51 protein-coding genes and 2 tRNA genes (2 of these 53 cut by a window edge) are annotated in these 57,071 nt (G+C 66.0%); 34 read left to right on the top strand and 19 right to left on the bottom strand.

The annotated features are described in order from the left end of the window. The 5 genes from BKA03_RS10230 to BKA03_RS10210 all read left to right on the top strand — a co-directional run. On the top strand, positions 1 to 1,520 hold the 3' portion of the coding sequence (locus tag BKA03_RS10230; protein WP_062076043.1) for an ABC transporter ATP-binding protein. 346 nt of this gene lie to the left of the window's left edge; 1,520 of the gene's 1,866 nt are visible here — the last part of the coding sequence; its start codon lies off the left edge, out of view; its stop codon occupies positions 1,518 to 1,520. A 97-nt stretch (positions 1,521 to 1,617) separates the two neighbouring features. Continuing rightward, a complete protein-coding gene (locus BKA03_RS10225) occupies positions 1,618 to 2,193 on the top strand; it encodes a PadR family transcriptional regulator (RefSeq protein ID WP_062076044.1) in 576 nt (191 codons plus the stop codon). After that, on the top strand, positions 2,193 to 2,915 hold the full coding sequence (locus BKA03_RS10220; protein WP_062076045.1) for an ABC transporter ATP-binding protein: 723 nt from the start codon (positions 2,193 to 2,195) through the stop codon (positions 2,913 to 2,915). The genes BKA03_RS10225 and BKA03_RS10220 overlap by 1 nt, the downstream gene beginning before the upstream one ends. Then, positions 2,912 to 5,413, top strand: a complete 2,502-nt coding sequence (locus BKA03_RS10215; protein ID WP_062076046.1) for an FtsX-like permease family protein — start codon at positions 2,912 to 2,914, stop codon at positions 5,411 to 5,413. Before BKA03_RS10220 ends, BKA03_RS10215 begins: the two co-directional genes overlap by 4 nt. Positions 5,414 to 5,567: 154 nt before the next feature. Next, positions 5,568 to 9,527, top strand: a complete 3,960-nt coding sequence (locus BKA03_RS10210) for an SCO7613 C-terminal domain-containing membrane protein (protein ID WP_152649630.1) — start codon at positions 5,568 to 5,570, stop codon at positions 9,525 to 9,527. Positions 9,528 to 9,584: 57 nt separating this feature from the next. On the opposite strand, the gene BKA03_RS10205 is transcribed toward BKA03_RS10210, so the two are convergent. Then, entirely contained in the window at positions 9,585 to 10,049 is a 465-nt protein-coding gene (locus BKA03_RS10205) for a tRNA (cytidine(34)-2'-O)-methyltransferase (RefSeq protein WP_062076065.1), read from the bottom strand. 209 nt (positions 10,050 to 10,258) lie between these two features. Between BKA03_RS10205 and BKA03_RS10200 the strand changes: the two genes are divergently transcribed. After that, positions 10,259 to 12,535, top strand: a complete 2,277-nt coding sequence (locus BKA03_RS10200; RefSeq protein ID WP_062076048.1) for an SGNH/GDSL hydrolase family protein — start codon at positions 10,259 to 10,261, stop codon at positions 12,533 to 12,535. 27 nt (positions 12,536 to 12,562) lie between these two features. Here BKA03_RS10200 and BKA03_RS10195 read toward each other — a convergent pair whose 3' ends face one another. Then, a complete protein-coding gene (locus BKA03_RS10195) occupies positions 12,563 to 14,503 on the bottom strand; it encodes a M13 family metallopeptidase (RefSeq protein ID WP_062076066.1) in 1,941 nt (646 codons plus the stop codon). Positions 14,504 to 14,580: 77 nt separating this feature from the next. Between BKA03_RS10195 and BKA03_RS10190 the strand changes: the two genes are divergently transcribed. Further along, positions 14,581 to 15,036, top strand: coding sequence for a ribose-5-phosphate isomerase (locus BKA03_RS10190; protein WP_062076049.1), 456 nt, complete (start codon positions 14,581 to 14,583; stop codon positions 15,034 to 15,036). Positions 15,037 to 15,070: 34 nt separating this feature from the next. Here BKA03_RS10190 and BKA03_RS10185 read toward each other — a convergent pair whose 3' ends face one another. The 4 genes from BKA03_RS10185 to cysK form a co-directional block, all read right to left on the bottom strand. Further along, positions 15,071 to 16,330: a GNAT family N-acetyltransferase gene (locus BKA03_RS10185; protein WP_062076050.1), complete on the bottom strand. Its 1,260-nt coding sequence runs from the start codon at positions 16,328 to 16,330 to the stop codon at positions 15,071 to 15,073. 61 nt (positions 16,331 to 16,391) lie between these two features. Further along, positions 16,392 to 16,883 (bottom strand): CoA-binding protein, encoded by a 492-nt coding sequence (locus BKA03_RS10180; protein ID WP_062076051.1) that lies wholly within the window; start codon positions 16,881 to 16,883, stop codon positions 16,392 to 16,394. A 126-nt stretch (positions 16,884 to 17,009) separates the two neighbouring features. After that, positions 17,010 to 17,669 carry a serine O-acetyltransferase gene (gene cysE, locus BKA03_RS10175; protein ID WP_083972028.1) on the bottom strand — a complete coding sequence of 220 codons (660 nt, stop codon included), beginning with the start codon at positions 17,667 to 17,669 and terminating at the stop codon, positions 17,010 to 17,012. Positions 17,670 to 17,724: 55 nt separating this feature from the next. After that, positions 17,725 to 18,660, bottom strand: a complete 936-nt coding sequence (cysK, locus tag BKA03_RS10170) for a cysteine synthase A (RefSeq protein ID WP_062076052.1) — start codon at positions 18,658 to 18,660, stop codon at positions 17,725 to 17,727. 417 nt (positions 18,661 to 19,077) lie between these two features. Between cysK and BKA03_RS10165 the strand changes: the two genes are divergently transcribed. The 3 genes from BKA03_RS10165 to BKA03_RS15320 all read left to right on the top strand — a co-directional run bounded on the left by BKA03_RS10165 (position 19,078) and on the right by BKA03_RS15320 (position 21,133). Continuing rightward, positions 19,078 to 19,497, top strand: coding sequence for a DUF1761 domain-containing protein (locus BKA03_RS10165; protein ID WP_062076053.1), 420 nt, complete (start codon positions 19,078 to 19,080; stop codon positions 19,495 to 19,497). A gap of 85 nt (positions 19,498 to 19,582) precedes the next feature. Further along, positions 19,583 to 20,335 (top strand): hypothetical protein, encoded by a 753-nt coding sequence (locus tag BKA03_RS10160; protein ID WP_062076054.1) that lies wholly within the window; start codon positions 19,583 to 19,585, stop codon positions 20,333 to 20,335. Positions 20,336 to 20,359: 24 nt separating this feature from the next. Then, the gene (locus BKA03_RS15320) at positions 20,360 to 21,133 is read left to right on the top strand and encodes a GNAT family N-acetyltransferase (protein WP_062076055.1); all 774 of its coding nucleotides are present in this window, start codon (positions 20,360 to 20,362) and stop codon (positions 21,131 to 21,133) included. An 8-nt stretch (positions 21,134 to 21,141) separates the two neighbouring features. Here the strand turns inward: BKA03_RS15320 and BKA03_RS10150 are convergent. Continuing rightward, positions 21,142 to 21,215 (bottom strand) — tRNA-Gly (locus tag BKA03_RS10150). 84 nt (positions 21,216 to 21,299) lie between these two features. On the opposite strand from BKA03_RS10150, the gene BKA03_RS10145 reads away from it, so the two are divergent. Further along, positions 21,300 to 21,373 (top strand) — tRNA-Pro (locus tag BKA03_RS10145). A 48-nt stretch (positions 21,374 to 21,421) separates the two neighbouring features. Here BKA03_RS10145 and BKA03_RS10140 read toward each other — a convergent pair. Both BKA03_RS10140 and BKA03_RS10135 read right to left on the bottom strand, forming a co-directional pair. Continuing rightward, positions 21,422 to 22,618 carry an IS481 family transposase gene (locus BKA03_RS10140; RefSeq protein WP_179398082.1) on the bottom strand — a complete coding sequence of 399 codons (1,197 nt, stop codon included), beginning with the start codon at positions 22,616 to 22,618 and terminating at the stop codon, positions 21,422 to 21,424. Between the two features lie 420 nt (positions 22,619 to 23,038). Further along, positions 23,039 to 23,674: a LysE family transporter gene (locus BKA03_RS10135; protein WP_062076259.1), complete on the bottom strand. Its 636-nt coding sequence runs from the start codon at positions 23,672 to 23,674 to the stop codon at positions 23,039 to 23,041. A gap of 68 nt (positions 23,675 to 23,742) precedes the next feature. Here BKA03_RS10135 and BKA03_RS10130 point away from each other — a divergent pair, with 68 nt between their 5' ends. The 8 genes from BKA03_RS10130 (at position 23,743) to BKA03_RS10095 (ending at position 31,350) form a co-directional block, all read left to right on the top strand. Further along, positions 23,743 to 24,186 (top strand): Lrp/AsnC family transcriptional regulator, encoded by a 444-nt coding sequence (locus BKA03_RS10130; protein WP_062076260.1) that lies wholly within the window; start codon positions 23,743 to 23,745, stop codon positions 24,184 to 24,186. Then, positions 24,183 to 24,827, top strand: coding sequence for a cation efflux transmembrane domain-containing protein (locus BKA03_RS10125; RefSeq protein ID WP_238579490.1), 645 nt, complete (start codon positions 24,183 to 24,185; stop codon positions 24,825 to 24,827). The genes BKA03_RS10130 and BKA03_RS10125 overlap by 4 nt, the downstream gene beginning before the upstream one ends. Before the next feature lie 62 nt (positions 24,828 to 24,889). After that, a complete protein-coding gene (locus tag BKA03_RS10120) occupies positions 24,890 to 25,615 on the top strand; it encodes a GNAT family N-acetyltransferase (RefSeq protein WP_062076261.1) in 726 nt (241 codons plus the stop codon). A gap of 121 nt (positions 25,616 to 25,736) precedes the next feature. Beyond that, positions 25,737 to 27,065, top strand: coding sequence for a trigger factor (gene tig, locus BKA03_RS10115; protein ID WP_062076262.1), 1,329 nt, complete (start codon positions 25,737 to 25,739; stop codon positions 27,063 to 27,065). A 224-nt stretch (positions 27,066 to 27,289) separates the two neighbouring features. Next, complete coding sequence (locus BKA03_RS10110) at positions 27,290 to 27,925, top strand: ATP-dependent Clp protease proteolytic subunit (protein WP_062076263.1); 636 nt, start codon at positions 27,290 to 27,292, stop codon at positions 27,923 to 27,925. After that, positions 27,922 to 28,677: an ATP-dependent Clp protease proteolytic subunit gene (locus BKA03_RS10105; RefSeq protein ID WP_274518625.1), complete on the top strand. Its 756-nt coding sequence runs from the start codon at positions 27,922 to 27,924 to the stop codon at positions 28,675 to 28,677. The genes BKA03_RS10110 and BKA03_RS10105 overlap by 4 nt, the downstream gene beginning before the upstream one ends. A 71-nt stretch (positions 28,678 to 28,748) precedes the next feature. Further along, on the top strand, positions 28,749 to 30,068 hold the full coding sequence (gene clpX, locus BKA03_RS10100) for an ATP-dependent Clp protease ATP-binding subunit ClpX (protein ID WP_083972124.1): 1,320 nt from the start codon (positions 28,749 to 28,751) through the stop codon (positions 30,066 to 30,068). Between the two features lie 277 nt (positions 30,069 to 30,345). Beyond that, complete coding sequence (locus BKA03_RS10095; RefSeq protein WP_062076264.1) at positions 30,346 to 31,350, top strand: endonuclease domain-containing protein; 1,005 nt, start codon at positions 30,346 to 30,348, stop codon at positions 31,348 to 31,350. A 28-nt stretch (positions 31,351 to 31,378) separates the two neighbouring features. On the opposite strand, the gene valS is transcribed toward BKA03_RS10095, so the two are convergent. After that, positions 31,379 to 34,126 carry a valine--tRNA ligase gene (gene valS, locus BKA03_RS10090; protein WP_083972125.1) on the bottom strand — a complete coding sequence of 916 codons (2,748 nt, stop codon included), beginning with the start codon at positions 34,124 to 34,126 and terminating at the stop codon, positions 31,379 to 31,381. 412 nt (positions 34,127 to 34,538) lie between these two features. On the opposite strand from valS, the gene BKA03_RS10085 reads away from it, so the two are divergent. The 5 genes from BKA03_RS10085 (at position 34,539) to BKA03_RS10065 (ending at position 37,588) form a co-directional block, all read left to right on the top strand. Next, positions 34,539 to 34,943: a DUF302 domain-containing protein gene (locus BKA03_RS10085; RefSeq protein WP_179397655.1), complete on the top strand. Its 405-nt coding sequence runs from the start codon at positions 34,539 to 34,541 to the stop codon at positions 34,941 to 34,943. Positions 34,944 to 35,016: 73 nt separating this feature from the next. After that, entirely contained in the window at positions 35,017 to 35,217 is a 201-nt protein-coding gene (locus BKA03_RS10080) for a hypothetical protein (RefSeq protein WP_152649607.1), read from the top strand. An 88-nt stretch (positions 35,218 to 35,305) separates the two neighbouring features. Further along, positions 35,306 to 35,722 (top strand): carboxymuconolactone decarboxylase family protein, encoded by a 417-nt coding sequence (locus tag BKA03_RS10075; protein WP_062075711.1) that lies wholly within the window; start codon positions 35,306 to 35,308, stop codon positions 35,720 to 35,722. Between the two features lie 247 nt (positions 35,723 to 35,969). Then, complete coding sequence (locus tag BKA03_RS10070; protein WP_062075712.1) at positions 35,970 to 37,430, top strand: NAD(P)/FAD-dependent oxidoreductase; 1,461 nt, start codon at positions 35,970 to 35,972, stop codon at positions 37,428 to 37,430. Between the two features lie 11 nt (positions 37,431 to 37,441). Further along, complete coding sequence (locus BKA03_RS10065; protein WP_179398080.1) at positions 37,442 to 37,588, top strand: hypothetical protein; 147 nt, start codon at positions 37,442 to 37,444, stop codon at positions 37,586 to 37,588. A gap of 97 nt (positions 37,589 to 37,685) precedes the next feature. On the opposite strand, the gene BKA03_RS10060 is transcribed toward BKA03_RS10065, so the two are convergent. From BKA03_RS10060 to BKA03_RS15900, 3 genes are all read right to left on the bottom strand, one after another. Then, positions 37,686 to 38,951 (bottom strand): arginine deiminase, encoded by a 1,266-nt coding sequence (locus BKA03_RS10060; RefSeq protein ID WP_062075713.1) that lies wholly within the window; start codon positions 38,949 to 38,951, stop codon positions 37,686 to 37,688. 438 nt (positions 38,952 to 39,389) lie between these two features. Next, the gene (locus BKA03_RS10055) at positions 39,390 to 40,031 is read right to left on the bottom strand and encodes a hypothetical protein (RefSeq protein WP_062075714.1); all 642 of its coding nucleotides are present in this window, start codon (positions 40,029 to 40,031) and stop codon (positions 39,390 to 39,392) included. 404 nt (positions 40,032 to 40,435) lie between these two features. Continuing rightward, positions 40,436 to 40,615: a DUF8730 family Cys-rich protein gene (locus BKA03_RS15900; RefSeq protein WP_083971868.1), complete on the bottom strand. Its 180-nt coding sequence runs from the start codon at positions 40,613 to 40,615 to the stop codon at positions 40,436 to 40,438. Positions 40,616 to 40,814: 199 nt separating this feature from the next. On the opposite strand from BKA03_RS15900, the gene BKA03_RS10050 reads away from it, so the two are divergent. Together BKA03_RS10050 and BKA03_RS10045 are read left to right on the top strand one after the other, a co-directional pair. After that, positions 40,815 to 41,627, top strand: coding sequence for a hypothetical protein (locus BKA03_RS10050; protein WP_062075715.1), 813 nt, complete (start codon positions 40,815 to 40,817; stop codon positions 41,625 to 41,627). Positions 41,628 to 41,755: 128 nt separating this feature from the next. Next, positions 41,756 to 42,850, top strand: coding sequence for a LacI family DNA-binding transcriptional regulator (locus BKA03_RS10045; RefSeq protein WP_179398079.1), 1,095 nt, complete (start codon positions 41,756 to 41,758; stop codon positions 42,848 to 42,850). 7 nt (positions 42,851 to 42,857) lie between these two features. Here the strand turns inward: BKA03_RS10045 and BKA03_RS10040 are convergent, their stop codons facing one another. Beyond that, positions 42,858 to 43,577 (bottom strand): anti-sigma factor, encoded by a 720-nt coding sequence (locus BKA03_RS10040; protein ID WP_062075717.1) that lies wholly within the window; start codon positions 43,575 to 43,577, stop codon positions 42,858 to 42,860. Further along, positions 43,577 to 44,203 (bottom strand): sigma-70 family RNA polymerase sigma factor, encoded by a 627-nt coding sequence (locus BKA03_RS10035; protein WP_062075718.1) that lies wholly within the window; start codon positions 44,201 to 44,203, stop codon positions 43,577 to 43,579. Before BKA03_RS10035 ends, BKA03_RS10040 begins: the two co-directional genes overlap by 1 nt. Before the next feature lie 63 nt (positions 44,204 to 44,266). Here BKA03_RS10035 and BKA03_RS10030 point away from each other — a divergent pair, with 63 nt between their 5' ends. Next, complete coding sequence (locus BKA03_RS10030; RefSeq protein WP_152649608.1) at positions 44,267 to 44,491, top strand: hypothetical protein; 225 nt, start codon at positions 44,267 to 44,269, stop codon at positions 44,489 to 44,491. A 73-nt stretch (positions 44,492 to 44,564) separates the two neighbouring features. Here the strand turns inward: BKA03_RS10030 and BKA03_RS10025 are convergent, their stop codons facing one another. Both BKA03_RS10025 and BKA03_RS10020 read right to left on the bottom strand, forming a co-directional pair. Then, positions 44,565 to 46,259, bottom strand: coding sequence for a cytochrome c biogenesis protein DipZ (locus tag BKA03_RS10025; RefSeq protein ID WP_062075720.1), 1,695 nt, complete (start codon positions 46,257 to 46,259; stop codon positions 44,565 to 44,567). Positions 46,260 to 46,283: 24 nt separating this feature from the next. Then, a complete protein-coding gene (locus BKA03_RS10020; RefSeq protein WP_274518624.1) occupies positions 46,284 to 46,856 on the bottom strand; it encodes a dienelactone hydrolase family protein in 573 nt (190 codons plus the stop codon). Positions 46,857 to 46,934: 78 nt separating this feature from the next. On the opposite strand from BKA03_RS10020, the gene BKA03_RS10015 reads away from it, so the two are divergent. Then, positions 46,935 to 47,444, top strand: coding sequence for a methyltransferase family protein (locus tag BKA03_RS10015; RefSeq protein WP_083971875.1), 510 nt, complete (start codon positions 46,935 to 46,937; stop codon positions 47,442 to 47,444). Between the two features lie 122 nt (positions 47,445 to 47,566). Continuing rightward, positions 47,567 to 48,115, top strand: a complete 549-nt coding sequence (locus BKA03_RS10010) for a helix-turn-helix domain-containing protein (protein ID WP_202965753.1) — start codon at positions 47,567 to 47,569, stop codon at positions 48,113 to 48,115. On the opposite strand, the gene BKA03_RS10005 is transcribed toward BKA03_RS10010, so the two are convergent. Continuing rightward, positions 48,092 to 48,487 carry a VOC family protein gene (locus BKA03_RS10005; protein ID WP_062075724.1) on the bottom strand — a complete coding sequence of 132 codons (396 nt, stop codon included), beginning with the start codon at positions 48,485 to 48,487 and terminating at the stop codon, positions 48,092 to 48,094. The two genes, BKA03_RS10010 and BKA03_RS10005, sit on opposite strands and share 24 nt — an antisense overlap. Positions 48,488 to 48,599: 112 nt before the next feature. Then, positions 48,600 to 50,156 (bottom strand): MFS transporter, encoded by a 1,557-nt coding sequence (locus tag BKA03_RS10000; protein WP_062075725.1) that lies wholly within the window; start codon positions 50,154 to 50,156, stop codon positions 48,600 to 48,602. Between the two features lie 520 nt (positions 50,157 to 50,676). Between BKA03_RS10000 and ileS the strand changes: the two genes are divergently transcribed. The 5 genes from ileS to BKA03_RS09975 form a co-directional block, all read left to right on the top strand. Next, positions 50,677 to 53,862 (top strand): isoleucine--tRNA ligase, encoded by a 3,186-nt coding sequence (ileS, locus tag BKA03_RS09995; protein WP_062075726.1) that lies wholly within the window; start codon positions 50,677 to 50,679, stop codon positions 53,860 to 53,862. A gap of 78 nt (positions 53,863 to 53,940) precedes the next feature. Then, a complete protein-coding gene (locus tag BKA03_RS09990) occupies positions 53,941 to 54,795 on the top strand; it encodes a sulfurtransferase (RefSeq protein ID WP_062075727.1) in 855 nt (284 codons plus the stop codon). A gap of 38 nt (positions 54,796 to 54,833) precedes the next feature. Next, the gene (locus tag BKA03_RS09985) at positions 54,834 to 56,282 is read left to right on the top strand and encodes a bifunctional folylpolyglutamate synthase/dihydrofolate synthase (protein ID WP_238579451.1); all 1,449 of its coding nucleotides are present in this window, start codon (positions 54,834 to 54,836) and stop codon (positions 56,280 to 56,282) included. Next, the gene (locus tag BKA03_RS09980) at positions 56,279 to 56,677 is read left to right on the top strand and encodes a DUF4233 domain-containing protein (protein ID WP_083971880.1); all 399 of its coding nucleotides are present in this window, start codon (positions 56,279 to 56,281) and stop codon (positions 56,675 to 56,677) included. Before BKA03_RS09985 ends, BKA03_RS09980 begins: the two co-directional genes overlap by 4 nt. Next, a protein-coding gene (locus BKA03_RS09975; protein ID WP_062075730.1) for a hypothetical protein crosses the window boundary here: on the top strand, positions 56,674 to 57,071 show its 5' portion. The gene runs 94 nt beyond the window's last position; the window shows 398 of its 492 coding nt (coding positions 1–398); its start codon is at positions 56,674 to 56,676; its stop codon lies beyond the right edge, outside the window. The genes BKA03_RS09980 and BKA03_RS09975 overlap by 4 nt, the downstream gene beginning before the upstream one ends.

Genomic DNA, 57,071 nt, shown 5'->3' with positions numbered 1-57,071 from the left:
ACGTGGGCAACAGGGTGACGGGAGACTTGCGGGTCACGCTGTTCGACAAGCTGCAACGCATGGAGCTCGCGTTCTTCACGCGCACCAAGACGGGCGTGATCCAGTCCCGGCTGCAGAACGACGTGGGCGGCGTCGCGGGCGTGCTCACCACGTTTGTGTCGAGCATCGTGGGCAACACGGCGACGGTCATTGCCTCGCTCGTGGCGATGATCGTGCTCGACTGGCGTCTCACGCTCCTCGCCGTGGTGCTCATGCCCGCGCTCGTCGTGGCGCAGCGGCGCGTCGGCCTGGTGCGTCAACGCATCGCGGCCAAGACTCAGGAGTCGCTGTCCGAAATGACGTCGATCACTCAGGAGACGCTATCGGTGAGCGGCATCCTGCTGAGCAAGGTCTACAACAGGCGCGGCTTTGAGTCCGAGCGCTACGCGGGGGAGAACAGGACCCTGATCCGCCTCCAGATCCAGCTGGCGATGAGCGGGCAGTGGTTCTTCGGCATGGTGACCGTCATCATGTCGTCGGTTCCCGCCATCATCTACCTGGCATCGGGTCTGCTTCTGGCGCGCGGAGGCGAGGCGGGTGGCGGCGTGATCACCGCGGGCACCATCGTCGCCTTCACCACGATCCAGGCGCGCCTGCTCTTTCCGCTCATGTCGCTCATGCGCGTCGCTCTTGAGGTGCAGACGTCGCGCGCGCTGTTTGCCAGGATTTTCGAGTACCTCGACCTGACCCCCGCCATTTCCGATGCTCCAGACGCGCGCGATGCGTCGGACGCGCCCGGTCCCGTCGGGGCCATCGAGTTTCGCGACGTGACCTTCCGGTACCCGGACGCGTCCGAAGACGCGCGGGCGACGCTTGACGGCATTTCCTTTGCCGCGAAGCCCGGTGAGACGCATGCCTTCGTGGGTCCTTCGGGCGCGGGAAAGACCACGATCGTTTACCTGGCCGCCCGGCTCCACGAGGCCTCCGGGGGCAGCGTGGTCTTTGCGGGCACGGACGTGCGCGAGCTCACCCAGGATTCGGTCGTCGAACAGGTGGGCGTCGTCACCCAAGAGACGTACTTGTTTCACGCGACCATCGCCGAGAACCTGCGCTATGCACGGCCAGACGCGACCGACGAGGATCTGGTCGCGGCATGCAGGGCCGCGAATATTCACGACACCATTGAGAGCTTCGAGCACGGCTACGACACGGCGGTGGGCGAGCGAGGTTATCGGCTCTCGGGCGGCGAGAAGCAGCGCATCGCCATCGCCAGGGTCCTGCTGAAGGACCCGCCCATCCTGCTGCTCGATGAGGCCACGAGCGCGCTCGACACTTTGAGCGAGCGCGTGGTTCAGGAGGCGCTCGACAACGCCTCCCGGGGGCGCACGACGCTCGTGGTGGCACACCGTCTGTCGACTGTGGTCGATGCGGACGTGATCCACGTGGTCGCCGCCGGCCGCATCGTCGAATCGGGCACCCATGCCGAACTGATGGCGCTTGCCGGGCGCTACGCCGAACTCGCGGCCGGGCAGGCCCGCTAGCGAGGGCAACACTCCCGAGTCCCACTAGCCGACCCTCATGTATACCTAGTATAGTACTCCGTATGTACCTCACATCGGTCGATGCACGGGAGTCGTCATGAGCGTTCGCCACGCGCTGCTAGCGCTGCTGAGCGAGGGCCCCAAGATCGGGCTCAAGTTACGCGACGAGTTCGAGCAACGGACGGGTGACGTGTGGCCACTCAACGTCGGACAGGTCTACACCACGCTGCAGCGGCTCGAGCGCGACGGGCTGATCGTGGCAAACGGCGGCGACGACGGTCCGCAGAAGGATTACCGGATCACCGATGAGGGTCGCCTCGAGGTGGACGCATGGCTGCACACGCCGCCGTCGGTCATTCCGCCGCGGGATGAGCTCGTCATCAAGGTGCTTGTCGCCCTAGGAGTGCCCGGGGTCGACGTGCCCGCGGTGCTCCAGTCGCATCGGCGCAGGCTCGTCGAGCTGATGCAGGCCTACACCACGTTGAAGGAAGACGCGGTGGATGACATGAGAGTCGCGCTCGTTGTCGACGCCGAACTCTTCCGCCTCGACGCGCTGATTCGCTGGCTCGACTCGGCCGACGCCAGGGTGCGAGCCATGGCCAACGCGCCGAGAAGCGACGCATCGACTCAGGCGTCCCTCGTGACGCGCCGGACCATCAGGGTGGTGACGTGATGCAGGGCATCGAGCTTGAGGGCGTATCCAAGACGTTCGGGGCCGACGAAAGCGAGGTGCACGCGCTTCAGAACGTGAGCCTGACGATCTCGGCGGGGGAACTCGTGGCGGTGATGGGGGCGAGCGGCTCGGGAAAGAGCACGCTGCTCACGATCGCGGGCAGCCTCGAGGAGCCCTCGAGTGGCACGGTGAAGATTCACGGGCGAGACGTGTCCTCTATGTCCAAGAATGAGCGCGCGCGCCTGCGCCGCCGGTCGATCGGCTACGTGTTTCAGGATCTCAACCTGCTCGCTGGCCTCACCGCCGCTGAGAACGTATCGCTGCCGCTCGAGCTCGACGGGATGGGACTCAAGGCCGCCCGCCGTACCGCCCTTGCGGCCCTCGACCGCGTGGGGATGGCAGAGCGCGCCGACCGCTTTCCCGACCAGCTTTCGGGCGGTGAGAGGCAACGCGTCGCGATCGCGCGCGCCGTCGTTGGCCAACGAGACGTGTTGCTCGCCGACGAGCCAACGGGGGCACTCGACTCGGTCAACGGCGAGTCCGTCATGCGCATTCTTCGCTCCGCGTGCCAGGACGGGGTGGCCGGAGTTGTCGTGACGCACGATGCCCAACTCGCGTCGTGGGCGCACCGCGTGATCTTCCTCAGGGACGGACGCATCGTGGACCAGACGGTTCCGGCCGCGGGAGTCGACTCCCTGCTCTCGGATGACGGTCACCCGTGACCCACGTGTCCGAGGCCCGCCTCAGCCGTTCGGCCTCGACGGGAGGGCTCCCCGCTCGTCGCGCGGTCGCCCGCTGGGCGTGGCGCATGTTCCGGCGTGAGTGGCGTCAACAGGGGCTCGTGCTTTCCCTACTCGTCGTCGTGCTCGCCGCGACCGTCGTCGGCCTCGGTCTCGCGGCAAACGCGAGCGCGTCGTCGGATGCTCGCTTCGGCAGCGCCGACTACCTGGTGATCATCCCCGGTTCCGACCCGAGCCTAGGTGCCGATGTCGCAAAGCTCACCGGTCGTTTCGGCACGGCCGAGGTCATCCACCACCTGAGCATCCCCGTGCCAGGCAGCGTGACCCCGATCGACGTTCGCGATCAGGATCCCTCCGGGCCCCTCATGTCGGCCACGCTTCGACTTGTTGGCGGACGCTACCCGAGCGGTGCAGACGAGATTGCCGTGACCGACGGCGTCGCCGGCACGTTCGGTCTCGCCGTGGGAGGTCAGTGGAGCGTCGACGGCCACTCGTGGCGGGTGGTGGGCATCGTCGAGAATCCCCTCGACCTGCTCGAGGACCTCGCGGTCGTCGCGCCCGGAACCATCGCGTCGCCACAGACGGTGAGCGTGCTCGGAGTGGCGCCATCCGGTGGGGACCTCTATGGCCTCGGCATCGACGGCGCCCAGGTGTCGCTCAAGACGGCACACCAGAACGTCCAGGCCGCGGTCGTGGTCCTCGTCCTCGCCGTGATTGGATCCATCTTCGTCGGCCTGGTCGCCGTGGCCGGATTCTCGGTGATCGCGCAGCGGCGCTTGCGCGGCGTGGGGCTACTCGGCGCGTTGGGGGCAACGACCAGGAATCTCCGCCTCGCGCTACTCGTGAACGGTGCGTTGGTCGGCGCAGCGGGTGCGGTGATCGGCGCCGCGGTCGGGGTGGGCGCTTGGTTCGTCGCCGTGCCCGCCATCGAGCGGGTCGTGAACCATCGCATCGATCCGCTCAACCAGTCGTGGCTAGCGATTGCCGGAGCGATGATTCTCGCGGTCGTCACGTCGGTGCTCGGTTCGTGGTGGCCGGCGCGGTCGGCCTCGCGGACCCCGATCGTGTCCGCTCTGGCGACGAGGCCCGCGCCACCGCGGGCGCCGCACCTTCGCGCCCTGCCGGGGGCCATCGTCGCGATGGGGGGCCTGGCAACAGTGGCATTCGTGCCGAGCAACCGGCCGGTGTTCCTGGCTCTCGGCATCGGCGCGACGGTGGTGGGGATGCTCCTCATCGCCCCCGGGACCACCTCACTGCTTGCGGCCGCGGGAGCGCGGGCACCCGTGGCCGTCCGCCTCGCCGTGCGCGACCTCGACCGCTACCGGGCCCGCTCGGGCGGCGCCGTCGCCGCGGTGAGCCTCGCCGTCGGAATCGCGGTGGCGATCTCGGGCGTGGCGGGCGCCGCACAGGTCGCCGCCAATTCAACCGTTGGCGGCGGCAACCTGCCCGGCAACGAGATTGTCCTGTGGCTAGGGAGCAATGGCGCGGGCGGTCCAATCCCCGCGGTCGGCGCCGAATCCCTGCTCGCGGCGCAGAGTGCCGTGGACGACATTGCGCGCTCGGTCGGCGCGCGCTCCACACTGGCCCTCGATGCCGCGGTCGACACAAAGGGAAACGGCGGCACCCACGTGGGTGACGGCGCAACCGCGGGAACGCCCACGTATGATCCGGTCGAGCTCGGCATCCCGCGTGCCGTCTCAGAGGGCGGCCACACCGGAACCGCCTTCTATGGCAACGAGTCGGTACACGTGTACCTGTTGACCCCCGAGGTCCTCGCGCACTACGGCATCTCGCAGTCCTCCATTCCTGCGAACACCGACCTGGTCACGTCGCACGCGAACCTTGACGCGTACGAAATGATCCCGATTCGTGCTTCGGACTGGGTGCCGGTGGTGCAGCGCTCGGACCTGCCCACCTACTCGTCCGACCCGACCACTCTCATCACGCCGAAGGCGATGGGAGACCTGGGACTTACCGCCGTGCCGACCGGTTGGCTCCTCGACTTCGACGGCAACGTGACCGCCGCACAAAAGGCGAAGGCGCGCGTGTTGGCCTTGCAGGCAGGACTCAGCGTCGAGACGCGGCCGACGCAGGCGGACCTCGCTCCCTTGCGTCTGGCTGTCACCGCGGGAGGCATCGCGCTCGCGCTCGCCGTGCTCGCCATGACCGTGGGCCTTATCAGGAGCGAGACCGCGCCGGACCTGTCGACGCTTGCGGCCACGGGAGCGAGCAGCGGCGTGCGCCGCACTATCACGGCGGCGACGGCGGGCTCTCTCGGTCTCCTCGGTGGGCTCTTAGGCACCGCGGGTGCGTACATCACACTCGTTGCTTGGTATCGACGAGACCTGTCGGTGCTTAACCCAGCTCCCATCAGTGCGATCCTCGCGCTCGTGGTGGGACTCCCCGTTGTTGCCTGGGCCGTCGGTTGGCTCCTCGGTGGCAAGGAACCCCGGTCTCTGGCGCGCAGGCGCCTCGAATAGTCGCAAACCAGTCTCGCGTCGGCGGCGCGAGCGCCACGCGAGATGGAAGACTCCACGGGACACCTGCGCGTCCCGTCACACGAAGTCACACTGTGAAGTTGCTTCATCCACAGTCATCCCACGGCGGGCTGACGGCCACCGCTAAGGTCAGTGCATGAGCGATCTGAGAGGGGGGTCGGGGTACTGGTGCCCCGATTGCGGGACGGCGCTGGCGCCGGGACAGGTGCTGTGTCTTGAGTGTGGTCTCGACTGCGCGAGCCCAATGGCGCGGGACACCGAGCGGGCCAACGGAGAGATATACCGGCTGCGTGCGCAGATCGGTGAGTTGACCGCGCAGCAGGACGGGTGGATTGGGTACCGCAAGGAGATTCTCGAAATCGCGCACCGCGCAGCGGCCGACGTGCGTGAGGGGCTCGATGGCGAACCCGCGGCACGCGCGGTTCCGGAGGGTGTGGCGATTTCCGCCCCATTCAGCGCGCCGGGCGAACAAGCGGGAACCCCGCAGGCGACGTCGACCGCGTCGTCAGGCTCCCCGTTCTCATCACCCCCGGCCCAGGCGTTTCAGTCGCCGGCGGCAGACAGACGCGCGTGGGCCGCCGTTGAGCCCGCTACCGTGCGGCCAACCGCGATGAGACCCGCGAAGAGGCTCACGGCACCGGTACTGCTTGGAATCTCAGGCGCCGCGCTCTTCATCCTCTCCGGAATCGTGTTTGTGGCCGCCTCGTGGTCCGTATACGGGCCAGCCCTGCGCATGTCGATACTCATCGCGTTCGCCGCCGTGTTCGCGTGGCTCGCGAGGACGGCAACGCGTCACGTTTTTGCGGCCGTCGGCGGTGCGCTCGGAGTGGTTTCGGCGGCATTCGTCGGAGTCGGCGTGTACGCCCTTACGGCTGGTCCCTCGGGCCCGGCGCCGTATACGGCGGCGATAGCCGTCGTGACCGCTGCCATCGCGGGCCTTGGACTGGCGAGGCTGGGAATCAAGGTGGTGGGTGAGGTCGCGTCCGCCGCCGTCATTCTTGCCGTGGAGGCGGGCGCCGTCGAGGGAGCATGGCGGTCGTCGGGCACGACGGTTGGCATGTCGACGTACGTGATCGTGGCGACGCTCGGAGGCGCGGCAATCCTCGGTGCCAGGTCCATGTGGCGTTCGAGCGGTCAACGAGCCACCGCGAAGTACGGCGGCATGGCCGTCGCGTTTGTCGCGGCGCTGGTCGCGGTCTTCACGCCGCTTTCGGCGCACCGCGTGGACGGACTCGCGCTCACAGCGATCCTGACGAGCGTCGCGGTGTGCGGTGGCATCGCCGCGTGGAATCCCGCGTGGGGTGCCGGAGTACTCACGGGGACCTTCACCATCGGGGCGGTCACGTCCGCGTCGATGTGGAGACTTACTGCGGGTCAGCTCGCCGTGGTGTTCGCCGTTGCCGCAATAGTCGCCGTTGCCGGTCTGGGAAGGGCGCCGCTCGCGTGGCGCACCCCGGGTCTGCGCGGGTTATTGCCCGGGCTCGTTGGCGCCGCGTTCGCAATGCTTCTGCCCGCCATCGAGGGCGTGCCGCTGGCGTTCTCCGGACTTTCGCTATTCGGCGACGTGTCCCTCTCGGGAGTGGGCAGCCTCAGTTGGTTCGGTCTCGCCCTTATCCTGCTGTCCGCATTGCCGCTGGTGACCGGGCGCTGGGATCCGTCGGCTCTGGTGGCCGCGGCGTGGGTGCAGACGGTTGCGGCGGCGGCCTTCGCCGCAGGCGCGGTGTTCCTCGCGCTCGACGCCGCGTACGCGGTGGCGCATGGAGCGGCAGCCGCGGGGGTCGGGCTGTCAGTCGCCGCCGGTGTCCAGTGGTTCGCGGCGCCGCTGTGGGGCGCCGCGCGCTTGACCCCTGTCCGGGCCCTTGCCATCGGGCTCGCGACCATCGGTGGGCTTCACGGAGCCGGTGCCGTCGTCGAGTCTTACGGCTCGCAAGCCCAGTTGGTGTGGGGCACGGTTGCGGTGGTCCTCGCTCTCGTCGCGTTGGCCGCTGCGGCGGTCCGCCAGCGCCACGCCGCAGGATATTGGGCGTTAGTGGCCGTGGTGGGGGCCTCCGCCTGGGCGTGGCACGCCTCTGAGTCCTTCGGAGCCGTCGCGGCGGCGGCCGCGGTCGCGGCGCTGCTCGTCGCGGTGGCCGCCGCTCGTTTGCCGTCGGACCGCGTGTCGCCCGTCCTGATCGGGTCTCTACCCGCGTACCTGGCTGCGGGCATCGGCGTGAGCGCCGCGGCGATCACGGCCGGGGTCGCGTCCGTCGGTTCGCACTCCGCTGGCGCGTTTGCCGGATACGGCTGGGCCCTCGTGTTGAGCGGATGCGTTGCCGTTGCCGGACCCGTCATGGCGATCCTCGCCGACCGGGTCGGCTTCGACTCGCCGCCTCGTATCACGCGCGTGGTGACCGGCATAGGCATCCTGGTTCTCGCGCTCGTTGTTCTGGCACGGGTGCAGCAGGCGTTGGCCGACGCGGGTACCGGCGCGCTCACGATCGCCGATGCGGGCGCTCCCGCACTCGCCGTCGGCGTGGGCGCCGTGGCATATGGCCTCGTCGCACGGGTGCCGTGGTGGCGACCCGCCCGCACGTTCGTGGGCATCGGCGTCGTAGTGATCGCGACGCTTCACGGCTTTGTGGGCTTGGGTCGCCTATCCGTCGGCCCCATAAACCTGTGGTGGGGTGTGGGCGCGGTGCTATTTGCCGCCGCCGCGTTGGGCGTCGCCGCCAGATGGGCCCCCAAGGTAACTCTCGCCCCAGCGATATTCCTGGCGAGCCTGGTCGCGCCGGCCGCACTTGCTTCGTATCACGGTGACCTCGCACTTGCCGTCGCTGCCGTCGTTGCCGCCGTCGTTGCGTGGTTCGCGCGGGGTTCGCGCGGCGTGAACCGGGCCGCGGCACTGTTTGGCGGAATTGGCGTGATGTTCGTCGCCGCCATCGCTGGCCTTCAAGCAATCGGCGCAGCAATCATGGCCCTCGCGCAGACGTGGGCGTTTGATGATGTCAGTTGGCGCCCGTGGTTGCTGATGGCCGTGGTCGCGGTGACCGTCGGCGTGCTCGCGTGGGGTCCCGCCCGCACGATCGCGGGGAGCATCGTCGCCGTGGCTCTGGCCACGATGGCCGGTTTGGTGCCCGGCCCCATCGGATGGGTGGCGCTTGCTGTCATCGGCGTGCTGTCTACCGAGGCGGCTGCCCGCTGGAGGCGCCAGCTTGGCCTTCACCCGCTCGTGCCGCTAGGGGTCGCCCTCTCGTCGGTGGCCTGGTCGGTGAACGAGTCGTGGACGACGGCCGTCGCCATCGGAGCTGTCGCCGTGGCATCGATCTGGACCGCGATTCGTGCGGCCGATGGCGGAACCAGGACGTTTTCGCTTGCGCTCGCGCCGGTGGCGGGCGCCACCGCGGTCTTCCTCGCGCTCGACTCGTGGAACGTTGACCCCGGTATCGCCGCCACCATCGCGGCGGGCACCGCACTCACGATGCCCCTCGTGGCGGTTGCCGCAGGTCTCGACACGCGTCGGCTCGTTGCAGTATGGATATTGGGCGTCACGAGCGTCTTGGGGCCGCTCTTCACCGGCGACCTGGGGCTCGCAGGCTTGGTCGTGGTGCTCGCATGCGCCGCATGGTTCACCCTGTCGACCTTGGGCGCGCCTTGGGCACGCTGGGTGGCCCTTGGAGGGCTGTCGGTGGCCACGATGCTTCTCGCCGCCGACGTGGGAATCGCGACGCTCGAGGTGTACACCGCGGCTCCCGCGCTCACGATGATTGTGGTCGGGCTCTGGTGGCTGAAGCGGGATCCGCAGATTCGCACGTATTTCGCGCTCGCACCAGGGCTTGGCGCCGCTTTGGTGCCTTCGTACCTGGCCCTCGCGTTCAACCCCGACGCCTTCGCGCGCACGTTTGCCCTTGTCGGAGGGGCGCTCGTCTTGGCCGTGGTGGGAGTCATGCGCCACTGGTTCGCGCCGTTACTTGCGACGGCGATCACCACCGTGGTTGTTGCCTTGTCGCAGGTCTTTGCCAGCGAGTCACTCCTACCCCTGTGGCTGAGCGTTTCGGTCATCGGGGCGGTGCTCTTCGCCCTCGCGCTCCTCGCCGAACGCATCAAGTCGATGCGCTAGGACTCATCGGTCGACGCTCATCGTGGGGTAGCCCCACGACGCACCGCGCGGTGCGTGCTACACGTGGTCCGCGAAGCCCAATTGCCTGCCCGCCTCGTAAATTGCGATCGACGCGGCGTTTGACAAGTTGAGCGACCGCCGTCCAGGAAGCATCGGAATGCGCAACCATTGCGTGATTCGTGGATGGTCGAGCACCTCATCGGGTAGGCCGGTGGGCTCCGGTCCGAAGAGCAACACGTCGCTCGCGTTGTAGGCGACATCGGTGAACCAGGTATCGGCCCTGCCCGTGAAGGCAAACACGCGCGCGCCGGGCAGCGCGGCGCACATCTCGTCGAATGACGGGTGGACCGTGACGGTGGCAAGGTCGTGATAGTCGAGGCCCGCGCGTCGCAGTCGCGATTCCTCGAGCGAAAATCCGAGCGGCTCGATGAGCCTTAGAGGCGCCCCGGTGACGGCCGACAGCCGAATTGCGGCGCCCGTGTTCTCGGGAATGCGCGGCTCGAAGAACGCGATCGAGGGCATTGGCACGGGAGCGTTCACGTAGGCAAGTATTTCACGGACGGGCGCATACCAGATGCGGGTCGCAACCCGGTCCATCGCCGCGGCGCGTCGAAATGTGACATTGGACACATACGGCGTTTTACCCCATAAATGGGGCTACCCAATCTGGGGGTCTGTTTTTTACTGTAGTGGGTAGGCCTGGAGGGTTCGACGACTCGGGAGTTGAAAGCGTGCGGGCATCAATCGCTGTCGGCGGAGTCGCGCTCATCGCGGCACTCGCCTTCACTGGGGTCTGGACGGCCACATCCGCCCAGGCGGCTCCGAGCGACGCTACCGTAAATGGGCCGCAGGCGCTCGTCGACGCGCAAGGGCCGCAACCATTGACCGTGGTTCTCATGGGCGACTCGTACACGGCGGGCAACGGGGCCAGGGCCGCGGGTGACCCCTCCTACTACGGTCCCGATCGTTGCATGCGGAGCACCAACACGTGGGGGGAGCAATACGCGAGGATCCTCGGGTCGCAGGGCTACGCCGTGACGCTGATGAACAGGGCGTGCTCTGCCTCTACGTCCGACGCCGTCCTCAACCCCAGGAACATGAAGGACTCTCGCGTCATTGCGTACCCCCAACCTGAGGACGAATCCGCGCCGCGCGCGGATCAGTTCTACACATCCTGGGCGGCGTCCAACCCTCGATGCTCGCCTACGCCGGCTACGGAGGAGTATTTCGTCACGCACGTGGTGAAGACCCCCATCGGGGACGGGACTGACCACGTGTCCGTCGTGTGTGACCGCTGGCTGGCGCCTCAGGTTGACGCGCTCAACCCAGACGTGGACCTGGTGCTTCTCACGCTTGGCGGGAATGACGCACACTTTCCGGACATCGTCAGGGCGTGCCTCATCATGGCCGACGCGAAGGGGTGCGACGCCGCGTTGCAGACGGCGCTCGACTACGTCAACAACAAGTATTCGGATGACCTCATTAAGGTCCTGACGACGATCGAGCAACGCACCGATGGACACGCCAAGATCGCGTTTCTCGCGTATCCGGGCCTCGAGGTCAACAGCGACCTGAGCATTACGTCCGTGCAATCGTCGGGCGTGACGACGTACCCCGTCTCCGCGAAACTGTCCGCACTTGAGGCCGCGGGAATCGCGGCTCAGCGATCGGCAATCGACGCGGTGAACGGAGTTTTAGGAGACGGTACGGTCACGTTCGTCGACTCGGTTCCGGCGCTCTTCAAGGGCCACGAGCCTGATGCTAGGGGCGGAATCGCCAACCCGAACAGGTGGATGTACGAGGTCTTCGAGACCACCACTCGCGACGAGTGGTACCACCTCAAGCCGGAGGGGCAGAGCCAAATCGCTCACCTGGTAGCGAGCTACGGCACCTTTGGCGCCGTCGACGACAACGGAGTGGCACGTGACGTGGCGCTCATCGTTGGCGACGACGCGGTTGCTCGCGCGGCCGCTGAATCCGCACTCTCCGACGCGGCGGTCTGGAACGGGGCACAGGTCTCGGTCATTGAACAGCGGCGTGCTGACGACGGAGTGCACCTCTTGAGGCGCGTCGTGGCGGCAGGCACCCACCCTGAGAAGGCGCTTGACGCGCTCCGGGCATCCGCAAGGACTGACTGGGTGCCCGCGGAGGATGTGAGACTCCCAGCCCGTTGGAACGCGACCGCCCAGGCCGTCTACGTCGGTGACGCATCAGTCGGGCCAGGAGACCTAGCCCAGGTCTGGACTGGTGCAGCGGAGGGCCGGGTCGTGACGGTCGACACCCATGTCGTGACCCTGCCCACCTCCGCGGACACGTTCGCGCAAGTCGATGCCGCGACTGCCGACGTTCGCGGCCAACTAGTCGAGGCGCTTGCACTCGCGGACCGGGCTCCACACGCGTGGGCTGGAGGGCCGTATGTTGCGGCTGGCCGCGACGTGCAACTCACGGCGAGCGGTTCCGTGGGCGCGGGAGACCTGACGTACTCCTGGGATCTCAACGGCGACGGAGTCTTCGAGACCGCGTCGGATGGCCCGACGTTGACGGTGCAGGCCGGTCAAGTCAAGACGGGCTGGGTACGCGTGCGCGTCTCGGTTCCCGGTGGCGAATCGTCGATCGCTCGCGCCTGGGTATCGGCGGGCTCGGAGGCCACCGTCGAGCAGGTCACTTGCATCGGTCAGGACGGCGTGGGCGCGGCAGGGGGAGCCTCCGCGCGTAGCGGTTGCGGGACCTCTGACGGGTTCACCACGGGATGGGACGTCGTGCAAGAGTCACCTTCACCGATTCCCGCGCACGAGCAAGGTGACTCTGCCGGGGCGGCCTCGCACGACCGCACGCTCGCGGCGCTCACCCTGGTGCCGCTCTTCGCCGACGAGCGCGTCACGATGCTGCGAGGGGCACGGTCTAGCGCGCCCACCAAGGCTCGTGATTGTGCACGACGGCGCCCTCGTCAACTCGTGGCGCGAGAGCGAGGCCTCGCCGCACTCTTGAGCGAATGCACCGTCGACTAATACGTCGACTAGAACGTCCCGACGCTTCTACCAGATACGCACGCGGTCGTCGGGGGCGAGCCACAACTCGTCCTCCGCGGTGACGCCGAAGGCCTCGTACCACGCGTCCATGTTCCGCACCACGCCGTTGATCCTGAACTCTTCGGGGGAGTGAGGATCCGTGTTGATTTGGGTAATGAGCGCCTCGTTGCGCCGCTTGGTGCGCTCCGTGAGGGCGTAGGCGATGAAGTATCGCTGCACCGCGGTGAGGCCGTCGATCGCGGGGAGTTCGTCGAGAGGCTTGCCGACGGCGATGCGCAGCGCCTTGAGACCGATCTCCACTCCCGCGAGGTCGCCGATGTTCTCGCCAACGGTGAGGGCGCCGTTGACCGTGTGCTCGTTGGTCAACTGGGCAGGGGAGTAGCCGTCGTACTGTGCGATCAGCACGGAGGCACGTTCCATGAACGCGGCCCTATCGGCCGCCGTCCACCAATCGGAGAGCCTGCCCGTGCCGTCGTACTTCGAGCCCTGGTCGTCGAATCCGTGGCCAATCTCGTGGCCAATGACGGCGCCGATGCCGCCAAAGTTGACGGCGTCGTCCGCCTCGGGGTCAAAGAAGGGCGCCTGGAGAATCGCGGCAGGGAACACGATCTCGTTACCCGTTTGCAGGTAGTACGCGTTGACGGTCTGTGGCGTCATGAGCCACTCGAGCCTGTCGACGGGCTTGCCGATCTTCGACCATTCCCACGCTTGGTCGAATCGCGCCGATGCGCGCACGTTGCCGAGTAGGTCGCCCGCGTCGGCGGTGAGGCCTGTGAAGTCCCTCCACACGTCGGGGTATCCCACCTTGGGCGTGAACTGAGCCAATTTGGTCAGCGCCCGTTCCCGCGTGGCGGGAGTCATCCACTCGAGGCTCTCGATCGACGTCTTGTACGCGGCGATGAGGTGGGCGACGAGGTCGTCCATCTTTGCCTTGTGCTCGGCGGGAAAGTGCCTCGCGACGTATTCCTTGCCAACCAGCTCGCCCACGCAACTCTCGACGACGTGCACGGCGCGCTTCCATCGGTCGCGCTGCTCGGGGGCGCCCGAGAGCACGGTCCCGTAGAAGTCGAAGTTGGCGCGCGATATCTCTTGAGTGAGGTAGGCGGCACGGCTCACGACGACTCGCCACCGTAGCCACTGCTTCCAGTGGTCGAGATCGGTGGCGGTCCACAAGGCGGCGAAACCGGTGAGGTATGGCGGCTCGTCCGCGACCAAGGAGTCTCGAGCAGCGTCCGGCATGGCGATCTGCGCGGCCCACAGGGCCCAAGGGAAGCCGGGCGCGCCCTCGGCGAGCGAAGCGAGCGTTGTTGGGTTGTACGTGAGGTCCGCCTCTCGCGTCTTCACGTTGTCCCAGTGCACGGCGGCCAGGGCCGTCTCGACCGCCATGACGGTGTCCGCATCGATGTTCGTTTCGGTGAGTGCGGCCATTCTCGCGATGTGATCGACGTACGCGGCCCTGGTGGCGGCGTGTGAATCCTCACGGTAGAACGCCTCGTCGGGAAGCCCGAGGCCCGACTGCTCGAGGTACACGACGTTCTCATCCGGGCTGTTCTTGTCCGCAAAGACGTAGAAGCCCACCGCGCCGCTCACGCCGCTGACTTGAAGGCGTCCGAGCGCCGCAGCGAGTTCGTCGTGGGTCGTGGCGGCGTCGATCTCATCGAGGTCCCCTCTCAGCGGTGCGACGCCGAGGGAATCCACCGTGTCGGTGTCCATGAAACTCGCGTACAGCGCGCCGATCGTCGAGTCAGCGGTTGCCTCCTCGATGATGGTCCGCACGTCCTTCTCGGCCTGATCGTGGAGCGCGTAGAACGCGCCATCCGCTGCGCGGTCGGCCGGAATCTCGTGGCTAGCCAGCCAGGTGCCGTTCACATACCGGAAGAAGTCGTCTTGGGCTCGGATGGACGTCGAGAGGGCTGTGGGGTCGATGCCGCGCTGGGGTTCCGTCATGACGTTCACCTTATGCGCTCGCAGGCCCGTGATCGCGGCACGTTCGCCCACGGCGTGCCTGCTGGCATGATGTAACTATGCGCCTTCACATTGCTACAGACCACGCGGGATTTGAGCTTAAGGAAGAGCTTCTCGCCCACTTGACGGCCGCCGGCCACGACGTCGTGGATCACGGCGCGTCCGAGTACGACGCCCAAGACGACTACCCAGGCTTCTGCATTTCCGCGGCCGAGTCCGTCGTGGTCGAGCCAGGGTCCCTGGGAATCGTCATCGGGGGATCGGGCAACGGCGAGCAGATTGCCGCCAACAGGGTCCGCGGGATTCGTGCGGCCCTGGGTTACAAGCCCGAGATCGCGATCCTCGCCAGGCAGCACAATGACGCGAATGTCTTGGGGCTCGGTGCACGCATGCACACCACGGAGGAGGCGTTCGCGATTGTGGACGCTTTCGTCGCCACGCCCTTCAGCGGCGACGCCCGTCACCAGCGCCGCATCGACCAGCTCTCTGCCTTCGAGGCCACGCGCGACGCGTAACAGCGCCGCGGACTCGAACTAGAAGACGCGCGAACTAGAAGACGAATGAACTCCTGGGCGCTTGCCGCGCCCTGAACGCGTCGCTGAGTGCGGCCACGGAGCCCGGACGCACCTCTTCGATGAGTCCAGCGGCCGCGATGGACTCGATGGTCGTGCCACCGAGGTATGCGGCGGACAAGTCCTGAATCGACATTCCGACGCTGACTGAGGAGCCCCTCTCGGCGCGCACCACCGTTGCGCGGCCATCCTTCACGTGCAGTCTCCAGCGGTGCGCGTTCTCGGCGACGAGGTGGTCGGAGACGTCGATCACCTCGTCGATGTCGGCGCCGTACGAGCGCGCGGTGAGCGCAGCGGGGACGTCCAGAATTCTGAGCCACACCTGGTCGCGCAGTTGCGGAGCGAGCGCGCGGATGTCCGCTGCCAAGTGAACGAGGGGATCGTCGAGCGGCACTCCGGCGACCTCGAAGGAGACCATGAGGTCGAGATCTGCCAGTACCGACCACAGGCGCCGCGCGGCGGCCGCGTTCACGGCTGCCCACGCCTCGGTCGCGCCCTGGCCCTGCGGTCGCTGATTGGTCCAGGTGAGCTTGCGCTGGAAGATGGCGAAGGCTGCCGGGCCCAGATCGTCCTCGATGATCGCGATCCGCTTCTGTTCCTTGCCTTCGCGTAGCTGTTCTGGATCGAAGAACTGGTTGGCCAGCATCGCGTCGTCGACAACGGTCATGGCGCCGGGTCGTTCGTCGCGCGCCAGGACCGCGCGTACTGCGGTCGCGTGAGTCGCGAGGTCGGCATCCTCGATGCGGAGTCGAAGGCCCTCGGAAGGGCCGGTACCCCGGAGCGCCATTCCGCGTGGCAGACTCACCGTGTACGTAGGGCAAGACAGGCCATAGCCGAAGCGCTGGTAGATCATGGTTTCTGCCGCAGTGAGCGTGCTCACAATCTCGCCGCGCTTGCGTGAGCGCTCGAAGTGGTCGCCGATGATCGAGTTGAGAATTCCGCGACGACGGTGGGCGGGGTGAACGCCCACCCAGGTGAGGCCCGATGCGGCGACACTGCCCCCTGGCACGCGCATCGTGTAGCCATAGGAGGCATGCACGGCGACGAGCGTGGGGGTCGAGTCATCGCTGCCGTCGGTCTCGACGCCCCTGGCCCGCGACCAATCCGTGGCGGTGGCCACTGCCTCACGAACATCGGGCGGCCGGGTCATCGCGAACGCCCACTCGTCGATCGCGATCATTTCCGTGCGGCGTTCGAACGGCACGTCTGTTCGGCGATAGCCCGTGGGAAGACTCATGGAACGATCGTGGCACCCAAAAGCGCCGTGCGCACACCCAGGCAGGAGTGAAACGGCACTGTCAGGCGATGGTGTTCGCGACGATCTGGTCCCGAAGGCGCGCGTATTCCACCTTGATGCATCGATTTTCGATGACGTCCATGCCCGCGGCGCGTGCGGTCGCGGCTGCGATTTCACTCTCGATGCCCAGTTGCATCCACAGCACGGCGGCATCGGTTTTGACAGCGTCGACGGCGACGGGCGGCACGTCCTCGCTGCGGCGGAACACCACCACGATGTCTGGTGCGGCGGGAACATCTGCGAGCGAAGCGTAGAAGCCGTGCCCCTCGATGTCGGCGTCGCCCGCGTTGGGGTTCACGAGATACAACTCGAAGGGGGTGTGATTCATGAGCCACGTGCACACGGCGTGCGACGTGCGATCAGGATGAGGAGAGGCGCCCACCACGGCAACCGCGTGGGAACGCGCGAGGATCAGCGCGAGAACGTCATCCGTCGGCGCCTGGCTCACTCGTGGCATCGGACAGCTCTCCGCGGGTGCGTCTGGTGTCGTCATATTCTCCTCAACCATTTCCTCGTCCAAGCGTCTCTCACTGTCGACTACTGATCGGTCTTCGGTTGATAGAGGTGAATACTCTGCCGCGCAGACCTCGGCGTGCTGAAGCCATCAGCCAGCCCACCGCTAGATGTAGTACATCGCGGGTTCGCGTTGCTCTGTCTCGAAACCACCGAGTTCATCGAGGTCATCGAGGTGGACATGTGAGTATCCGTCGTCGACGCACGAGGCGGCGGTGTGGGCCTCGACGTAGTTCGGCTCGAGCCTGATCACAGCGGGGATTCCCACGGCCGTTGCGCCGTTTGGCACATCCTTGACCACCACCGCATTGGCGCCGATGCGGGCATCGGAACCGATGTAGATGGCGCCCAGGATTTTCGCCCCAGCGCCAACCACGACCCTGTCGCCGATCGTGGGGTGACGCTTTCCATGGCTCATGGTGGTGCCGCCGAGCGTGACACCGTGGAAGAGCAGCACGTCATTGCCGACGATCGCCGTCTCGCCAATGACGACACCCATGCCGTGGTCGATAAACAAGCGGCGGCCCAACTGCGCACCGGGGTGAATCTCAATTCCAGTGCGGCGGCGGGCGCGCTGGGAGACCAGGCGGGCGAGCCTCTTGTGGCCCGAAAGCCACAGGCGATGTGCCACCCGGTAGTACCACAACGCATGAACGCCCTGGTAGCTCAACGCCACGACGAGCGGGCCTGGGCAGGCCGGATCGCGACGGTGGGCCGTCTGTACGTCCTCGCGGGCCTGGGCCCACGCGGAAATGCGTTCAGTCATGGCTGTTCTCATTCATTGCAGTCCTCCGGGTGGCTCAACGTCTGGTGGGGCCTGATTAATCCATCAAGTCCGCGTAGAGGATCGTGCTGAGGTACCGCTCGCCGAACGAGGGGATGATCACCACGATGGTCTTGCCCGCGTTTTCGGGACGCTTGGCGACCTCGATCGCCGCGTGCAGCGCCGCGCCGGAGGAGATGCCCACGAGCAGGCCCTCCTTGCGAGCAGCCGCCCTCGCGGTCGCGACCGCGGTTTCGGAGTCGACGTCGAAGACCTCGTCGTAGATCTCGGTGTTGAGAATCTCGGGGATGAAGTTGGCGCCGAGGCCCTGGATCTTGTGGGGGCCGGGAGCGCCGCCGTTGAGGATGGGACTTTCCGCGGGCTCCACGGCGATGATCTGCACGCTGGGCTTCTTGGCCTTAAGGACCTCGCCGATTCCGGTGATCGTTCCGCCCGTACCGATTCCGGCGACGACGATGTCGACCTCGCCGTCCGTGTCGTCCCAGATCTCGATCGCGGTGGTCTTGCGGTGAATCTCGGGGTTGGCCAGGTTGGCAAACTGGCGGGCCAGGACGGCGCCGGGGCGCTCGGCCGCGATCGCATCGGCCGCGTCGACGGCGCCCTTCATTCCCGTCGGGCCGGGCGTCAGGACGAGCTCGGCACCGAAGGCCCGTAGCAAGGCGCGGCGCTCCTTGGACATCGTCTCGGGCATCGTGAGCACGACGTTGTAGCCGCGAGCGGCGCCGACCATCGCGAGCGCGATGCCGGTGTTGCCCGAGGTGGCCTCGACGATCGTGCCGCCCGGCTTGAGCTCGCCAGACGCCTCGGCGGCGTCCACAATTGCCACGCCGATGCGGTCCTTGACCGAGTTGGAGGGGTTGTAGAACTCGAGCTTGCCGAGGACCGTCGCGACGGCGCCCTCGGTCATGGAGTTGATGCGGACGAGCGGGGTGTTGCCGATGAGCTTGGTTACGTCATCGAAAATGCGGGCCATGAGTGTTCCTTTGCGTGGGGTATGGGGACCGGGTCAATGGATCGAGGTCTAAGAGGGCGAACGTGGGCGTACCTGGAATCGATACTGGGGCGAGCGCTGGCGGATTGCTCCCGGAGGGGCGCGGGCGTGCGGCAGCGCTCTAGAGACAGCAGACGCAACAACACATGGAACCCGCGGGCAGGATGGCAGGAGCGGTCGCGACTGCGACGGTGCTCAGACTGCTCATCGGGTTGCCTCCTCGGGTCCACGGCAAGGTTAGCGCCGTCGCACGGTCCGGGCAAGCACGCCGCGCTTTGGTGTGCGGCAAGAGCCGGCTCTGGCGCCCGTCGGAGGCGGGTGCCAGACTGAGCGAGCGGCCGAGGCATCGGCCGCCTCGTCCCCCGCACGCAATGTCGCGTGCGCATTGTGGAGGTTTCCATGGGCTGGATCGACTTTGGTGCGGTGACGTGGTGGGCCGTCGCCGTGGCGTTCGTGGTGTCGTTCGTGTTCGGCTGGTTTTGGTACTCGCCGCAGGGCTTCTTCCCACTGTGGAGGCGCCTAGACAAGATCTCGAGCGACGACATGGAAAACGCGAACATGGGTATCGCATTTGGAGGGACGGCCGTCGGCAACCTGCTTGGCGTCGTGCTGGTCGCGCTCCTGATGCCCGCACTGGGCGTCGAGGGATGGCTCGCCGGTCTCGCCTTCGGCGCGCTCGTGGGGCTGGTATTCAGGGGAGGGGCGCACGCGATTCACAACGGATTCGCGGGGCGGCACCCTGGCGTGACGCTGATCGACCTGGCCCACGACACCATTGGACTCGCGCTCGCGGCCGCGGTTTTGGGCGCCATCGGCTGATCGCGCGGAGCGTGTACTTGATGCGGTTTGGGCGCCCGGCAGCGCACTTGCCACATGCAACCCACGCTCGTGCCACACTGCCGTCATGAGCGTCAGCGATGGAGAGGCGGATGGGGTCGCATCGGGCATCCCGAGCGGCCCCGGGTCCGCACGATGGAACCAACTGGAGGATCGGGTGCTGCCGGCGTGGCTCAGGCCGACGGCCCACGAGAGCCGCATCCCCGTTGCGTCGGCGATTCTGGTCGCCGCCGCGCTGCAACTGGTGCTCGCGCAACAGTTCACGGTCATCCATCCAAGGTGGCTGTTGCCTGCGCTCGAGATCGCACTGTTGGCGACGCTGCTCGTTCTCAGCCCGGTCAGGACCGTCCGTTATACGGCGCAGGGTCGGTACGTGAGCCTGTTACTCGTCGCGATCATCTCCCTCGACAACGGCTTAAGCGCCGTCATGCTCGACAAGGGCCTGATCAATGGCACGGTGGGCAACCAAGCGGCACCGCTGCTCGCGTCGGCCGGCGCGATCTACCTGACCAACATCATCGCTTTTGCGATCTGGTACTGGGAGCTTGACCGCGGCGGCCCGCTCGCTCGCGCCGCCGCCACCCGCACCTATCCCGACTTTCTGTTCCCGCAGATGACGCAACATCACCTTGCGCCCAAGCACTGGGAACCGCGCTTCTGGGACTATGCGTATCTGAGTTTCACGAATGCCACCGCGTTCTCGCCGACCGATACGATGCCCTTGCCGCGGTGGTCAAAGGGGCTCATGACACTTCAGAGCGCGATTGCCCTGTCCACCACCGCGCTTGTCATTGCCCGCGCGGTGAACATCCTGAAGTAGCGGCCTGATTCCTACCCTGTCCGGGTGGACACCGAGCTGATCGACGCCTACATCGCGGCCTTTGTCGCGCGGTGCGAGGTCATGTGGCGTCCGGGGTGCCTGATGGTGAACGAGCCGGGCCTGTATGGATTGCAGTCCACGGCTGAGGACCCGCCCACCCGGCTCTTGGTGACGGATGACCGCGCCTGCGCCGCGCTCGCCGCCCTGCTGCAGGACGTTAGGGGAGGCACCGTCAGCGTCTTCGCTGAGGCCACCCGGTGCACGGGCATCGTCGCAAGCAGCGGGGGATGGAAGCCAAAACCGGTGACGGCGATGATGAGCCGCGAGCTGCGGACCTTGCCGGAAGCGCCGTTGCCTGCCGGATTGGCGCTGCGTCCGGTACGGAGGCGTGACGAGGACCCGGAGAATGGCGTGCCGCTGGACGACGCGGTCGCTGTCGCGACGGCAGCAAATCCATTGGGAGAAGACACGGCCAACCCGCTAGCCGACTATCTCAAGTCGTTGCCGCCCACGACGCGGCTCTTTGCCGCCGTCGATGATGATGGCGTGGTCCGAGCGACCTCAGGCTCCGGTAGGTTCGGCGAGCAGGCAAGCGTGATCTTCGTCAGCACCGACCCGTCATGGCGTCGCCGTGGCATCGGCCAGGCCATGACCGCGGCGGCGTTGAGCTTTGGCCGGAGCGCGGGTGCGAGGCAGGCATGTCTCGGCGCGAGCGACGAGGCCATCGGGATCTACCAGCGGCTCGGGTTCGAGATCGTCGCCCAGACGACGCAGTTCTATCGCGCTGGTCCCGGCTAGGAGAAATGTGGAGCGGGTGACGGGGATCGAACCCGCACCATCAGTTTGGAAGACTGAGGCTCTACCATTGAGCTACACCCGCACGAGCGGCATGAGTCGCATCGGCGGGTACTAGAGTAGCCGAGCCGGGTCGACGGTGGGTAACGCGTGGAAAGACGTGTGCAATCGGGGTGTAGCGCAGCTTGGTAGCGCATCTGCTTTGGGAGCAGAGGGTCGCAGGTTCAAATCCTGTCACCCCGACGAATGTGATGTGTCGGGACATCGTTCTCAGGTGTCTCGGGTCATCGTTCACAGAGGCCCCTCCTTCGGGAGGGGCTTTTGTGGTTTTTTGGGTTGGTAGTCGCGGTTGGGGTCCAGTTGGTGTTCGGCGATGATTTCTCCTGTGTCGGGTCGGATGACGAGGGTGTCGGCGCCGGCGACCAGCAGTAGGACGTGGTGCCCGTTGTGGGTGCGTCCTATGCCGAGGTGGCGTAGTTTGCCTGCCCAGCGCAGGGTGATGGCGCCTGCGGTGTCGACGGTGTCGTGGCGGACGCGCCAGTGGCGTTGTAGTAGTTCGAGGGTGGGTCCTGTTTTGGGTAGTGCCGCGTAGGCCTGGGCAGGGGTTCGCCTGCCTAGGGAGCGGTGGGCGCGTTCGTGGTTGTAGACGTGCTCGAAGGCGGCCAGTTGGGTGGTCAGCTCGATCAGGGTCGTAGCCGGCGGGCGGGCCCCCAGCCACCGTTTCAGGGTTTGGTGGAAGCGTTCGATTTTGCCTTGGGTTTGAGGGTGGCCGGGGTGTCCGTTCTTCTGGACGATGCCGTGCTGGGCGATGACGTGTTCAAAGTGGTTGGGTCCTCCTTTGCCGCGGGCGAAGCGGGTGGTGAAGATCATGCCGTTATCGGTCAGTGTTGAGGCTGGTAATCCATGAAGTTTCGCGGTGGCCAGGAACGTTGAGGTCACGACCTTCACTGTCACGGTGGTGTGAGCAGAGATGTGCAACACGAGTCGGGAGTGGTCGTCGAGCCAGGTGATGATTTCCACGGGGACCCCGCCGGCGAGTGACCAGTGGGTCATGTCGGATTGCCAGCAGCCGTTGGGTGCGGGGGATTCGAAACGGATCCAGGATGAGCGGGGCCGTTTGTGGGGTTGGGGTGTGACGGCGCCGTCGGCTTTGAGGATCCGCCAGATTGTTGATACTGACGGTGGGTTCGGATACTCACGCGTCAGACGGTCATGGATGGACTCTGCACCGGCGTCCAGGCCGTCTCGTTGCAAGGCGGTGCGCAACTCCAACACTCTTGTCCGCAGCGTGGGTGGTGTGGCGTGGGGTGAGGACCTAGGGGCCCTGGATTGGGGGTCCAGGGCGCCCAGGCCGCCCGTGCGGTAGCGGGCCAGGAGGGTGTGGATCCAACGCCTGGAAACCTTGAATCTGGTTGCGGCCTCGGTGACGGACATTGCGCCCTCGATGACTGCTAGAACGATGACGTGGTTTCGCTCGACGTTTCCCATGTCCCATCGTCAAGGGGTGTGAACGATGTCGCGACACATGTGTGAACTAAGTCGTGACATCAGACACTGTCACCCCGACGAAGTGAACGAGTGGCGGAGCCGGGCTGAGGCCCGGCTCCAGCCGCGAGTGAACGAGGAGGGGTTGAGCGGAGCGCCGCAGGCGCGGAGCGATCACCCCGACTGGAGCGAGGACATCGCCGCGGGGAGCGCGAGCGGGTGTCCGAGCGGAACGAGAGGGTAGATGTCGCGAAGCGACGAATACCCCGACGCCGCCGGTGAGGTTCCGGACGCTGCCCCCACCTTGGCCCACGCGGCCGCATCAACGCGTGGCGTGGCGGGGCAGTTGCTTTTGCGGAATTGTTAACACGTTAACGAATGTCGCGCCGAACACGGTGCTGAGTTGGCCTGGTCCGCGAGGGGCTACCCCCATACGAGCGCCCGCACGATCACCGCGGCGCCAAGCAAGATCACGATCGCCGACGCGACAATCCCAAGCACCCGGCCGGTGCGCGCCGAGATCGTCCGGTGCATCACGGCGCCCACGGCGGCCAACCCCAACTGCCAGGAAATCGACGCGGCCCCGGTTCCCGCCACGAAGGCGGCCTTCGCCTCGAACCCAGAAGACGTGCCAGCGAGCACGCCCGCGAGCGCGATGAAGTACAACACCGTCAGTGGGTTCATCGCGGTAAGTGCCACGAAGCGCCCAAAGACCGCGAGTGGCCGCCCCGGCTTTGGCGGAGCCGCCAACGCATCGGGCGCCGTGAGTGACGTCACGAGTTGCCGCAGCCCGATGCCGATCACGACTGCCCCGGACACCACCATCGGCACCGCACCCCACGACTCGATGAGAGGCGAGGCCTTGCTGCCGACCGTCACGGCGGCCGCGCAATACGCGAGGTCTACACAGCCGACCGCGAGGGCGGCCGCGGCGGCCGATCGAAAGCCGTGCAGCATTCCCAGCCTAAGAAGCAGGAGGCCGATCGCCCCCAGGGGCATCGCGATGGCGAGCCCAGCAGTGGCGCCGGCAAGTGCAGGGGCGATCAGACCGGTCTCCATGGAACGAGCATGAAGGATCGCGCGAGGGATCTGAGCGTAAGTCGCGGTGCCGCTGTAGATTACGAAGCATGGATCGAATTGACGGAGAAATTCTCGGGATTCTTGCGCAGAACGCCCGCGTTTCTTTCAGTGCCCTCGGCAGCGCTGTGGGGCTGAGCGCGAACGCTGTCGCGGCCCGCGTGCGCAGGCTCGAGAACGACGGCGTGATTGTGGGCTATACGACGGTCGTGGCGGCGGATGCTCCTCGTCCAGTGGCGTCCCTCGAGGTCTTCATCGATGTGCGTCTCGACGGCTCTACCGACTTTGACACGTTCGCCGACAAACTCACGGCGTTCCCCGAGGTGGCAGACTCGGTCCACATGACGGGACCCTACGACGCGCTGATTCATGCCTACGTGCCAGACACCGGCGCTCTTGATGTGTTCCTTGGCCGTCTCAAGAGGGAGTGCGGCGCGGGACAGACTCAAACCAGGGTTGCGCTGCGCTCCGGTTCAAGGACGTCCCGCCGATGACCGACGAGTTCATGCCCGGCAAACCCGCGGGCGTTGCGGGCCTCAGCGCCTCCGAACGCGCCTTGCGCAAGGCCGTCATGTGGGTCGCGATTCTCAACCTCGCGTACGGCGTAGTCGAATTCACGATGTCGCGGCTCATCGGCTCGGTGTCACTTGTGGCGGACTCGATCGACTTTGTCGAGGATGGCCTGCTCAACATCCTGATCTTCTTCGCCGTCGCCTGGACGCTGCATCGCAGGGCCCGCATCGGCCATGCGCTCGCGCTCATCATCCTGGTGCCGGCCGCGGCCACGCTCGTCACCGCGGTCCTCAAGGTGCTCGACCCCAGCCGCCCGGCGGTCATCCCGCTCACTTTGACCGCGACCGGCGCCCTGTTGGTCAACCTTGCGTGCGCCGCGATTCTCGTGAGCCACCGCAAGAGGGGCGGTTCGCTCGCGAGTGCCGCTTGGCTTTCTGCCCGTAACGATGCGTTCGCCAACCTTGCGATCTTGGCTGCCGCGGCCGTCGCGATGGGGTGGGACTCCGGATGGCCGGACATCATCGTGGGTGTCGCAATCGCGTATCTCAACGCCGATGCGGGGCTCAAGGTATGGCGCGCGGCTTCCCGTGAGCGTCTCGAATCGAAGGCCGCTCAAGCCTGAGCACCGGCCAGGGACGGGCGGCCTCCAGGGCCGCCAAAACGGGCACGAAGTACCCTGGAAGCATGTCCACCCAAATTGCAGAGCCCCATCCCGTCGTCGAAGTAGCGAGCGTGCCGGAGCTTTCGGTCGTCCACGCGGAGATACTGAGCCCGTCATTTCCGGCGCACGAGCTCATGACTCTCGAGCGCTTGCAGGACGAGGTTGAACACGGCGATACTTCCGTGAGAGTGGTCCGCGACGACGAAGGCAATCTCGCGGGAGCCGCGATTGCCACCTGGTATCTCGAGGCCAGGGTGCTCCTGATCGATTACTTGGCGCTACGGCCAGGCCAGCGGGGAGCGGGGCTCGGTGGAGCGTTGCTCAGCTCGAGTATCGAGGCGTGGGCCGAGGAGCACGACCCCTGCATCGTGATCGCCGAGGTCGAGCACCCCGATCACCACGACGCTCACCCCCAGCACGGCGACCCCGAGGCCAGGTTGCGGTTCTATGCGAGGCAGGGCGCGCGCCTCCTTCCGCTGCCGTACTTCACGCCCGGAGTCGGGGACGGGAAGCCGCGCACCGGCGGCATGATGCTCGCGGTCCTGCACGCGCACCCCTCGTTACTGGGGGATGACGCGAACGAGATCGACTCCGAACCGATCGCCACGGTGCTTCACCTGCAGGCGGGCGAAGAGGACACGCACGATGCCGCGCGCACTGAACTCATCGCCGCCGCGGCAGCAAACCCGACGCTTCCCCTCTTGCGCGCGGACCGTCCGGGAGACGTCCCCATCGGCATCCCCGACTGAACGGGCAGGGAACGGACGAGCCCACGATTGGGGTCGAACGGCCGCAACCGCTAGAATCGCGAAGTTGCCCGGCGCGAATCCGCGTGTGGGCAGACCTCAGCCACGAAAGCCAGGAGAAGCAGTGACCAGCGCCCTCGAAAAGATCGACGCCACGACCGTGAAGATTACGGTCTCTCTCACGGAACAGGAGATCAAGCCCGCGCTCGACCACGCTTACGAGCACATTGGCAGCACCGTCACGATCCCCGGCTTCCGCAAGGGCAAGGTCCCCGCGCGCATCCTTGAACAGCGCGTCGGCAAGGGCGCGGTCATCGAGCACGCGATCAACGACGGCGTTCCCGGTTGGTATGGCGAGGCCGTCGAGGAACTCGAGCTGCGCCCCTACGGCCAGCCCGAGATCGAGGTCACCAAGATCCCCGGTAGCGAAGAGGGCGACGAGGGCATCGAGTTTGTTGCCGTCGTCGAGGTGCGTCCCGAGATCACTCTTCCCGCCGCCGCCGACCTCGTCGTCGAGGTCGCTCCCGTCGAGGTTTCCAATGACGACGTTGAGGAGCGCCTCACCGCGCTCCGCCAGCGCTTCGGGACCCTCGTTGCCGTAGAGCGCGCCGCCGAAGAGGGCGACTTTGTGACGATCGACCTGACCGCGACGATCGAGGGCGAACAGATCGACGCCGTCCAGGGATCCTCGTACCAGGTGGGCACCGGAAACATGATCGACGGTCTTGACGACGCCGTGACGGGCCTCACCGCAGGCGGCTCGGCAACCTTCGTGGGCCCGCTCGCAGCGGGTGACTTCGCTGGAGTTCCCGCAGACATCGCGGTGACCGTCAGTGCCGTCAAGACTCGCGAGCTTCCCGATGCCGACGACGACTTCGCGCAGCTCGCCTCCGAATTCGACACCCTCGATGAGTTGAAGGCCGATCTGCGCACCCAAGCGGGTCGCATCAAGACCAACAACCAGGCCATGGAGGCCCGCGAGAAGTTGGTCGAGGCGCTCGTCGCCGCGACCGGCGAGTTCGCGTTGCCCGCCAAGATCATCGAGTCCGAGGTGCACAACCACCTCGAGAACGAGAACCGCCTCGAAGATGACGTGCACCGTGCCGAGGTGACCGAGCGGGCGCAAACCGCGCTTCGGACCCAGATTCTGCTTGACCAGCTCGCAGAAGACCTCGACGTGCAGGTCGCGGAGAACGAACTCGTCGACTACCTCGTCAATGCGTCGCGCCAGTACGGCACCGACCCGGGCGCGTTCATTCAGCAGATTCAAGAGGCGGGACAAATCCCGGGCGTCATCGCCGATGTTGCTCGCTCGAAGGCCACGGCCTTCGCATTGCGCCGCGCGACGGTGAAGGACACGTCCGGAAACCCCGTCGACTTATCCGCCATCATCGGCACTCTCGAGGACGAGACCGCTTCAGAAGAGACCGTCGAGGCCATCAACGCCGAGTAGCCGCCGCGCCTACGCGTGAGAAAGACCCCGTCGCGAGGCGGGGTCTTTCTCATTGGGGGACTCAACGCGTGACGAGGGCTTGTGGCGTGAGATAGACCGCAAGGCGCCACCCGCGCGGGCCGGCGTTCGCCGACGGCGAGAAGACCCCGGCCGCGTTCACCCCGTAGCGAAATGGGGCCCGTGGCGGCAGGATTCGCCCCTCCCAGGGCGTTAGTGTCGAGGCAATGTCCACAAGGAGGAACGACGTGAACGAGATCACCGCGCGCGCCGAAGGCGGCGGTATGGGTCTGAACGACTCCATCTTCAACCGCTTGCTGCGCGAACGCATCATTTGGCTTGGCGACGAGGTTCGTGACGAAAACTCGAACGTCATCTGTGCCCAGATGATGTTGCTTGCCGCTGAGGACCCGGACAAGGATATTTATCTTTACATCAACAGCCCAGGCGGCTCGATCACTGCGGGCATGGCGATCTACGACACGATGCAGTACATCAAGCCCGACGTCGCGACGTTCGCGATGGGCATGGCCGCGTCGATGGGGCAGTTCTTGCTCTCGTCGGGCGCTCCCGGCAAACGCTTTGCCACGCCGCACGCCCGCGTCATGATGCACCAGCCGTCGGGTGGCATCGCCGGCACCGCTACCGACATTCGGATCAACGCCGAGCTCATCATGCACATGAAGAAGGTGCTCGCAGAGCTCACGGCCTCCCAGACGGGCAAGACCATCGAGCAGATCACCAAGGACGCCGACCGCGACCGCTGGTTCACGGCGGATGAGGCCCTCACCTACGGATTCGTCGACAAGGTCATTAAGCACGCCGAAGAGGCCGGCGACAAGTCTCAAGGAGGCAAGGCGTGAGCCAGGAATCTCGGGCACTGAGTGCCGCAGGCAGGACCGCAGGCAACATCGGCCGTATCTCGCCCATGGGTTTTGGTAGTGCAGGCTTTGGAGGCGCCGGGTTCGGAGGTGCCGCTGCCGAGGCTCCGGGTGCGCGATACATCCTTCCTCAGTTCGAGGAGCGCACGTCGTACGGAACCAAGATTCGTGACCCATACTCGAAGCTCTTCGAGGACAGGATCGTCTTTCTAGGCGTCCAGATCGACGACACATCGGCCGACGACATCATGGCGCAGCTGCTCGTGCTCGAGTCTCAGGACCCCGAGCGCGACATCACCATCTACATCAACTCGCCTGGTGGCTCGCAAACCGCGCTGACGGCGATTTACGACACGATGCAATACATCAAGCCACACATCCAGACCGTGTGCCTTGGCCAGGCGGCCTCGGCGGCGGCGGTGCTGCTCGCTGCCGGTTCGCATGGAAAGCGACTCGCGTTGCCCAACGCCAGGGTCATGATTCACCAGCCCCGCATCTCCGAGGGTTCGCGCGCTCAGGCCTCGGATATCGAGATCTATGCAGAAGAAATCCTGCGCATGCGTGAGTGGCTCGAAAACACTCTTGCTCACCACACGGGTCAAACGGCCGAAAAGGTACGTGACGACATTGAGCGCGACACTTTCCTTAGCGCGGCCCAGGCCGTCGAGTACGGGTTGGTCGACCAGGTGTTGGAGTCGCGAAAGGGAGCGGCGGAACAGCCGGCTACGAAGTAGCGGCGAGTCGCCGGGCGGCCCAGGTGGTGCGGGTCTAGCCTGATCGGAACGCCCCTGGGAAGGAGCACGCCATGACGAGGCCGACGGATAGCGGCGACCTGCTGAAGTGCACTTTCTGCGGCAAGACGCAGAAGCAGGTGCGCAAGCTCATCGCGGGCCCCGCCGTCTACATCTGCGACGAGTGCATCGGGCTATGCAACGAGATCCTCGATGAGGAATTCGCCGAGGCAGCAGAGGCCGAATTCACTGACCTTCCCAAGCCCCGCGAGATCTTCGACTTCCTCAGCGAATATGTGGTGGGTCAGGAGTCGGCGAAGAAGGCACTCGCCGTCGCGGTGTACAACCACTACAAGCGCGTGCGGGCCAGCGACGCCAAGGGTTCCGACGATGGCCTCGACATCGCCAAGTCGAACGTGCTCTTTATCGGGCCTACTGGTTGCGGAAAGACCTACTTGGCGCAGACGCTCGCGCGAATGCTTAACGTCCCATTTGCCATCGCGGATGCCACGGCGCTCACCGAGGCTGGCTATGTGGGCGAAGATGTCGAGAACATCCTGCTCAAGCTCCTGCAGGCGGCGGACTACGACGTCGAGAAGGCTCAGCGCGGCATCGTCTACATCGACGAGATCGACAAGGTAGCGCGCAAATCGGAGAACCCGTCGATCACTCGCGATGTGTCGGGAGAGGGTGTGCAGCAGGCGCTGCTCAAGATCATTGAGGGCACCACCGCGTCGGTCCCGCCGCAGGGCGGCCGCAAGCACCCCCACCAGGAATTCATCCAGATCGACACCACCAATGTGCTGTTCATCCTCGGAGGCGCGTTCGCGGGTCTCGAGGAGTACATCTCGCAGCGCGTCGGCCGCAAGGGCATCGGCTTCGGCTCGCAGCTCAAGGAGGCCGACAACTCGGACCTCTTCGCGCACGTGACTCCCGCGGATCTGCACAAGTTCGGGCTTATCCCCGAGTTCATCGGCCGCATGCCCGTGATCGCCGCGGTGTCTCCGCTTGACGTCGAGGCCATGGTGTCGATACTCACCGTGCCCAAGAACGCCTTGGTGAAGCAGTACCAGCGCATGTTCGAGATCGACGGCGTGGAGCTGGTCTTTGACGACGAGGCAGTGCGGGCCATCGCCGAGCAGGCCCTCTCTCGTGGCACCGGCGCACGTGGATTGAGGGCGATCCTCGAAGAGGTCCTGCAGGAGACGATGTTTGAGGTGCCAGGCAGGGACGATGTCGCGCGCGTTGTCGTGACGCGAGATGTCGTCCTCGACAGGGTGACACCAGCGTTCATCGCCAAGGTGCGCGATGTCGACGCTGATAAGTCCGCGGCCACGGGCGGACGGGCACGCCCCGCGCTCGCCTCCGACGCCGAGGACGAGGGCGCCGCCTAACCTCCCTCCCCGGGGAAGTGGCTCATTCTGTACCGGTTTTGAGGGCAATCCGCTCACTAGTGGCTTGATCTGTCCGTTTAGGTGTGCCTAGGGCCTCCTAGTGGTTTGATCTGTGCCTTCTAGCGGCATCGGCGGCCGCCTGGTGGCGCAATCCATACCAAACGAAGTCTCGGCGCCGACGCCAGTAGCGTCGCCCCCAAGCCGGAATCCCAGGCGGTTTCCCAAGCTCGGCGACAAGGGGCGCCAACGGGTCCGACGACCGTGCGCGAATCGGTTCATGACCTCTCTCCGATCCGTACCGACGCCGGGTACCTCCCTCGCGCAGTGGTTGCCCCGAACCTGGCGCTCGTATCACGGCGCTGAACTCGAGGCGCTCTTTTCCCATCGCCAACTCGTATCGGCGATCGAGAGCGGCGTGGCGAAGCGGGTCGCTCCCGGGATCTACGCGAGTACCACTCACGCCGAGTCGATGGCCACCAGAGTTGACGCGGCCATGCAGTGGGCAGGCTCGGAAGCGTGGATCGGAGGCGCCGCCTCCCTGTTCCTAGCGGGTGCGCTCCGTACTCCACCGAGCCGGGTCGAGGTGGTGGTGCCTGCAGCGCGCCGCATGAGTGGCCGACCGCGATGGGTTCGCGTGAGACGCCTGTCATATCGACCACTGACCGTGATGGTGGACGGATGCGATGCTGTCGAACCAGCAATCGCCTGGTGCCACGCGTTCTCCGAGATGGCTCCGGATGTACGGGCATCCGCCTTGTGCGAGCTCGTGGCGGCGGACCCGACGGCGCTCGAGCTAGCGACGCGAGCCGCGCACGATCTTCCGCGACTCAGGGAAAGGAAGCGGATGGCCGCCCTGGTCGCGCGTGTGGCAGCTGGCGCCGAAAGCTACCTAGAGGTTCATGCAATGGACGAGGTATTCGTCGGCCGTCGCTTCCGTGCTCTGTTGAAGCAACACGTGGTCAGCACCGGAGGTGGGAGATACCGGCTCGACATGTATGACGCTGCGAGCATGACCGCGATTGAGTTGGACGGAGCAACGTATCACGCAGGGGTGAAGGAGTGGCAGCGAGATCTGCGCCGCGATGCCGACCTGGCTGCTGTCGGCATTCTGACGCTGCGGTTCAGTTACAGGGACCTCACGGAGCGGCCGCAATGGTGCAGGACGACCGCGCGCGACGTGCTGAGGCTCCGGTCCGTTCCGGTGCGAAGTGAGCATGCTGGCACGGTTGAGGGACCGAGCACGGTACAGATTGCGCCACTGAACGCCATCAGTGCCCCATAGGCGGTACAGATTGCGCCACTTGGGGGGATTAGGCCTCCGCGAGGACCACGTTCTCCGTACGGACGACGTTGGGGTCCAGGATGGCCGTGCTTGAGCCGTCCTCGCTGCCCATGCCGTCGACGCTCGGATCGAGAGCGGTCACGGCGTCGATCACCTGGAGGGACACGACGCGGCCCGCGGCCATGATGTCTGGCTTGGCGGCATTGACATGGGCCACTTGGGCCTCCGGGATGAGCAGGTCGACCGAAAGAATCTCGGTCCGCTGCGACACCTTTGCGTCCGACTTGATCTTGCGGAGCGCGCTCACGGCGGCTCCGGCCGCGATCAGCACAGCGGGGTCCTCACCCGCCGAGGTCTCCCGCGTACGGTCCGACGTGGGCCATGCGGCTCGGTGAATCGATCCCTCGTTGAACCATGACCACACCTCCTCTGTGGCAAATGGAAGTACGGGAGCGAAGAGCCTCAGGAACGCGTCGAGCGCGATCGTGAGGGCCGCGCGCGCCGATGCCGCCTTGGGCGAGCATGGAGCAAACGGGTCGATGGGTTCACCGAGAGCGGCGCCGTCGTAGGCGCGCTCCTTGACCAGCTCCACGTAGTCGTCGCAGAAGGTCCAGAAGTATGACTCGGCGGCCTCGAGCGCGCGCGTGTGGTCGTAGGCCTCGAGCGCCGCGGTGGCGGTCTCGATCACCTTGGCAAGGCCCGCAAGCATTGCCTGGTCGAGCGGCTCGGTTACGGGAGCCGCGGTCACGTGGGAGGCCGCTCCGATGCCCGCCTCCAGCGAGGCATCGGCAGCGGTGGTGATCCCGCTCGCGCCGAGCACGAACTTGGAGACGTTGAGCACCTTCATGGCGAGGCGTCGGCCGGTCTTCATTTGGCCCTCATCAAATGCGGCGTCGGTGCCAAGCCTCGCAGAGGCCGCCCAGTAGCGCACCGCGTCGGAGCCGTGCTGCTCGAGCAGGCCCATCGGAGTGACCACATTGCCCTTTGACTTGGACATCTTCTTGCGGTCGGGGTCGAGGATCCACCCCGAGATCGCCGCATGCTTCCACGGCAGGACGTCGTGCTCAAGGTGCGAGCGCACCACGGTCGAGAACAGCCACGTGCGGATGATGTCCTGTCCCTGGGGGCGCAGGTCCATGGGGAACGTCTTGGCGAAGAGCTCCGGGTCGTTGCGCCAACCGCACACGATCTGCGGCGTGAGCGAAGACGTTGCCCACGTGTCCATGATGTCCTTCTCGCCCGTGAAGCCGCCCGGCTGGTCGCGCTGCGACTCGTCATAGCCAGGCGCGGCATCGGCCTGGGGGTCGACGGGCAGGGAGTCCTCGGAGGGTGCGATTGGGGCCTCCCACTGAGGCTCGCCGGTTTCGTCGAGCGGGTACCACACGGGGATCGGCACGCCAAAGAAGCGCTGGCGCGAGATGAGCCAGTCGCCGGTGAGGCCGTTGACCCAGTTCTCGTAGCGCTTGCCCATGTGGGCGGGCACAAAGTCGAGCGCGGCGCCGCGGGCGAGCAGGGCCTCGCGGAGATCGGCGTCCTTGCCTCCGTTGGCGATGTACCACTGGCGACTGGTCACGATTTCGAGAGGCCGGTCCCCCTTTTCGAAGAACTTCACGGGGTGCGTGATCGGACGAGGCTCGCCCTCCATCACGCCTGCCTCGATCAGCATCTCCACGCTGCGCTGCTGGGCGGCGAAAACCGTCTTGCCCGCGAGTTCCGCGTAGGCCGAGCGCGCCGCCTCGGTGTCGAGGCCAGGTGGGGCCTCGGTGAGCAGACGACCATCCCAGCCGATGATGGGGCGAATGGGGAGCTGCAACTCACGCCACCAGATCACGTCGGTGACGTCGCCAAACGTGCAGATCATCGCGATGCCAGAGCCCTTGTCGGGGCTCGCGAGGCGGTGAGCCAGGACGGGCACCTCGACGCCAAACAGGGGAGTGCGCACGTGCTTGCCGAAGAAGGGCTGGTAGCGCTCGTCGTCGGGGTGCGCCACGATCGCGACGCACGCCGCGAGGAGCTCAGGGCGCGTCGTCTCGATGTAGATCGACTCGTAGGAACCGGTGGCCTCCTCGAGGTCGGCCGCTGGCTCGAACGCGAGGCGGTGATACGCGCCGGGACGCTCGCGGTCCTCGAGTTCGGCCTGTGCGACGGCAGTACGGAACGTGACGTCCCACAGCGTCGGCGCCTCCGCCTGGTATGCCTCGCCGCGGGCGAGCGAGCGCAGAAATGCCTGCTGGGCGACCGCCTGGGACGAGGGGGAGATCGTCTGGTATGTCATGCGCCAGTCCACGGACACGCCCAGGTGGCTCCAGAGTGCTTCAAACTGCTTCTCATCCTCAGAGGAGAGGCGCTCGCACAGCTCGACGAAGTTGCGCCTGGAAATCGGAAGCTGGTCGGCCGCCTTGGACGATTTGCCGTCGCCCCCTTCAAAGGGAGGCTCGAAACCATCCACATACGTGAGGAGGGGGTCGCAGCGGACGCCGTAGTAGTTCTGGACGCGGCGTTCGGTGGGTAGGCCGTTGTCGTCCCAACCCATCGGGTAGAACACCTCGAGCCCACGCATGCGCTTGTAGCGGGCAATCACGTCGGTGTGCGTGTAGCTGAATACGTGGCCGACGTGGAGCGATCCGGACACGGTGGGCGGGGGAGTGTCGATCGAGTAGATCTGCTCCCGCGTCTTGCTGCGATCGAAGTGGTAAACGCCGCTGCTCTCCCACGAGGCGTTCCAGCGGTCTTCGAGACCGTCGACGGTGGCCTTGTCAGGAATGCGAGAACTCATGAGCTCATTCTTTCAGATGGCGACGATGCCGCCGCACGCGCGGTGCGACCGGACCTCGATCGAGGCCTCCTTGTCGAGCGACGTGGCCCTTTCCGCAGCCAAGGCAGGGGGCCCGTCGGTGACGTCGGACGCTCCTCACGGATGGGTGGGGAAAGGCGGCAACCATGCCCGCTCTGCACCGCTTTGTCACTCTTCGGTTTCATGAGCCAGGAAAAGGGGAGCGCGGACTTCATGAGGTCGTTGGAGGAGTCGGACGGGACGGTGGGCCGCGACCTCCCCGAACAAACGCGGGAAATGGTGCGGTTGCGATGCTCACCTGTATACGGTTGTTGCTCTAGTGCCCGACTGCATTCGGATGGTCTCGCGGTGCGGGGTTGGCTCCGTCCTTCCATCTGATCGAAAGGATCACATCATGAGCTACGGACTTACCCTCACCATCGACCAACCCTTCGAGCAGGCTCTCGCGGCCGTGCGGGCCGCATTGGCCGAGGAGGGATTCGGGATCCTGACCGAGATCGACATGGCGGCCACGATGAAGAAGAAGCTCGACGTCGACATGGCCCCACAGGTGATCTTCGGGGCGTGCAACCCCCCGCTGGCTCATCGCGCCCTGCAGGTGGAGGAGTCGATTGGAATGCTCTTGCCGTGCAACGTGGTCGTGCGCTCGGTCGGCGAGGGTCGCACCCGGATCGAGGCCCTCGACCCGCACGTCATGGTGACCCTCACGGGCAACGACGACCTCGAGGCAGTCGCCGACGATGCAGCCACTCGGCTCGGTGCGGCTCTTCGACGTCTGGAATCGCCACCAAAGGTGTGACCGCCCTGACGGAGATCGCGACGACAGGCCTGCGCTTGTAGCGTGCCCAGACGCAGCGGTCCATGACAACTTGGTGAAACGCCGTTTCAGCGCCGACCAGCCCGACAAAGTGTGGTTCAACGACGTCGCGCAACATCGTGCGCGTGACGGGTGGGTGTACTGCTACGCCGTGATCGACGCATTCTCCCGCCGCGTCGTGGGCTCGGCCATCGCCGACCGTCGAGCGCTTAGCAAGTCATGGATCCTCGGCTACCGCCGGCGGATTGGTGGGTGACTCGGCGACTCGGCGAGTCGCGCGCGCGGACGGGGCGGCTGGCGGTTCAGGTGGCCGGGCCGCGCGGCGCCGACTACCCTTCGAAGGCATGAGTCAAGCGCGCATCACGGCCGACTTCCTGCGTTCTCTCGAGGAGCTCGATGCTTCTGCCGGGGCGGGGCTCCCGGCCGACGTCCGTGAGATGGTCCGTTTGAGGTGCTCGTACATCAACGGCTGCTCCTTCTCGGTCCGATTGCATTCGGACGCGCTCGCGGCGCTGGGCGCCAGGGTCGACCTGGTGAGTGCACTCGCGAGGCCGGTGAAATTGATGCGTGATGACCTCGTGACGCCCGCCCAGGCAGCGGCGCTTCGCTTCGCCGAGATCCTCACCGACTACCCGCGCGGGCTGGAGATCGAAGCCAGGGACGAGGCCGGAAAGTTCTTCACGGCCAAGCAGCTCGGCGCGCTCGTCGAGGTCGTCGCGGTGATCAACGCGTGGAACAGGATCACTCGCGGCTCGGAGTAGTGCTTTGCCACGGGTCGTTTGCCGTCGTGGGCAAATTCGCGCGGCACTTGAGGTCCCAGATGCGGGACCCCTGGTCACCCATTTTGCCCAGCGCGCGGGGCGCGTCCCTGGGCGTTTCAGGGCACTTTGACCCAGGACCCGGGACCCTGGGGGGACGTTGGTCCGGCGGTCCTAGATGCCCCCCTGGGTATATGCTCACACGAGGTGCCAGTCCGCACCCATTGATCAGCGAAGAAGGTGATCTTGCATGGCACGCGTCGTAGTCCTCGGAGCCGGTGTTTCCGGACACACAGCAGCTCTATACCTCAAGAAGCGGCTGGGCAAGGCGCACGACGTCGTCGTCGTCTCCCCCAACAGCAGTTACAACTGGATCCCATCCAACATCTGGGTCGGCGTGGGCAAAATGGCCGCGAAGGATGTGGTCTTTCCCCTCGCACCTGTCTACAAGAAGAAGGGCATTGGGTTCGTCCAAGCCAAGGCCTTCGCCTTGTGGCCAGAAGGGGACGCGGACGATGACCGTCCCGCCGTTGAGGTTGAGTACACCTCCGCGGAAAGGGCGGGTGAGACGGAGAAGCTCCGCTACGACTATGTGGTGAACGCGACGGGCCCCAAGCTCAACTTTGCCGCGACTCCTGGGCTTGGACCCGATGGCGGCTACACGGTTTCTGTGTGCACGCCTACTCACGCGACGCAAGCGAGTTCCAAGCTCGATCAGGTGATCAAGGCCGCCAAGTCGGGGGAGATCCAGAAGGTCGTCATCGGCGTGGGCCACGGCACATGCACGTGTGAGGGCGCCGCCTTCGAGTACACGTTCAACGTCGACCACGAACTACGCGAGGCGGGCGTCAGAGACAACGTCGAACTCACGTACCTCACCAATGAGAACGAGCTCGGCGACTTTGGGGTGGGAGGGATGCAGTTCGAGCAGAATGGCTTCCGCACCACCAGTCAGTTGTGGACGGAGTCGCTCTACCGTGAACGGGGTGTCAAGGCCATCACCGGCGCGGCGGTCACGAGCATCGACGAGGGCGTCATTCACTACGACCAACTCGATGGCTCACACAACGACATGAAGTTCGACTTCGCCATGTTGCTACCTCCCTTCCGTGGAGCGGACTGGAAGGCATTCGACAAGGCGGGCGAGGACATCACGGGCACCGTCTTCGCGCCGAGTGGATTCCTCAAGGTCGACGCCAACTACACGGCCAAGCCCTACGAGGAGTGGAGCGCTAAGGACTGGCCCAGGACGTACCAAAACCCGACGTACAAGAACGTCTTTGCCGTCGGCATCGCCTTCGCTCCTCCGCACCAGATCTCCAAGCCGCGCGCGACGCCCGATGGGCTAGCCGTGGCACCCGCCCCGCCAAGGACGGGCATGCCGTCGGGCACCATGGGCAAGATTGTGGCGTTCTCGATCGCAGACATGATTCTCAAGGGAGCGACCGAGCCGACGCACAGCGCATCGATGTCTGAAATGGCCGCCGCTTGTGTCGCGTCGGCCGGTGCGGGAATGCGGAACGGAACGGCCGCAGCCATGACCATGAGCCCCGTGGTTCCTGACTGGGAGAAGTATCCCGAGACGGGCCGGAACCTCAAGGAGACGTTTGGGGAGATCGGCCTTGCCGGTCACTGGGTCAAGCGACTGCTGCACACCCTGTTCATGTACAAGGCCAAGGTCAAGCCCGGCTGGACCTGGATCCCGGAGTAAGGAGGAGCGTCATGGACAACACGAATGAGCGCATCGCAATGGCGCCCCTGCCTACAGCGGGTGAGCTGAAGCATCGCAGGAACGCCTTTGGCCAGTTCTTCCGCTTCATGCGGATCAACTGGACCATGTGGAGACTTGCGCGCAAGAAGCACCACTAGACACGTCGCCAACGGACGGCGGTACCGCGAAAGCGGGCCCGCCGTCCGTTTGTGCGCCTGGGGCGTACGGCTTGCCAGCCGTCAGGCGCGGGTCCGGCTAGGCGTCGCGACGCAAGGGTTGGGTCATGCAGTGGGCGCCGCCGCGCCCCCGGCCGAGTTCGGCTCCCGTGATCTCAAGAACCTCGACGCCTGCGCGGCGCAGCAGATCGTTCGTGTGAGTGTTGCGGTCGTACGCGACCACCACGCCAGGCTCCAGGGCGAGCACATTGTTTCCGCTGTCCCACTGCTGACGTTCGGACGCGTAGCGGTCCCCGCCTGTCGCGATGACGCGCAGGTCGACGCCGAGCGCTCCCGCCACGACGTCGACGAAGGGCCGCCCCTCACGCACCACGTCAATCATCACGGGAGCGGCTGCGGGCCGGAGCGTGAACGTCTCGATTTCGTCGACGATGCCGGGGAAGACGGTGCAGACGTCGCGGTCCGCCAACGTGAAGACGGTGTCCAGGTGCATCGCGGCGCGCAGGCGTGGCATCTTGGCGACCACCACGCGATCGGCGGCTCCCGCCGCGAACAATTCGGCGGCGAGTTGCGATATGGCCTGGCGCGACGACCGTTCCGACATTCCGACCACCACCACGCCGCCTCCCACCGGCATGACGTCGCCGCCCTCGAGTGACGCGAGACCGTGGCTGCGCTCGGGGTCGCCCCACCAGGTCGTGACGCGTCCGGAGAAGTCGGGGTGAAAGGTGTAGACCGCCTTCATGATGAGGGTCTCGGCATGGCGCGCCTCCCAGAAGAGAGGGTTGAGCGTCACGCCCTGGTAGACCCACGAGGTGGTGTCGCGCGTGAAGAGTGTGTTCGGGAGCGGCGGCATCAGGTAGTCGCGCATTCCCGATTCCTCGCGCACGAGGTGCACCGCGGGTGGCCCAAAATCGCGTGGGAGGTCCGCCGTGGAGAGCCCCCCGATCACGTAGCGGGCCAGAGCTGCCGGATCCAGGGAGTCCAGGAACGACCGCACGTCCGCGACCAGCCCGAGGCCAACCTCGTCGGGCGTGATCTTGCGGTCAAGAAGCCAGCTTCGAGCATCGGGGAGGGCAAGCGTCTGGGCCAGCAGGTTGTGAAGCTCCAAAACCTCGATGCCACGCCCGCGCATCATCGCCACAAATTGGGCATGATCCCTGCGGGCGTTGTCCACCCACATCACGTCGTCGAAGAGGAGATCGTCGCAGTTCGACGGTGTGAGCCGGTTGTGGGCGAGTCCGGGCGCGCATACCAGCACCGAGTGAAGATGTCCCACCTCGGAATACACGCCGAATTGAGCGAGCTTGGTCGATGGCGGGGCCGTGTATGGAACGTCGGGCATGTCGCCTCCCTATGAAGTGAAACTAGCAGGAGGCTCGACCGGAACGGCAGGACCGTCGCCACTCGTCTGGCCGCGGCACCGCCCCTTGTCTCATGTCTGTGCGAACCGCGCCCGGGCCTCATGGGTGGCGCGTTCCTGGCGCCCACGTGCACACCACGTGCGAAACGGGATAGCGGACATCGGCTGGCGGCACTTAAGCTGGCCCGCGCGAGAGTCGGGGGAGAACGCCAGGGTGCTTCATGTGTGGCCCTGGCGAATATCGGCACGGGAATGCCGTTCTCGATAGTCGGATACGGCGTCTTCCCAGGAGGTGGCGATTCGGTGCGCGCCGCCGCCCCTAGAGCAGATGGCGCGGCGAAGGGCGGAGGTCTTGCCCGTTACTCTGCCGGCAGGGCTGGTGGGGCAGAAGCCGTGCTCGCCCCATGCGCGTCCGTTGCGTCATGTCAGTCGACCGTCCCACGGCTTCGGACGCGGGTCGCGATCGATCGCGTCGGCCGCGCCCGACGTGATGACTCGGGCACCCCTGGCGCGAGCCCGTTCGTCTAGGCGAACCATCTTAAGACCTTCAATCCGACCTTCGGCACGAAAGACAAGGCGGCCGCCAGGGGCGGTGATGACGTACTCATACGTCGTCACTCCCTTCAATGTCTTTCTGATCAGACGGGCGTCGATGCATACGGTCTCCCCGCGCCGGACGAGCACCCCCGGCTGCTGCCCCCCCAGACGCCCGGCAAACAGTCGGAGCCCCTCCCGCTCGTCGAGGAAGGCCACAAGACACCAGATCTCCAGCCAAGGCGGCCGAGCTGATTTCGAGCTGGACGCCCACAGGGCGAACAGGCCGATCAGGATCGCCAGGGCCCACGCTATCCATGTGGGAAGCGGAATCAGGTCGTAGGAGGTGCGCCCGGCGAAGCCGGCCCGCCACTCACTCCACATGCCGACGCCGCCGATTGCGACGGCCGCCACGCCAAAGATGCTCCCGCACCCGCGGTGCTTCTTGCTGTCGAAGCCCTCGAACGGGCGGAAGTAGACCCCTGGTTCAGGCAACGTCTTTTGGGGTACCGGAGAAGAAATCATCATGCCTCCGGTCCCTACATCGCGTTGTCACGCCACCCTAGTGGGTGAACTCGACGCTGCACCGCTTGGCGACGAGGCACCCCCGTTTGACCCGTCCGCGGCCCAGGGAGCGGCCCGACGTTACCGTGACAAAGGCATCCGCCCAGAAAGTGTTTCGCAGTGGGCTCGTCAGAGGCCCGTGAGTGTGGTCAAGTCGCGTGGCGTGTTCTGCGAAGCACCGGTGAGTGGGGCTTGTGGTCCGCAAGGCACCCCGGCGGCTCACGGCGAGAAGAAGGCTTCCACATACACGAAGGCCGAACGAGACCTGAGGGTCGCGTTCGGCCTTCGTGTCGCGCCAGCGTGCGCGCGGAGTGTGTCGCGCTGTATCGAGCGCGGTGTCAGCCCCAACGTGTGGGGCTTGGGCGTCCTTAGCGGGAGAAGAGGCGCCCGAACAGGGACGTCGATGCCTCACCGGAAGTGATGTTCGAGCTGCTGTGGCCCTGGCAACGCTTGTTCTGCGGGACACCTGCGAGCGCCTGCTCAATGTGGTTGCCGCAGCCGGTCCAAGTTGCCTTGCCGCAGGTGGGGCAGGTGGCAGGAGAGCACATAGTTCGACCTTTCTTGTGGGTTCTGACAGAACCGTAACATACCCCTGGGGGTATAACAATTCGGGCCGACTTCGACCCATGCGGGAGTACCCCCGTTCTGGGGCACGCCGGTGTGACATTCTGCACACTCGGTTTCGCGTCACGATCCAAGCGCCGAGGACTCTCATTGTCCAACGAACCGGAAAAGAGAGGGGCGGCCATGTGGGACAGGGCGAGGAAGTCGACAAGTGAGGCGCGAGAGTTTGCGAGCCTCCATGCCCTTGAATTCCACGCCGATGCCGCCCCAGAACTGCCGACGTCAAACAGCGCCCATCCCTTCCAGCACGAAGAGCGTCGTCAATGCATCAGCGGCGAGTGGCGTGGGCGCGTCGTGCAGCGTTTCTCAACTTCGGCGATCACCGTTGAGCTGATGACCTTGCCAGGCATTCTTCCTCGGCTCCAAGTCATCCCATCGGGCCTCGAACGTGGGGCGTTGGCCGTCGGAGTGTGGGTTGTTCCCACGGGCAACCCGGCCTTCGATAGCCGGTGGACCGTCATGACGGATGACGCCGAGTTCGCAGCGGCCTTCCTTTCTCCCAGGGTGCAGGAAGCACTTCTCCACCCTGCCGCTTCAGGCCGGGCACTTGTCGTTGATGGAGCAGCCATGTACCTGTGGGCGCCGGGAGACCAGCCATGGTCGGACACCCGCGTCCGTTTTGAATTGCTCTCCGTGATCTCTGGCCGCATCGAGGCGGACGTGTGGAGCCGCTTCGACGCCGCGACTCACGCCCTTCCCGAGGGGCAGGCCTCCGTCGTCTGGGTACCTGGCGACGAGCTCGCGGAAGACGAGGTCCAGTGGCGCGTGGCTCCCATGCCGGTCGAGGACGACGCGCGCGACAGGCTGGGAGACACCGGCGAGTTCGAGGTCGCGTTGCTCAACGCCGGGCTTCAAGGCGCAATGTTCCTTCCTGGCGCCGATGACACCGCCGATAGCTACGGTTCGTGGCTCGTAGCTCCAAAGGCACGGGCCTAACGGCGACTTCTTTCAGCCTCCATCGCGACCCGTGATGGGGACAACTGCGCACGGGGTCTAGGCTCTTGGCGAGGAGTCAACGAACCCGTAGTTTTGCGACCGAGGTGACCATGCGCGCAGGGCGTCCAGTGACACTGGCCGACGTTGCCCGCGAGGCCGGTGTGGCGAAGTCGACCGCGTCCTACGCGTTCTCGGATCCGCACAGGCTGGCGGCCGACACCACGCGTCGAGTTCGGGAAGCCGCGCAGAGGCTCGGCTATTCGGGACCCTCCGCCCTTGGCCGAGCCCTCGCGTCCGGTCGCACCAGCGTGGTCGCAGTGGTGACCCGTGCGCTCCTCGAGGCGCCCGATACCGATCCGCACGCCCTGCAGGTGATCGATGGGTTGTCGCGCGAACTCGCCTCGCTTGGGTACGGCGTATTGCTCCTGCCCCCGGTTACCAACGAGGCGACCCACAAGCTCCACGAGGGGGCCATGTACGACGCCGCGGTGACGGTGCGCCGCATTGACGGGATCCCGGAGACCGATGTGATGCTCGCCCAGCGTGGTGTGCCGTGGGTAAGGCTCGATGGCGTCCCCGACGACGACAAGGCCGTGGCAATGGACGCGGTGACGCCCTCGATGCAGATTCTGAGGTCCCTGACCGACGGCGGCCACGTGCGCGTCGCCACGGTGGCGTTGAGACTGTCCCTCGAGGACCGCGGCATGCAAATCCTTGACGGCCCCGCCTCGGCCTCGCTGATGAAGGGCCTTCCGTCCTCGGTGCCTCAGAAAGTGCCGCGGGACCGACTCGAGGCCTTCGCGCGAGTCGGCATCGCGCCCTCCCACATCGTGTCGTGTTCGATCGTCACGCGGGAGGACGGTCATGCGGCGGGACAGACTCTTTTGTCGCTCCCCGTGGATGAACGGCCCACGGCGATCGTTTGCCAGGCAGATGTGTTCGCGTGGGGCGTGATCGATGCCGCTCGCGAGCTTGGCCTCAGGGTGCCGGAGGACGTGTCCGTCACAGGCTTCGACGGACTCGTCGGCGGCGTCTTCGACGACCTCAACCTCACGACCGTCGTTCAAGACGGCGCGACCAAGGGCAGGTTGGTTGCGCGTTGGGTAACGCTCGCCTCGACGGGTCCAGACGCTCCTCCGCCCTTCGACCTGCAGGCCACCGTGCGTTGGGGATCCTCTACGGCGCACGCGAGCAAACAGGCGAGCGGGCCGCCGAGCGCCTAGCGCGCGCTTAGAGGTCGATCGAGGCGATCACATCGCCCGTCGGCGCAGGGGAGCCGCCTTGTGGTTCGACCGTCACCGAGAAGGCCGCGATGTGAGAGCAATCGGCGGCGGACAGGGCCATGATGTCGCCGCTCTTGTCGGGCATGAAGGTGGGCCCCGCGACGGGCGTGCCATCGGCCATGACAAACCACAACTGATATTCCATGCCGTCCGCGGGCATCGGCGCATCGTGACCCATCACCGCGACCTCGTCCATGTGGTTGCTCATGACGAGGTGAGAAGAGCCGAGGCCGAGTTCCATCGAATGGGCGTCAGGTGCTGTAGAGAGCATGACGATGTTGCGTTCGAGTGCGGAGACATCGGTCCCCGTGTCGCGAATTCCGTATGCGACGCCGATTCCGGCGACGGCGATGAGTGATGCCGCGGCGGTGACAATGACGGGCCACCGTCGTCGGCGCCTCGGCACGGATGCGGGGGAGCGCAGCTCGGGGGGCACTTGGGCGGTGCGAGCCACCTCGCTCATCACGCTGGCTCGCAGCGACAACGGGGGCGTAACGGCCTGGGCGTCCGCCAGGGTAGCCGCGGCGTCCTCCAACCCGCGTGCCTCGTCTTGGCACCATTCGCATGACGCAAGGTGCCTTTCGAACGCAACCCGCTCCTCGTCGTCGAGGGCGCCCACCACGTAGGGGCCGAGCAGCGAGTGTTCGCCGTCGATGTTGGAGTTCATCACTCCTCCTCCCATGCATCGCGCAATTTGATGAGACCGTCTCGGATGCGGGCCTTCGCCGTACCTAGGGGAATTCCAAGCGCCTCGGCGAGTTCCTTGTTGGTGTAGCCCTTGAAGTAGGTCAGGTCGAGAGCCTCCCGCTGACGTGTCGTCAAGGCTTCGAGGCCCGCTCGTACACGTTCCGCTTCCCATCTGCCATAGGCCACCTCCACCACATGGTCCGGCTCTTCGTGAGTGGAGCCCAAGTGCGGGCCATGAGCGAGGAGCCTGTCCGTGTGGGCCTGTTCGGATCGCACCCGATCCACCGCACGCCGGTGCGCAATCGTGAGGATCCACGCGCGCGCTGATCCCCTCTCTGGGTGGTAGCGGGCCGCTATTCGCCACACCTCGACGAGCGCCTCTTGAGCGACCTCCTCCGCAATCGTCCGATCGCGCACGATGCGCAACGCCACGCCAAAGACCGAGCCGCCAATCGCGTCGTACAGGTTCTCGAACGCCCGCTCGTCGCCGCGCGCACACGCGACTAGATCGCGTGAGAGCGCGGCGGCGCGCTCGTCGCGGCTCCGAGGCGAGGTGTCGGCGTCAGGCGTGTCGCGCACGATGCGCAAGGCCCTCTCGTCGCTCATCTTCGGCTCCTCGTGTCCTTAGTGCTGGCGTCGCTTCCCTGTGCGTACGGAGACTAGCCGTTAGTGCCGTCAGACATCATCGCTTCTGGGGACATGGTCGGCGCGTCTGACATCATCGCTTCTGGGGACGTTGTCGCGCCTGAGGGCATCATGGCATCGTGGCTCATGGTGGGGTCCGAGGACGATGACGCCTTGGTGTTTCCGCAGCCCGCGAGGAGGGTCGCGGCCATCACGGCAATTGCGGGAAGCGCGAGTGCTTTGGTCGTGTTCATGGTGGGCCTTTCGTGAGCGGGCGGCTCCTGCCGCCTGTGCATGTGATTCGTCGCAAAGCGCGGCACGGATGGGTGAAGAAGCGTGGAGATCACCCAAAGGTGAAGGTGTACGCCTCGACTCCCGGGCTCACGTCGATCGTCATGATGTCCTCTCGTGCCTCACCCGAGTAGAGCTCATACAAATCGGAGATGCCGTTGATCGCGATCACGTGCTTGAACGAGGGGTCTGACGCGAGGGTGACAGTGACGGTGCCCGTTCCTCCCAACACGAGGTGCGCATCGGCGGCATAAAAGTGCAGGTAAATACGAGCTTTGGACCCGGCGACGGCGCTTTCCCCTCCGATGGTCCATTCGCCGTCGTAGGAGAAACTATTGAGGCTCGGGGTCGCGTTGCCGACGTAGGTTGCGGCCTTGCCGTATTGGAGATCCATATTGTCCGCGTACTGAAGCCTCTGGGACCCGAGGTACGACTCCTGCGTGCGGCCCTGGGTGTCGTGCGCAGGGGCGACCTTGACGGGAGCCTCGGCGGGCGTGTGCAGGAGCTGCTGGATGAGACTCTCGGTTTCCGCATAGCCGCCCTCACCGTAGTGAACCTGGCGCACGTTTCCTTGCTGATCGATCAGGTAATGCGCGGGCCAGTAGCTCTGGTCCCACGCGTTCCACGTCGCGTATTCGTTGTCGATCGCGATGGGGTAATTGATGCCATACCTGGCCGCAGCGTCCTTGACGTTTGATACGACCTTCTCGAATGAGAACTCGGGAGCGTGGACGCCGATGATCGTGAGGCCCTCGTCGCGGTAGCGCTTGTCCCAAGCGTTCAGGTAGGGGAAGGTCCGTTGGCAATTGATGCACGAGTAGGTCCAGAAGTCGATGAGCACGACGCGGCCCTTGAGGCCCGCCAGCGTAAGAGGCTTGCCGTCGGGCGTGTTGAGCCACTGGTCGATTCCGGTGAAGTCGCGGGCGGGTCCGCAGTTCTGAAGCTTGTCGATCGGTCCCTGTTCGCACTGGTCAAGAGTCAAGGCGCCCGATGCGCCGGAGCTAGAGTTCGTGCGCCCAGCAAGGCTGTCGAGGCGGCTTTGGACGCCGGAGTCGTTCTCGATCTGGTTCTGGACCTGCGCCAGCGCGGCGGGGACGAGTCGCTGGAGCGGTTCTGCGAGGTTGGTGGCGATGACCAGCGCGGTGACGATCAGCACCACCCCGGATGCGATCCGGATGGCCTGGAGCCTGGTGCGGACCGCCTTGATGTGGGAGCCGATACGTTGACCGGCGACTCCGAACCCGAGCAGCGGCACCGCCACCCCTGCGGAAAAGGAGAGCGTGAGCGCGACCAGGCCCCAACTGAGGCCTTTCGTCGCCGCCAGCACGGTGATAGAAGCGAGGATCGGGCCCGCGCAAGGAACGAATACGAGACCAAGAGCGAGCCCCATGACGAAGCCGTTCCCGTCCCTGCTCAGTTTCGGCATGCGCGTGTTCTGGAACGGCCTTTCCAGAATGTGCCCCACCGCAGGCACTGCAAGACCTAGTCCGACGATGGCCAGGGTGACGATGCCCACCCACCTCAAGACGTCGGCGGGCAATCCGAGGCTGGACAGGATGACGCCACCGAGCAAGGTGAACACGGCGAAGCTGGTGACGAGTCCGCCGACGACCACGTAGGGCCGCCTGCTCGAGCGTGCGCCGTCCTGAATCGACGAGGTAAGGATGGCGGGAAGGACCGGGAGCACGCACGGGCTCACGGCGGTGATGAGTCCGGACACGATGCCGACGATGACAAGGATGATCATGAAGGTGATTCGACGCTCATTGCCCTACGGATGGGAGTGCGTGAGGTCGCCTTCGTCAAGCCATGCCAAGAGGCGCTCCTCAAAGAGGTCTGCGGAGTCGGCGTCATAGTCGGGGCTCGACGGATCGACGAACATGTGGCCGATGCCGGGGTACCTGTGGACGTGGGGCCCCCTGGCGTGGTGCAGGAGGGTTTCGAGCGACCCGGTGGGGATCCAGTCGTCGGGGTCCGCGACATGCACACTGAGTCGCACGTCGAAGCGCCAGTCGCCGCCGAGATCGCGGGGAGGAAGTCCGCCGGCCACGAGCACGAGATTATGAATTCTCTTCCACTCCTGCGCAAGCAACTGCGCGGGGAAGGCGCCGAGGGAGAATCCCATAGCGGTGTCGGCGTGGGGATGCTGGCGGGCCGCCCGGCGGGCGACCTCCTCGATCGCGTCGTGACCGATGCGGCTAGCGAAGGCGAGGCCCTCGTCGAGCCGCCCGAAAACGACCCCCGAGTACATGTCGGGTGTGTGGACCTCGTGGCCCGCCGCTCGGATGCGCTCAGCCAATTCGCGCAGGCCCTCAGTGAGGCCCTGAGCGTGATGGAAGAGGATGATTTCGGCGATGTCTTCAGTGTGCGCTTACGTGGCGCCTTGCGCCAATCGGTCCGCGCACCCCACTAGCCTGGGGCCATGTCGTGGTGGTCGCGGGTGACGGGTGGGGGCCGGGCGTCCCTGGCGAGTTGGGGCCTTGTGGCGATTCAGGGCGTGCTCTTTGTCGCGATCGCGGTCGTGCCATCGTCGTGGGGGCCGTCGGTGCCGACGCTCCGGCTACTCGGCCTCGTCATGTTTGCGGCCGGTGGCGCGGGAAGCCTTGCTGCCGCGTGGTACCTGGGGCGAGCGCTGACGCCGGTTCCGGAGCCGAACGGCGCGGGAATCAGCGCGCGTGGCATCTATGCGTGGGTCCGCCATCCGATGTACACATCCGTCGTGATCGCCGCGCTTGGGCTCGCCGTCGTTCGAGGCGCCGTCGTGGCGTGGATTCTCGCCGTCGCGCTCGGACCTTTCTTTGAACTTAAGACACGGCGCGAAGAGCGCTTCTTGATGATTGCGTATTCGGGCTACGGTGCTTACGCCTCGCGAACCGGAAAGTTCATCCCATGGTTGGGCAAGCGCCACGAGCCGCCCGTCACGCTCGAATGAGGAAATCCGCGGCGTGAAAGCGTGCGAGTCTTGACGGACGATTCGGCATTATCAGATGTGAATTTGATCGGTTATTCACAAATGGTCGTGACTCGCCCTATTGCTTCCCTACAATATTCACCGTGGGGGAACTCCGAGCACATGTCCTATTGCACCCGGTGCGCATGCGGGTGGTACTGGTGCTGGGCGCCGATGACCTGACCACCAAGCAGATCCATGAGCGCCTGCCGGACGTGGCGCAAGCGTCGCTGTATCGAGCTGTCGCGCGCCTCGTGAACGCTGGAATCATCACCGTTGTCGAGCGGCACCGGCGCGGGGGCGCCATGGAGAGGGTCTACCGTGTGGCTGCCACTCCCGAAGCCGCGACGGCCAGTGCGACGCCCGAAGAATTCGTGGCTGCCACCGAGACCGTCGCACGCTCCTTGTCCCTTGACGCGGCTCGGCATGCGGCGGCGGGAGAGTGGCACCCTCGTTCGGCCGGATTGCTGCGCGAGAACGTGCACCTTACGCGCGAGCAATTCGAATTGCTCAGGCGCGAAGTTGTCGAATTTATCGGTGAACTGGTGTCGGTGACGGCTCAAGACGATACGGAGGAGTTCTCCCTGACCATTGCCGCCATTCCGCGCTCGACCCCGCCAAACTATGGTTCAACTTCCTTCAACGGGGTCTGAAGCGGGCTCCCCGACGATCGACAGCCAGTTGCCGGACGGATCCCGGAACCAGGCATTGGCGGGACCCCACTCATTTGCGGGCATGATTCCGTCGTCGCCGACGCCGTCTAGCATCTCGAAGACCACGCCACGTGAGCGCGCCCACTCGACGGTGGTGACGATGTCATCGGTGGGGAACATCAGCACCGTGTGGCTCGCGGGCTCGTGATGGGGTTTGGGATAGACGAGGACGTGAGCGCCGGAGCCGAGCGTCAGGGTCAGCATCCCGCGCGCGACGGACGTACTGAGCCCGAGAACGTCGCCATAGAAATGTGCGGCCTCGTCAATGTCGAGTACGGAAAAGGAACTAAAGGCAGGCAAGGTTGCGAGCATGGCGACCTCCTCGTCGATGCCAGGCTATCTCGCTGACCTCGCGAGAGTGCGGTGGATGCACGATCCCACGGTCGCCGGATCAAGGCCTTGGCGGCGGCACAGCCTGCCGGCGTCAGCGACGTCTGGGGTCGACGGACCTCCGCAGCGCACGACGCGCCCGTACGCTGCCGCGCGTGAAGGACGTGGCTCGCCCCCGGGGTCGCAGGGCGATGGGTCGGGTCCTTTGCGTCCAAGCCCGGCGCTTCTCGACCATGGCGAAGCGCGCCTGAACTGCACGTCGCAAGCGGCGAGGCACTCTGAGTCGCCTGAGCATCCGGGCGTCGATTGTCGTGGTGACGATAGCGGCGGCTGCGGTGAGCCCGAGCGATACAAGCGGCAGCGCGCGAGTGCCCCACGCTGCGACGATCGCGGCACCGACCAGGGGGCCCAAGGCTCCACCGGAGTTCATGGCCATCGTGTAGGTGCTTGCCCCGACGTCGGTGCGCCATGGCGTATGCCGCATCGCCCAGTTGATGAGAGCTGCCAACAGCGCCGCCCATCCTGCGGCTAGCAGCACCTCTGCAGCGATGGCCGACCACGGTGAAGCGATGGCGAGCAAGGCCCACGCGATGGCGAGCAAGCCGAGACTCACGCGGACGGTCTGGACGACGTTGCGCGCAAGGAACGGCGCGACGGCGAGCGTCGTGGCCACCGCGACGATCCCTCCCAGCGCGAATACGGCGGGCAAGCTCGAGATGTCAAGCCCTGCCTGCTTGGTGAAGAACGGGACGATGTACGTCCACGATGCAGACATGCCGGCCGTCGCCGCAAAGGTCACCGTCAGCACCTTGGCAAACATCCGCCGCGAGGGGACGTCGCCGCGTGTGTGCTGCACATTCCGGTGGCCGCGGCTGGAAACATGACCCGGCAACGCGAGCGCGAGCGAGGCGGTCAACACCGCACCCAAGATGGCGAGGCCCCAATATGGCGTGTGCCATCCGAATGACGTGCCGCTGAAGGTCACGAGGGGAGTGCCCACCACGCCCGCTGCTGCGGCACCCACCATGATGCGTGTCACGGTGCGCGCGCGCAGATGTGGGGCGAACATGCTCGCCGCAGTTGGGGCGACGAGCGCCCAGAAGAGCGCGTGCGCCGCGGCGGACACGATGCGACCCCCTGTCAATTGCACGAGGTTCTGCGACATGGCTGCGATCAACACGCCAACGGTCCAGACTCCCATTGTGACCGAGAGCGTGACCCTCTTGCTCGCCTTCGCGGTGAGCAAGGTCAGCGGTGTGGCCGCGGCGACCACGGTGAGCGCGAATGCGGTGGCGACAAGGCCGATGGAGGCGACGGGCACCGCGAGGCCGGTGGCAATCGACTGGCTGAGCGCCACGATCGATGCCTCGTTCGCGCTCGCCGCGAACGCGGCGGTGGCGAGGACGAAGAGCGCCAGTTTGGCGCGTCGTGGTGACAGCGTGAGTGCCTCAATCGACCGGCTCCCCGTGTCCGCCTCGTCGACAACGACCACGCTGGCGGCACCGATGATCGGCATCGACAAGGTCGTCGGTTCTTCCTCGGCCTCGAATTGTGGGACGTGAGGCGTCTCGAGGGTTTCGGTCGTGACGGCACGAGGCGGGTCTGCGGTGTCGTCAACGCGGTGCGCGTCGGGTGCACAGGTGTCGGGCACGCGTGAACTCCTCAGCATCGTGTCGCGGCAAGGAGTGTGCTGGCGGCACACGCGCGCGGAGCGGCTCGCTCGGGCGCCCGATAGGAGAGGGCCGGGAGGTTCTCGGCCCTCTGAAGCGTCGGCGAATGAGTTCCATTATCCTCTCGCGAGCAGGGACCTCCCGTCGCCTCGCTGTCGCCCAGGACGGCGCTCGGGGAGGCGCGCGCGGCGCGAACGCTCATGGTCAGCGCCGTGCGCCCCAGGCTCGCGTACACTGGGGTCACCAGCGTCGACCCGGCAATCACCGGTGAGCTTGCGGAAGAACGGGAGCCCTCGGGCGACTCAGTAGAACCGCACGGGCAGCCCGTCATAGCGGCGCCTCCTTGATGGAGGGGGCATGAGTGGCCGGAACGTCCCGCAGTGGGACGGAAAGGCAAGCGGGGTGGTACCGCGCGTCGTTCCACGAGGTCAGTTTTTCTCGGAACGGGGCGTCCTCGCACTGCACGAGTGACCACCACACGCTTGACCTTAAGGAACCGCCGTGAGCGACGCCCGCTACCCCCTGCACCGCACCGCCGACGATGCCTCGGCCGAGGTGACCCCCTCGCCAAGCTTCCCCTCGATCGAAGAGGATGTGCTCGCGTACTGGAAGGCGGACGGCACGTTCCAGGCGTCGATCGACAATCGCGACGACGCCGAGGAGTTTGTCTTCTACGACGGGCCCCCATTCGCCAACGGGCTGCCGCACTACGGCCACCTGCTGACCGGCTACGCCAAGGACGTCGTGCCCCGCTTTGAGACGATGCGCGGCAAGAAGGTCGAGCGCCGCTTCGGCTGGGATACCCACGGGCTGCCGGCAGAGCTTGAGGCCGAGCGCATCCTGGGCATCACCGATAAGTCGCAGATCGAGGAGATGGGCATCGCCGCCTTCAACAAGGCGTGCAAGGACTCGGTCCTGAAGTACACGAAGGATTGGGAGGAGTACGTCACTCGCCAGGCCCGTTGGGTCGACTTCGAGAACGACTACAAGACTCTCGATGTGACGTACATGGAGTCCGTGATCTGGGCGTTCAAGACTCTGTACGACAAGGGATTGGCCTATGAGGGCTACCGCGTGCTGCCGTACTGCTGGCGCGACGAAACCCCGCTGTCCAACCACGAGTTGCGCATGGACGATGATGTCTACCAGGACCGTCAGGACCCCGCGCTGACCGTGTTGCTTCCGCTGATCGACGCTCCAGGAGCCCTGGCCGATGCGTCGGCCCTGATCTGGACGACGACGCCGTGGACGCTCCCGTCCAACCTCGCGGCGGCGGTGGGGCCGGAGATCGAGTACTCGGTGGTCGTGCCGTCGGAGGGTCCCTTTGTGGGGTGCAGGCTGGTGTTGGCGAGCGGCAGGGTGGCCTCCTACGCGCGTGAGATTGGCGACGATGTACGAGTCGTCGCGACCGTGAAGGGCGCCGACCTCGCTGGCCTGCGCTACGTGCCGCCCTTCGACTACTTCGCGGGGCGCGAGAACGCGCACCAGCTCCTCGTGGCCGACTATGTGTCGACCGAGGACGGCACCGGCATCGTCCACCTCGCCCCGGCCTTCGGCGAGGAAGACATGGCGGTCTGTGCCGCGGCGGGTATCGAGCCGGTCATCCCGATCGATTCGCGGGGCCGCTTCACGTCCGAGGTGCCCGATTACCAGGGTCTTCAGGTCTTCGACGCGAACAAGCCGATCATCGACACGCTCAAGGCGAAGGGTGTCGTGCTGCGTCACGAGACCTACAACCACAGCTACCCGCACTGCTGGCGCTGCCGCAACCCCTTGATCTACCGCGCGATCGGTTCGTGGTTTGTGCGCGTGACGGAGTTCCGCGACCGCATGGTCGAGCTCAATCAAGAGATCACGTGGGTTCCGGAACACATCAAGGACGGTCAGTTCGGCAAGTGGCTCGAGGGCGCTCGCGACTGGTCGATCAGCCGCAACCGCTACTTCGGCACGCCCATCCCCGTGTGGATGAGCGACAACCCCGAGTACCCGCGCATGGACGTGTACGGCTCTCTCGCCGAGATCGAGGCCGACTTTGGGCGGCTCCCGCTCGATGAGGAGGGCCTGCCCAACCTCCACCGTCCCTACATCGACGACCTGGTGCGCCCCAACCCGGACGACCCGAGCGGCAAGTCCACGATGCGCCGCATCCCCGACGTGCTCGACGTGTGGTTCGACTCGGGCTCGATGCCGTTCGCGCAGGTGCACTATCCGTTCGAGAACCGCGAGTGGTTCGACAGCCACTACCCGGGCGACTTCATCGTCGAGTACATCGGCCAGACGCGCGGCTGGTTCTACTTGCTGCATGTGCTCGCCACGGCCCTGTTCGACAAGCCCAGCTTCAAGACCTGCGTGAGCCACGGCATCGTGCTTGGTGACGATGGCCGCAAGATGTCGAAGTCGCTCAAGAACTACCCGGACGTCAACGACGTGTTCCACCGCGACGGCTCCGACGCCATGCGGTGGTTCCTTATGGCGAGCCCGATCCTGCGCGGCGGCAACCTCGTCGTCACGGAGGAGGGCATCCGCGAGGGTGTTCGCCAGGTGATGCTGCCGCTGTGGTCGACGTACTACTTCTTCACCCTGTACGCGGGCGCCGCAAACGGTGGTGCCGGCATTCTTGGCAAGCAGATGGACGATGCCAGGGTGGCGTCGCTTCCCGTCATGGACAGGTATGTGCTCGCCAAGACGGCCGAGCTGGTGCGTACGGTCACGTCCCAGATGGAGGCGTTCGACGTTCCTGGTGCCTCGGAGTCTCTCGCGCAATACATGGATCTGCTCACCAACTGGTACGTGCGCACGCAGCGCGACCGGTTCTGGGACGAGGACGCCGATGCGTTCGACACCCTCTACACGGTGCTCGAGACGGTGACACGCCTGGCGGCCCCGCTGTTGCCTCTCGAGACGGAGGAGATTTGGCGCGGACTCACGGGTGGTCGCTCGGTGCACCTCACCGACTACCCAGTCACTCCGTCCGTGTGGGCGGATGACAGCCTCGGCGCCGTCATGGACCAGGTGCGCGAGGTCGTCTCGGTGGCCCACGGCGTACGTAAGAAGGAGCAGTTGCGCGTGCGTCAGCCGCTCGCGTCGCTCGATGTCGCGGTGGATTCGGCCGCAGCGCTTGAGCCGTATGTGGACCTCATTGCCGCCGAGCTCAACGTCAAGACCGTGCGACTGCTGACGATCGAGGAGTTCACGGCCGCGAACCCAGTCGAGCGCCGTCTGACGGTCAACGCCCGCGCCGCTGGCCCCCGCATCGGCAAGTCGGTGCAGCAGGCGATCGGCGGCTCCAAGTCGGGTGATTGGGCCGAGGTCGACGGCATAGTGACGTCTGGCGGCATCGCGCTCGAGGCGGGGGAGTACGAGCTCGCGACCGTCATCGGCGGCGAGGGCGACGCGGCAGTCGCGGCGGCCGTCCTTCCGGGCGGGGGCTTCGTGGCGCTCGACACCGCGCTCACGCCCGAACTCGAGGCCGAGGGCTACGCCCGCGACCTCGTTCGTGCGATCCAGGACCAGCGCAAGGCAGAGGGCCTGAATGTGGGCGACCGCATCACGCTGGTCCTCACGGTGCCCGAGGAGCGCGTGGTCGCCGTCGAGACCCACCTCGAACTCATCGCGGGCGAGGTGCTCGCGACGTCGCTCGCCGTGGAGGCTGGAGACGCGCAGGCGATCACGCTGTCAAAGGCCTAGTGGGAAGGGCAGAGCCCGCGCCTCACGGTGCGCTTGAGGTGTGCTCCCTGACAGAATCGATCGACGAAAGGTGCCCCCATGTCCGTCCTGATCTCCGTGGATGAGCTCGTCGAGGAGCTCGCGAGCGCCGACGCCCCGCGCGTGCTTGACGTGCGCTGGTCCCTGGCCGTGCCCGACGGCAGGCCCGCGTACGCCCAGGAGCACCTTCCGGAGGCCATCTACGTCGACCTGAACGAGGATCTTGCCGCGCCTCCGAGCACCTTTGAGGGCAGGCATCCGTTGCCGACGCAGGGGAGCTTCGAGCGGGCCGCGCGTGCGTGGGGCCTCGCGGACGGCGAGGCCGTGGTGGTCTACGACGACGCCGCGGGCATGGCCGCCGCTCGTGCGTGGTGGTTGCTGAGGCACGCGGGGGTGCGCGACGTGCGCATTCTTGACGGCGGACTCGCCGCGTGGCGAGCGGCACATGCGCCCCTGGAAAGCGGCGAGATTCACCCGGTGGCGACCGAGATTGAGCTCTCGTGGGGGCACATGCCGGTGGTCGACGCAGACGGGGCGGCCCTCGACGCAACCGAGGGCGTGCTGCTCGATGCCCGCGCGGGCGAGCGCTACCGCGGCGAGACAGAGCCGATCGATCCGCGTGCGGGCCACATCCCCGGCGGCATCAGCGCGCCCACTCAGGACAACCTCGGCGAGGCAGGGACGTTTCTCGCCGCCGATGCCCTGCGGTCCAGATTCGGGGCGTTGGGCGTCGATGGTTCGCGCCCAGTTGCGGTGTATTGCGGCTCGGGCGTCACGGCCGCGCACGAGATTGCGGCGCTCGCGGAAGCGGGATTCGCTGCAGCCCTTTACCCGGGTTCGTGGTCGCAGTGGTCGAACGACGCGGAGCGGCGTGTGGCCACCGGGGCCGAGCCCGACGCGGGCTCGTGGCTCTAGCGGAGGGCGCCTGAGCCTCGGCATGGGACACTGTGGCCGTGACTGATCGCGAAGCCAGCGCAGCCCTTGACAGGGCCGAGCGCGAGATCTACGCCCACATCCTCTCCCGCAATCCCGAACACGACTTCGAGCCGACGCTCGACCGTGTGCGCGAGGCGTGTGACCTCTTGGGCAACCCTCAACGCGCCTTCAAGGTGATTCACCTGACCGGCACCAACGGAAAGACCTCGACCGCGCGCATGGCCGAATCGCTGGTGCGGTCGCTTGGGCTGCGCACGGGATTGTTCACTTCTCCGCATCTCACGAGTGTGCGTGAGCGGATTCAGATCGACGGCGAGCCCATCTCCAGGGAAGCCTTCATCGAGTTATGGGCCGACGTGTCGCCCATTCTCGAGCTGGTGGACAACCGCTCCGCCGAGCGCGGCGGCCCCCGCATGAGCTTCTTCGAGGTGCTGACGGTCTTGGCCTTTGCCGCCTTTGCGGATGCACCGATCGACGTGTGTGTGCTCGAAGTAGGGATGGGCGGCTCGTGGGACGCGACCAACGTGGCCGATGCCGACGTCGCCGTGATTGGCCCCATCGCGCTCGACCACGAGACGTGGCTGGGGCACTCGCTTGAAGAGATCGCGGCCGAGAAGTCCGGGATCATCAAGCCAGGCAGCGCCGTCGTGGTCGCGAGTCAGGCCGAATCGGCAATGAGCGCGCTCGAGCCGGCGTTTCCGCAGGCGCGCGTGGTGTGGCGTGCCGGCGCTGAAGGCGGGGACGTTGAAGGCGGGAGTGCCGACATCGAGGTAGTCGACAGGCACGCGGGTGTCGGCGGCCAGCTCGTCACCATTCGCACCCCTGGCGCCACCTATGAGGGCATCTTCATCCCGCTGTTTGGCGCGCATCAGGCGCGCAACGCCGCGATGGCACTGGCCGCCGTCGAGGCGCTGATGGCCGATGGCGGCGACGAGGGCTCGCTGCCACCAGGCGTGGTCGAACAGGGATTCGCGAGGGTGACGTCCCCCGGCAGGCTCGAGACGATTCGGCGCTCGCCGACGATCGTCGTCGACGCCGCTCACAACCCGCACGGCATCGACGCCGTGGCCGAGGCGATTGAGGAGTCCTTCGCGTTCTCGACCCTCGTTGGCGTCGTGTGTGTGCTCGACGATAAGGACGCCGACGGCATCCTCGCGGGGCTCGAGCCGTTTCTCGACGAGGTCGTCATCACCAAGTCGACGTCGCCAAGGGCAATGGACGTCAACGAACTCGGCAAGATCGCGGCCGCCCACTTTGGCGAGGACAGGGTGACCATTCAGTCCGACCTGCCCAGCGCGCTCGACCAGGCAGTTCAGATCGCCGAGGCCGACGACGACATGACCGGAGGGGTGCTCGTCATCGGCTCCATCTCGCTCGTTGCCGACGTGCGCATCATGATGGGTGCCGACCGCAAACTGGGCGAGAAGCGGCAGGGAGTTCCACCGCGCATCGGGCGGTGGGAATGATGGCCACGTCGGACCCCAAGCCGCAGCGCTCGGCGCTCGTGATCTTCACTCAGACGACGCTGTTGCTTGAGTCGCTCGCGACGTTCTTTGCCGCTCTCGTCGTGTGGGGGCTTGGCAAGGCCGACGTGATCAGCGTGTCTCCCGGCTTCGTGTGGGTGAGCGGCGCAGCGCTGGCGGCGGGGTTTGCGCTGGCGTCGTCACGCGCGTCGGCACGATGGGGCAGGCGGCTTGGCTGGGCATTGCACGTCCCGCTCATCGCGGGAGGCGTTCTCGTACCGGCGATCGCCTTCGTTGGTGTGATGTTTCTGTTCGTCTACGCGGTCGGGGTACGGTGGGGAAGCAGGATCGATCGGGAACGAGCGCTGCATGCTGAGGCCCAAGGAGGGGCAGAGTGAACGGCTTTTTGAAGCGCATGGCAGGCGCGCTGGTCGTGGGTGTCTTGGGCTTGTGTATGGCGTTCTACTCCCTTGAGCGCTTGTCGCTCATCAATCTCGCGACCGCGCTCCATCAGGACGATGGGAAGGCGCCGCTATCGGTGACGTTCTCGCTGTTCGCCGGGCTCGCCGTCTTGAACCTCGCGCTCTTCTACGCCGTGTCCCGGTGGGCGAGGTATCTGCGGACCCACCCCCGAACGACCCAAGCACCCGTATGGCTCCTCATCGGCACCTTCGTGGTCGCGGGAGCCGCAATGGTGTGGGCCCTTGCGACCCATGCGGGGTGGCTGCGCATCCAAGACTCGGTGCCGCTGAGTATTCATTGGGGGTACATCGCGTTCCAAGTGGTCGCGGC

Origin of the sequence: Demequina lutea (genome assembly GCF_013409005.1) — a bacterium.
GTDB classification, from domain to species: Bacteria; Actinomycetota; Actinomycetes; order Actinomycetales; family Demequinaceae; genus Demequina; species Demequina lutea.
This window is presented reverse-complemented; position numbering and strand designations above follow the sequence as displayed.

Bases quoted from the DNA above. Each gene is read 5' to 3' on its own strand.
- BKA03_RS10225 (WP_062076044.1), top strand. From the start codon at position 1,618: ATGAGCGTTCGCCACGCGCTGCTAGCGCTGCTGAGCGAGGGCCCCAAG.
- BKA03_RS10220 (WP_062076045.1), top strand. From the start codon at position 2,193: ATGCAGGGCATCGAGCTTGAGGGCGTATCCAAGACGTTCGGGGCCGAC.
- BKA03_RS10210 (WP_152649630.1), top strand. From the start codon at position 5,568: ATGAGCGATCTGAGAGGGGGGTCGGGGTACTGGTGCCCCGATTGCGGG.
- BKA03_RS10205 (WP_062076065.1), bottom strand. From the start codon at position 10,049: ATGCCCTCGATCGCGTTCTTCGAGCCGCGCATTCCCGAGAACACGGGC.
- BKA03_RS10195 (WP_062076066.1), bottom strand. From the start codon at position 14,503: ATGACGGAACCCCAGCGCGGCATCGACCCCACAGCCCTCTCGACGTCC.
- BKA03_RS10190 (WP_062076049.1), top strand. From the start codon at position 14,581: ATGCGCCTTCACATTGCTACAGACCACGCGGGATTTGAGCTTAAGGAA.
- BKA03_RS10185 (WP_062076050.1), bottom strand. From the start codon at position 16,330: ATGAGTCTTCCCACGGGCTATCGCCGAACAGACGTGCCGTTCGAACGC.
- BKA03_RS10180 (WP_062076051.1), bottom strand. From the start codon at position 16,883: ATGACGACACCAGACGCACCCGCGGAGAGCTGTCCGATGCCACGAGTG.
- cysE (WP_083972028.1), bottom strand. From the start codon at position 17,669: ATGACTGAACGCATTTCCGCGTGGGCCCAGGCCCGCGAGGACGTACAG.
- cysK (WP_062076052.1), bottom strand. From the start codon at position 18,660: ATGGCCCGCATTTTCGATGACGTAACCAAGCTCATCGGCAACACCCCG.
- BKA03_RS10165 (WP_062076053.1), top strand. From the start codon at position 19,078: ATGGGCTGGATCGACTTTGGTGCGGTGACGTGGTGGGCCGTCGCCGTG.
- BKA03_RS10160 (WP_062076054.1), top strand. From the start codon at position 19,583: ATGAGCGTCAGCGATGGAGAGGCGGATGGGGTCGCATCGGGCATCCCG.
- BKA03_RS10140 (WP_179398082.1), bottom strand. From the start codon at position 22,618: ATGGGAAACGTCGAGCGAAACCACGTCATCGTTCTAGCAGTCATCGAG.
- BKA03_RS10135 (WP_062076259.1), bottom strand. From the start codon at position 23,674: ATGGAGACCGGTCTGATCGCCCCTGCACTTGCCGGCGCCACTGCTGGG.
- BKA03_RS10130 (WP_062076260.1), top strand. From the start codon at position 23,743: ATGGATCGAATTGACGGAGAAATTCTCGGGATTCTTGCGCAGAACGCC.
- BKA03_RS10125 (WP_238579490.1), top strand. From the start codon at position 24,183: ATGACCGACGAGTTCATGCCCGGCAAACCCGCGGGCGTTGCGGGCCTC.
- BKA03_RS10120 (WP_062076261.1), top strand. From the start codon at position 24,890: ATGTCCACCCAAATTGCAGAGCCCCATCCCGTCGTCGAAGTAGCGAGC.
- BKA03_RS10110 (WP_062076263.1), top strand. From the start codon at position 27,290: ATGTCCACAAGGAGGAACGACGTGAACGAGATCACCGCGCGCGCCGAA.
- clpX (WP_083972124.1), top strand. From the start codon at position 28,749: ATGACGAGGCCGACGGATAGCGGCGACCTGCTGAAGTGCACTTTCTGC.
- BKA03_RS10095 (WP_062076264.1), top strand. From the start codon at position 30,346: ATGACCTCTCTCCGATCCGTACCGACGCCGGGTACCTCCCTCGCGCAG.
- valS (WP_083972125.1), bottom strand. From the start codon at position 34,126: ATGAGTTCTCGCATTCCTGACAAGGCCACCGTCGACGGTCTCGAAGAC.
- BKA03_RS10085 (WP_179397655.1), top strand. From the start codon at position 34,539: ATGAGCTACGGACTTACCCTCACCATCGACCAACCCTTCGAGCAGGCT.
- BKA03_RS10075 (WP_062075711.1), top strand. From the start codon at position 35,306: ATGAGTCAAGCGCGCATCACGGCCGACTTCCTGCGTTCTCTCGAGGAG.
- BKA03_RS10070 (WP_062075712.1), top strand. From the start codon at position 35,970: ATGGCACGCGTCGTAGTCCTCGGAGCCGGTGTTTCCGGACACACAGCA.
- BKA03_RS10065 (WP_179398080.1), top strand. From the start codon at position 37,442: ATGGACAACACGAATGAGCGCATCGCAATGGCGCCCCTGCCTACAGCG.
- BKA03_RS10060 (WP_062075713.1), bottom strand. From the start codon at position 38,951: ATGCCCGACGTTCCATACACGGCCCCGCCATCGACCAAGCTCGCTCAA.
- BKA03_RS10055 (WP_062075714.1), bottom strand. From the start codon at position 40,031: ATGATGATTTCTTCTCCGGTACCCCAAAAGACGTTGCCTGAACCAGGG.
- BKA03_RS15900 (WP_083971868.1), bottom strand. From the start codon at position 40,615: ATGTGCTCTCCTGCCACCTGCCCCACCTGCGGCAAGGCAACTTGGACC.
- BKA03_RS10050 (WP_062075715.1), top strand. From the start codon at position 40,815: ATGTGGGACAGGGCGAGGAAGTCGACAAGTGAGGCGCGAGAGTTTGCG.
- BKA03_RS10040 (WP_062075717.1), bottom strand. From the start codon at position 43,577: ATGAACTCCAACATCGACGGCGAACACTCGCTGCTCGGCCCCTACGTG.
- BKA03_RS10035 (WP_062075718.1), bottom strand. From the start codon at position 44,203: ATGAGCGACGAGAGGGCCTTGCGCATCGTGCGCGACACGCCTGACGCC.
- BKA03_RS10025 (WP_062075720.1), bottom strand. From the start codon at position 46,259: ATGATCATCCTTGTCATCGTCGGCATCGTGTCCGGACTCATCACCGCC.
- BKA03_RS10015 (WP_083971875.1), top strand. From the start codon at position 46,935: ATGTCGTGGTGGTCGCGGGTGACGGGTGGGGGCCGGGCGTCCCTGGCG.
- BKA03_RS10005 (WP_062075724.1), bottom strand. From the start codon at position 48,487: ATGCTCGCAACCTTGCCTGCCTTTAGTTCCTTTTCCGTACTCGACATT.
- BKA03_RS09990 (WP_062075727.1), top strand. From the start codon at position 53,941: ATGTCCGTCCTGATCTCCGTGGATGAGCTCGTCGAGGAGCTCGCGAGC.
- BKA03_RS09980 (WP_083971880.1), top strand. From the start codon at position 56,279: ATGATGGCCACGTCGGACCCCAAGCCGCAGCGCTCGGCGCTCGTGATC.